Source organism: Streptococcus mitis, assembly GCF_016658865.1.
GTDB classification, from domain to species: domain Bacteria; phylum Bacillota; class Bacilli; order Lactobacillales; family Streptococcaceae; genus Streptococcus; species Streptococcus mitis_BT.
This window is the reverse complement of record NZ_CP067992.1, coordinates 1012402-1070072: the sequence shown is the minus strand read 5'-3', so window position 1 is coordinate 1070072 and position 57671 is coordinate 1012402. Positions and strand designations below refer to the sequence as shown.

At 39.6% G+C, this 57671-nt stretch carries 49 protein-coding genes and 2 pseudogenes (2 of these 51 only partly in view); 36 read left to right on the top strand and 15 right to left on the bottom strand.

The genetic code is table 11. The annotated features are described in order from the left end of the window. The 3 genes in view from JJN14_RS05220 to coaB are tightly spaced (at most 11 nt apart) and all read right to left on the bottom strand, a layout consistent with a single transcriptional unit that may run on beyond the window. Positions 1-210 carry the 5' portion of an ECF transporter S component gene (locus JJN14_RS05220; protein WP_000747412.1) on the bottom strand. Its footprint begins 354 nt before the window's first position, so the window shows 210 of its 564 coding nt (coding positions 1-210); it begins with the start codon at positions 208-210; its stop codon lies beyond the left edge, outside the window. Then, on the bottom strand, positions 194-745 hold the full coding sequence (gene coaC / locus JJN14_RS05215; protein ID WP_201058034.1) for a phosphopantothenoylcysteine decarboxylase: 552 nt from the start codon (positions 743-745) through the stop codon (positions 194-196). Before coaC ends, JJN14_RS05220 begins: the two co-directional genes overlap by 17 nt. 11 nt (positions 746-756) lie before the next feature. After that, positions 757-1446, bottom strand: a complete 690-nt coding sequence (coaB, locus tag JJN14_RS05210; RefSeq protein WP_201058033.1) for a phosphopantothenate--cysteine ligase — start codon at positions 1444-1446, stop codon at positions 757-759. Between the two features lie 229 nt (positions 1447-1675). Here coaB and JJN14_RS05205 point away from each other — a divergent pair, with 229 nt between their 5' ends. From JJN14_RS05205 to radC, 3 genes are all read left to right on the top strand, one after another. Continuing rightward, positions 1676-3346: a formate--tetrahydrofolate ligase gene (locus tag JJN14_RS05205; protein WP_201058032.1), complete on the top strand. Its 1671-nt coding sequence runs from the start codon at positions 1676-1678 to the stop codon at positions 3344-3346. Between the two features lie 181 nt (positions 3347-3527). Further along, positions 3528-5819, top strand: coding sequence for a DNA helicase PcrA (pcrA, locus tag JJN14_RS05200; RefSeq protein ID WP_201058031.1), 2292 nt, complete (start codon positions 3528-3530; stop codon positions 5817-5819). 42 nt (positions 5820-5861) lie between these two features. Then, entirely contained in the window at positions 5862-6542 is a 681-nt protein-coding gene (radC, locus tag JJN14_RS05195) for a RadC family protein (protein WP_201058030.1), read from the top strand. Here radC and JJN14_RS05190 read toward each other — a convergent pair. The 7 genes from JJN14_RS05190 to JJN14_RS05160 form a co-directional block, all read right to left on the bottom strand. Then, positions 6539-7228 carry a gamma-glutamyl-gamma-aminobutyrate hydrolase family protein gene (locus JJN14_RS05190; RefSeq protein ID WP_201058028.1) on the bottom strand — a complete coding sequence of 230 codons (690 nt, stop codon included), beginning with the start codon at positions 7226-7228 and terminating at the stop codon, positions 6539-6541. The genes radC and JJN14_RS05190 overlap by 4 nt on opposite strands. A 17-nt stretch (positions 7229-7245) precedes the next feature. Further along, positions 7246-7887 (bottom strand): redox-sensing transcriptional repressor Rex, encoded by a 642-nt coding sequence (locus JJN14_RS05185; protein WP_201058026.1) that lies wholly within the window; start codon positions 7885-7887, stop codon positions 7246-7248. Positions 7888-7969: 82 nt separating this feature from the next. Further along, positions 7970-8185, bottom strand: a complete 216-nt coding sequence (locus JJN14_RS05180) for a DUF4649 family protein (protein ID WP_061864644.1) — start codon at positions 8183-8185, stop codon at positions 7970-7972. A 7-nt stretch (positions 8186-8192) separates the two neighbouring features. Further along, the gene (locus JJN14_RS05175) at positions 8193-8540 is read right to left on the bottom strand and encodes a DUF1831 domain-containing protein (RefSeq protein ID WP_000863540.1); all 348 of its coding nucleotides are present in this window, start codon (positions 8538-8540) and stop codon (positions 8193-8195) included. A gap of 4 nt (positions 8541-8544) precedes the next feature. Then, complete coding sequence (locus tag JJN14_RS05170) at positions 8545-9660, bottom strand: cysteine desulfurase family protein (RefSeq protein WP_201058024.1); 1116 nt, start codon at positions 9658-9660, stop codon at positions 8545-8547. Between the two features lie 9 nt (positions 9661-9669). After that, entirely contained in the window at positions 9670-10629 is a 960-nt protein-coding gene (locus JJN14_RS05165; protein WP_001283818.1) for a ribose-phosphate diphosphokinase, read from the bottom strand. A gap of 111 nt (positions 10630-10740) precedes the next feature. Next, positions 10741-11310, bottom strand: coding sequence for a CYTH domain-containing protein (locus JJN14_RS05160; RefSeq protein WP_201058023.1), 570 nt, complete (start codon positions 11308-11310; stop codon positions 10741-10743). A 128-nt stretch (positions 11311-11438) separates the two neighbouring features. Between JJN14_RS05160 and JJN14_RS05155 the strand changes: the two genes are divergently transcribed. The 10 genes from JJN14_RS05155 (at position 11439) to JJN14_RS05110 (ending at position 24240) form a co-directional block, all read left to right on the top strand. Beyond that, positions 11439-12110 carry a GTP pyrophosphokinase gene (locus JJN14_RS05155; protein WP_201058021.1) on the top strand — a complete coding sequence of 224 codons (672 nt, stop codon included), beginning with the start codon at positions 11439-11441 and terminating at the stop codon, positions 12108-12110. Then, positions 12094-12912 (top strand): NAD kinase, encoded by an 819-nt coding sequence (locus tag JJN14_RS05150; protein ID WP_201058019.1) that lies wholly within the window; start codon positions 12094-12096, stop codon positions 12910-12912. The genes JJN14_RS05155 and JJN14_RS05150 overlap by 17 nt, the downstream gene beginning before the upstream one ends. Then, positions 12909-13805 carry an RluA family pseudouridine synthase gene (locus JJN14_RS05145; RefSeq protein WP_201058018.1) on the top strand — a complete coding sequence of 299 codons (897 nt, stop codon included), beginning with the start codon at positions 12909-12911 and terminating at the stop codon, positions 13803-13805. Before JJN14_RS05150 ends, JJN14_RS05145 begins: the two co-directional genes overlap by 4 nt. 43 nt (positions 13806-13848) lie before the next feature. Next, entirely contained in the window at positions 13849-14823 is a 975-nt protein-coding gene (gene pta / locus JJN14_RS05140) for a phosphate acetyltransferase (protein ID WP_201058016.1), read from the top strand. 82 nt (positions 14824-14905) lie between these two features. Next, complete coding sequence (mutY, locus tag JJN14_RS05135; RefSeq protein WP_201058014.1) at positions 14906-16081, top strand: A/G-specific adenine glycosylase; 1176 nt, start codon at positions 14906-14908, stop codon at positions 16079-16081. 54 nt (positions 16082-16135) lie between these two features. Then, entirely contained in the window at positions 16136-16843 is a 708-nt protein-coding gene (gene yycF / locus JJN14_RS05130; protein ID WP_000722072.1) for a response regulator YycF, read from the top strand. Beyond that, positions 16836-18185 (top strand): cell wall metabolism sensor histidine kinase VicK, encoded by a 1350-nt coding sequence (gene vicK / locus JJN14_RS05125; protein ID WP_084863416.1) that lies wholly within the window; start codon positions 16836-16838, stop codon positions 18183-18185. Before yycF ends, vicK begins: the two co-directional genes overlap by 8 nt. Position 18186: 1 nt before the next feature. Then, on the top strand, positions 18187-18996 hold the full coding sequence (locus JJN14_RS05120) for an MBL fold metallo-hydrolase (RefSeq protein WP_201058013.1): 810 nt from the start codon (positions 18187-18189) through the stop codon (positions 18994-18996). Between the two features lie 106 nt (positions 18997-19102). Next, a complete protein-coding gene (locus JJN14_RS05115; protein ID WP_201058012.1) occupies positions 19103-20989 on the top strand; it encodes an Eco57I restriction-modification methylase domain-containing protein in 1887 nt (628 codons plus the stop codon). Further along, on the top strand, positions 20986-24240 hold the full coding sequence (locus JJN14_RS05110) for a DEAD/DEAH box helicase family protein (protein ID WP_201058011.1): 3255 nt from the start codon (positions 20986-20988) through the stop codon (positions 24238-24240). The genes JJN14_RS05115 and JJN14_RS05110 overlap by 4 nt, the downstream gene beginning before the upstream one ends. Before the next feature lie 50 nt (positions 24241-24290). Here the strand turns inward: JJN14_RS05110 and JJN14_RS05105 are convergent. From JJN14_RS05105 to JJN14_RS05095, 3 genes are all read right to left on the bottom strand, one after another. Further along, positions 24291-25639 (bottom strand): IS3 family transposase gene (locus tag JJN14_RS05105; protein ID WP_201058010.1). Its coding sequence is split into 2 segments (ribosomal slippage): positions 24291-25189 and positions 25189-25639, totalling 1350 coding nucleotides; the frame shifts between segments, so codons are not numbered across the junction. A 72-nt stretch (positions 25640-25711) separates the two neighbouring features. Then, complete coding sequence (locus JJN14_RS05100; protein ID WP_023947468.1) at positions 25712-26059, bottom strand: thioredoxin; 348 nt, start codon at positions 26057-26059, stop codon at positions 25712-25714. A 111-nt stretch (positions 26060-26170) separates the two neighbouring features. Beyond that, the gene (locus JJN14_RS05095) at positions 26171-27889 is read right to left on the bottom strand and encodes a phospho-sugar mutase (protein ID WP_000121686.1); all 1719 of its coding nucleotides are present in this window, start codon (positions 27887-27889) and stop codon (positions 26171-26173) included. Positions 27890-28219: 330 nt separating this feature from the next. Between JJN14_RS05095 and JJN14_RS05090 the strand changes: the two genes are divergently transcribed. The 12 genes and pseudogenes from JJN14_RS05090 (at position 28220) to JJN14_RS05035 (ending at position 45687) form a co-directional block, all read left to right on the top strand. Then, positions 28220-29374, top strand: a complete 1155-nt coding sequence (locus JJN14_RS05090) for a DUF4352 domain-containing protein (RefSeq protein ID WP_201058009.1) — start codon at positions 28220-28222, stop codon at positions 29372-29374. Positions 29375-29451: 77 nt separating this feature from the next. Continuing rightward, positions 29452-31353, top strand: coding sequence for an ATP-binding cassette domain-containing protein (locus JJN14_RS05085; protein WP_201058008.1), 1902 nt, complete (start codon positions 29452-29454; stop codon positions 31351-31353). A 2-nt stretch (positions 31354-31355) separates the two neighbouring features. Next, positions 31356-32219, top strand: a complete 864-nt coding sequence (locus JJN14_RS05080; protein ID WP_201058007.1) for an XRE/MutR family transcriptional regulator — start codon at positions 31356-31358, stop codon at positions 32217-32219. Positions 32220-32298: 79 nt separating this feature from the next. Continuing rightward, positions 32299-33477, top strand: a complete 1179-nt coding sequence (locus JJN14_RS05075) for an MFS transporter (protein WP_201058006.1) — start codon at positions 32299-32301, stop codon at positions 33475-33477. A gap of 92 nt (positions 33478-33569) precedes the next feature. Next, a complete protein-coding gene (gene ligA / locus JJN14_RS05070) occupies positions 33570-35528 on the top strand; it encodes an NAD-dependent DNA ligase LigA (protein WP_201058005.1) in 1959 nt (652 codons plus the stop codon). 112 nt (positions 35529-35640) lie between these two features. Next, complete coding sequence (gene pulA, locus JJN14_RS05065; RefSeq protein WP_201058004.1) at positions 35641-37920, top strand: type I pullulanase; 2280 nt, start codon at positions 35641-35643, stop codon at positions 37918-37920. A 313-nt stretch (positions 37921-38233) separates the two neighbouring features. Continuing rightward, on the top strand, positions 38234-40162 hold the full coding sequence (gene glgB / locus JJN14_RS05060) for a 1,4-alpha-glucan branching protein GlgB (protein WP_201058003.1): 1929 nt from the start codon (positions 38234-38236) through the stop codon (positions 40160-40162). Further along, positions 40152-41294, top strand: a complete 1143-nt coding sequence (locus JJN14_RS05055) for a glucose-1-phosphate adenylyltransferase (RefSeq protein WP_020902830.1) — start codon at positions 40152-40154, stop codon at positions 41292-41294. Before glgB ends, JJN14_RS05055 begins: the two co-directional genes overlap by 11 nt. Beyond that, on the top strand, positions 41284-42423 hold the full coding sequence (gene glgD, locus JJN14_RS05050) for a glucose-1-phosphate adenylyltransferase subunit GlgD (protein ID WP_125385846.1): 1140 nt from the start codon (positions 41284-41286) through the stop codon (positions 42421-42423). The genes JJN14_RS05055 and glgD overlap by 11 nt, the downstream gene beginning before the upstream one ends. After that, positions 42420-43853 carry a glycogen synthase GlgA gene (glgA, locus tag JJN14_RS05045; RefSeq protein WP_201058002.1) on the top strand — a complete coding sequence of 478 codons (1434 nt, stop codon included), beginning with the start codon at positions 42420-42422 and terminating at the stop codon, positions 43851-43853. Before glgD ends, glgA begins: the two co-directional genes overlap by 4 nt. A gap of 58 nt (positions 43854-43911) precedes the next feature. Next, positions 43912-44563 (top strand): annotated as a pseudogene (gene serB / locus JJN14_RS10300) (phosphoserine phosphatase SerB). 8 nt (positions 44564-44571) lie between these two features. Then, on the top strand, positions 44572-45687 hold the full coding sequence (locus tag JJN14_RS05035) for a glycerate kinase (RefSeq protein ID WP_201058001.1): 1116 nt from the start codon (positions 44572-44574) through the stop codon (positions 45685-45687). Here JJN14_RS05035 and JJN14_RS05030 read toward each other — a convergent pair. Next, on the bottom strand, positions 45684-46130 hold the full coding sequence (locus JJN14_RS05030; RefSeq protein ID WP_201058000.1) for a YueI family protein: 447 nt from the start codon (positions 46128-46130) through the stop codon (positions 45684-45686). The genes JJN14_RS05035 and JJN14_RS05030 overlap by 4 nt on opposite strands. Before the next feature lie 163 nt (positions 46131-46293). On the opposite strand from JJN14_RS05030, the gene eno reads away from it, so the two are divergent. From eno to JJN14_RS05005, 5 genes are all read left to right on the top strand, one after another. Continuing rightward, positions 46294-47598: a surface-displayed alpha-enolase gene (gene eno / locus JJN14_RS05025; protein ID WP_000022813.1), complete on the top strand. Its 1305-nt coding sequence runs from the start codon at positions 46294-46296 to the stop codon at positions 47596-47598. A gap of 176 nt (positions 47599-47774) precedes the next feature. Then, positions 47775-48269 (top strand): YkgJ family cysteine cluster protein, encoded by a 495-nt coding sequence (locus tag JJN14_RS05020; RefSeq protein WP_084949820.1) that lies wholly within the window; start codon positions 47775-47777, stop codon positions 48267-48269. A 57-nt stretch (positions 48270-48326) separates the two neighbouring features. Beyond that, entirely contained in the window at positions 48327-48872 is a 546-nt protein-coding gene (locus JJN14_RS05015; RefSeq protein ID WP_201057999.1) for a ClbS/DfsB family four-helix bundle protein, read from the top strand. Between the two features lie 609 nt (positions 48873-49481). Next, complete coding sequence (locus JJN14_RS05010; protein WP_201057998.1) at positions 49482-51251, top strand: DUF262 domain-containing protein; 1770 nt, start codon at positions 49482-49484, stop codon at positions 51249-51251. 35 nt (positions 51252-51286) lie between these two features. Then, positions 51287-51865: a hypothetical protein gene (locus JJN14_RS05005; protein WP_201057997.1), complete on the top strand. Its 579-nt coding sequence runs from the start codon at positions 51287-51289 to the stop codon at positions 51863-51865. 40 nt (positions 51866-51905) lie between these two features. Here the strand turns inward: JJN14_RS05005 and JJN14_RS05000 are convergent. After that, a pseudogene (locus tag JJN14_RS05000) lies at positions 51906-52100 on the bottom strand (DUF5960 family protein); the annotation flags it as partial. Positions 52101-52256: 156 nt separating this feature from the next. Between JJN14_RS05000 and JJN14_RS04995 the strand changes: the two are divergent. The 6 genes from JJN14_RS04995 to JJN14_RS04970 form a co-directional block, all read left to right on the top strand. Beyond that, positions 52257-52949, top strand: coding sequence for a YjjG family noncanonical pyrimidine nucleotidase (locus JJN14_RS04995; protein WP_201057996.1), 693 nt, complete (start codon positions 52257-52259; stop codon positions 52947-52949). 61 nt (positions 52950-53010) lie between these two features. Further along, complete coding sequence (locus JJN14_RS04990; protein WP_201059114.1) at positions 53011-53664, top strand: uracil-DNA glycosylase; 654 nt, start codon at positions 53011-53013, stop codon at positions 53662-53664. Positions 53665-53673: 9 nt separating this feature from the next. Continuing rightward, positions 53674-54138 (top strand): NUDIX hydrolase, encoded by a 465-nt coding sequence (locus tag JJN14_RS04985; protein WP_001135768.1) that lies wholly within the window; start codon positions 53674-53676, stop codon positions 54136-54138. A 12-nt stretch (positions 54139-54150) separates the two neighbouring features. Further along, complete coding sequence (locus tag JJN14_RS04980; RefSeq protein WP_201059113.1) at positions 54151-55419, top strand: dihydroorotase; 1269 nt, start codon at positions 54151-54153, stop codon at positions 55417-55419. A gap of 41 nt (positions 55420-55460) precedes the next feature. Next, a complete protein-coding gene (gene pdrM, locus JJN14_RS04975; RefSeq protein WP_201059112.1) occupies positions 55461-56822 on the top strand; it encodes a sodium-coupled multidrug efflux MATE transporter PdrM in 1362 nt (453 codons plus the stop codon). Positions 56823-56976: 154 nt separating this feature from the next. Then, positions 56977-57671 carry the 5' portion of a thiamine pyrophosphate-dependent dehydrogenase E1 component subunit alpha gene (locus JJN14_RS04970; protein ID WP_201059111.1) on the top strand. The gene runs 274 nt beyond the window's last position, so only the first 695 of its 969 coding nucleotides appear in the window; the start codon lies at positions 56977-56979; its stop codon lies off the right edge, out of view.

The window sequence follows — 57671 nt, the reverse complement described above, 5'->3', positions numbered from 1 at the left end:
AACAGTTAAGCTAAGAAGCCCCATCAAAAATCCAAGTGTAACCCCAACTCGAGGACCGTAGATAATGCTGGCAATAATGACAGGAATATGAACGATGGTTGGTTTGATTGGAAATGGAAAAAGGTTAAAGATAAGTGAGCTTAGAAAATGAATCACAAGCATGGTTGCAAAAAAGATAGCAATGGGTGCAATATTAGAGCGTTTTTTCATCGAGAGTTTCCTTTATTCTTTCTAAAATAATTGTGAGGTAGGCTAAAGCTCCTCGTCCATGGTCGCCACAAGCTAGTAGGGATTCCTTAGGAGCAATCAGCTGATAGCCGTAGCCTTCTAATGTTTTCAGATTAGCCTGAGTTGCTGGATGGTCATACATTTTTGTATTCATAGCTGGTGCGATGAGTTTGGGAATATGACTTGGCAAGGCTAGAGCCGTACTGGTCACCATGTTGTCCGCAAAACCGTGGGCTAGTTTTGCAATAGTGTTAGCAGTTGCAGGTACCACGATGAATACATCTGCCTTTTTTCCAAGTTCGATATGATTGATTTGATCTGGATAGGGTTCCTTCATGACATCTAAGTGGACAGGATTCTGTGAGAGTACCTGCAGTGTCAAAGGTTGAATAAACTCTGTAGCAGTCTGAGTCATTAAGACAGTGACTTGATGGCCTTGTTTTTTTAGAGAACTGACTAAATCTGCCGACTTGTAAGAGGCAATTGAGCCCGTTACAGCCAAGAGAATATGTGCCATAGCTTTCCTTTCTATGAATGATATGCTTGAATCTTTTCAAGGAGGAGTTTTGCAATTTCTTCTTTAGTCTGGACTGTTTGAAGATGATCTTTCTCAACAAAGATTGCGCGGTGCTGCTTTGCTGAAATTTGAGTCAGGTCATTTGCAATGATTAAGTCAGCTTGGTTCTTGATAAGACTTTTTCTAGCAATGTCAACCAGATGGTCTTCGGAAACATCAACCAGCAGTTTGAAACCAATCAGATGAATAGCAGGATTCCATTCCTTGACTAGAGAGATGATTTTGGGTGTTTTTTTCAGAAACAAAACTTGAACCTCATCAGTTGAAGAAATCTTAGCTTGATGATTCTGCTTGCTTAAAAATTCTTCTAGATTGGAGCTAGCCTGAACTTCCTCCATCCCCGTCATATAAACAGGAGTGTAATCAGATACGGCCATTGAATGAATCAAAACTTGATAATCACGAACACGTTCTTGCATTTCTAGAAGAAGGTCGTTGGTATTGTTAATTTCTCGAATACTTAGGTTGGGATGAGCTTCTGGCTTCAGAGCTCGTTTTGTCGTAATTAAACAAACTTCATGCCCATCAGCAAGCATGGTTTCAGTAATGATTTTCCCTAAGCGACCTGTAGAATGGTTAGTGATAGAGCGGACGCTGTCGATAGCTTCACTGGTACCGCCCGATGTAACTAAAATTTTCATAGCACTATTGTACACAAAAATAAACGGTAAGTAAAATGAAAGTGATAAATTTTTGGTAAAAACGAAGATTTACTATAGTTTCAAACTATAAAGCCATATAAAATTTAAGAAAGGGCTCTAAAAAGCTTAATAATAGGGATATTTACGAACGTTTAGAGAGTTTTCGGATGTTAAAAATCTTGTTTTGTGTTATAATGAATTATCATATAAGAGGTTAGAGGAGTTTTGAATGAAAACAGATATTGAAATCGCACAGAGTATTGAGTTGAAGCCAATCGTTGATGTTGTAGAGAAACTTGGTATTTCTTACGACGATTTGGAGTTGTACGGAAAGTACAAGGCTAAGCTCAGCTTTGATAAAATTCGTGCAGTTGAGAGCAATCCAGTTGGGAAATTGATTCTGGTTACTGCCATCAATCCAACACCTGCAGGTGAAGGAAAATCAACTATTACCATTGGCCTTGCGGATGCCTTGAACAAGATTGGCAAGAAAACCATGATCGCTATCCGCGAACCATCTCTTGGTCCTGTAATGGGGATTAAGGGTGGTGCTGCTGGTGGTGGTTACGCTCAAGTTCTGCCAATGGAAGACATCAATCTCCACTTCACGGGGGATATGCATGCCATTACGACTGCTAACAATGCGCTTTCTGCCTTAATTGACAACCACTTACACCAAGGAAATGAGTTGGGAATTGACCAACGTCGCATTCTTTGGAAACGTGTTGTGGACTTGAACGACCGTGCCCTTCGTCATGTAACCGTTGGACTTGGTGGTCCTCTAAACGGTATTCCTCGTGAGGATGGCTTTGACATTACCGTCGCTTCCGAAATCATGGCGATTCTTTGCTTGGCAACAGACATCGAGGACTTGAAACGCCGTTTGGCTAATATTGTTATCGGTTATCGCTATGATCGTACACCTGTTTCTGTAGGTGATTTGCAGGTTGAAGGTGCCTTAGCTTTGATTTTGAAGGATGCGATTAAGCCGAACCTGGTTCAGACAATTTACGGAACACCTGCCTTTGTGCACGGTGGTCCATTTGCCAATATCGCTCATGGATGTAATTCTGTCTTGGCAACTACAACAGCCCTTCACTTGGCTGATTACACAGTTACTGAAGCTGGTTTTGGTGCAGACCTTGGTGCCGAGAAATTCCTTGATATTAAGACACCAAACTTGCCAACATCTCCAGATGCAGTAGTTATTGTTGCAACCCTTCGTGCCCTTAAGATGAATGGTGGCGTGGCTAAGGATGCTCTTACAGAGGAAAATGTAGAAGCAGTTCGTGCCGGTTTTGCTAACTTGAAACGCCACGTTGAAAATATCCGTAAGTTCGGTATTCCAGCTGTTGTGGCAATTAACGAGTTTGTATCTGATACAGAAGCTGAAATTGCAGTCTTGAAAGAACTTTGTGCCTCAATCGATGTACCAGTTGAATTGGCTAGTGTCTGGGCTGATGGTGCAGAAGGTGGAGTAGCACTTGCCGAAACAGTTGTTAAGACTATCGCTGAAAACCCAGCTAACTATAAACGTTTGTATGACAATGACCTTTCTGTCCAAGAAAAGATTGAAAAGATTGTTACTGAAATCTACCGTGGTAGCAAAGTAAACTTTGAGAAGAAAGCTCAAACACAAATTGCTCAAATCGTTCAAAACGGTTGGGACAAATTGCCAATCTGTATGGCTAAGACCCAGTATAGCTTCTCAGACAATCCAAATGCACTTGGAGCACCTGAAAACTTTGAAATTACCATTCGCGAATTGGTGCCAAAATTAGGTGCAGGCTTTATTGTTGCCTTAACTGGTGATGTCATGACCATGCCAGGACTTCCAAAACGACCAGCTGCTCTCAACATGGATGTTGAAAGCGATGGAACTGTCCTAGGTTTGTTCTAATAATTTAATTGAATTCAAATGAGTTTGGAAATACTATCCAAGCTCATTTTTTATCTAGATATAAGGCCTTGTCTTCAGCTGATGAAAGAGTTGCTTTCTATAAGCAATCAGTCTAGGTAAAGATATTTTCCCTGATTTCTGATATAATAGAAATATTGACTTCAAGAGTAAGGAAGAAAAGATGAACGCATTATTAAATGGAATGAATGACCGTCAGGCTGAGGCGGTGCAAACGACAGAAGGTCCCTTGTTGATCATGGCGGGGGCTGGTTCTGGAAAGACCCGAGTTTTGACCCATCGCATCGCTTATCTGATTGATGAAAAGCTGGTCAATCCGTGGAACATCTTGGCCATTACCTTTACTAACAAGGCTGCGCGTGAGATGAAAGAGCGTGCTTACGGACTTAATCCAGCAACCCAGGACTGTTTGATAGCGACCTTTCACTCCATGTGTGTGCGTATCCTCCGTCGCGATGCGGATCATATTGGCTACAATCGTAATTTTACCATTGTAGATCCTGGTGAACAGCGAACACTTATGAAACGCATTCTCAAGCAGTTGAACCTTGATCCGAAAAAATGGAATGAACGAAGCATCTTAGGAACCATTTCCAATGCTAAGAATGATTTGATTGATGATGTGGCTTATGCTGCCCAAGCTGGCGATATGTACACGCAAATCGTAGCCCAGTGTTATACAGCCTATCAAAAAGAGCTTCGTCAGTCAGAGTCGGTTGACTTTGATGATTTGATTATGCTGACCTTACGTCTCTTTGATCAAAATCCTGATGTTTTGACCTACTATCAGCAGAAATTTCAGTACATCCACGTTGATGAGTACCAAGATACCAACCACGCTCAGTACCAACTGGTTAAACTCTTGGCTTCTCGCTTTAAAAATATATGTGTGGTTGGGGATGCGGATCAGTCTATCTACGGTTGGCGTGGTGCTGATATGCAGAACATCTTGGACTTTGAAAAGGATTATCCTCAAGCCAAGGTTGTCTTGTTGGAGGAAAATTACCGCTCAACTAAAACCATTCTCCAAGCGGCTAATGAGGTCATTAAAAACAATAAAAACCGCCGTCCTAAGAATCTCTGGACTCAAAACGCTGATGGGGAGCAAATCGTATACTATCGTGCCAATGATGAGCTGGACGAGGCTGTATTTGTAGCTAGAACCATCGATGAACTTAGTCGCAGTCAAAACTTCCTTCACAAGGATTTTGCAGTTCTCTATCGGACTAATGCGCAGTCTCGTACTATTGAGGAAGCCCTGCTCAAGTCTAATATTCCTTATACCATGGTTGGTGGGACTAAATTCTACAGTCGTAAGGAAATTCGTGATATTATTGCCTACCTCAACCTTATTGCCAATTTGAGTGACAATATCAGTTTTGAACGTATTATCAACGAGCCTAAACGTGGAATCGGGCCAGGCACTGTTGAGAAAATCCGTGATTTTGCGAATATGCAAAATATGTCTATGCTAGATGCTTCAGCAAATATCATGTTATCTGGCATCAAAGGAAAAGCAGCTCAATCTATCTGGGATTTTGCCAATATGGTTCTGGATTTGCGGGAGCAACTGGACCAATTAAGTATCACTGAGTTGGTTGAGGCTGTCCTAGAAAAAACAGGTTACGTCGATATTCTCAATGCCCAAGCGACTCTAGAAAGCAAGGCTCGGGTTGAAAATATCGAAGAGTTCCTCTCTGTGACGAAAAACTTTGATGACACTTCTGATGGTGCAGAAGAGGAAACTGGTTTGGATAAACTGAGTCGTTTCTTAAATGACTTGGCCTTGATTGCGGACACAGATTCAGGTAGTCAGGAGACATCAGAAGTGACCTTGATGACTCTGCATGCCGCCAAAGGTCTCGAGTTTCCAGTTGTCTTTTTGATTGGGATGGAAGAAAATGTCTTTCCGCTTAGCCGTGCGGCTGAAGATCAAGATGAATTAGAGGAAGAACGCCGTCTGGCCTATGTAGGAATTACGCGTGCAGAGAAAATTCTCTATCTGACCAATGCCAACTCACGCTTGCTTTTCGGTCGTACTAACTACAACCGTCCAACTCGTTTTATTAACGAAATCAGTTCAGACTTGCTTGAGTATCAAGGCTTAGCCCGTCCAGCCAATACAAGCTTTAAGGCATCTTATAGCAGTGGTGGGGTTGCCTTCGGTCAAGGTATGAGTCTTGCCCAGGCAATCCAAGATCGTAAACGCGGCGCGGCACCAAAAACTATCCAGTCAAGCAGTCTTCCATTTGGTCAATTTTCAGCTGGTGCAAAATCTGCGTCTAGTGAGACAAATTGGTCCATTGGTGACATTGCTCTCCATAAGAAATGGGGCGAAGGTACTGTTCTGGAAGTTTCAGGTAGCGGTGCTACGCAGGAATTGAAAATCAATTTCCCAGAAGTTGGTTTGAAAAAACTTTTAGCTAGTGTAGCCCCCATTGAGAAAAAAATCTAATTTTTCATCCTTCTCACGAATAATAAAGTGAGGAGGATTTTTATGTACAGTATTTCATTCCAAGAAGATTCACTATTGCCAAGAGAAAGACTTGCCCAAGAAGGAGTGGAAGCGCTCAGTAACCAAGAGTTGCTAGCTATTTTACTCAGGACAGGGACACGTCAGTCCAGTGTTTTTGAAATTGCCCAGAAAGTCTTGAACAATCTTTCAAGCCTAACAGAATTGAAAAAAATGACCCTGCAGGAATTGCAGAGTCTATCTGGTATCGGGCGAGTTAAGGCAATAGAGTTACAAGCCATGATTGAACTGGGACATCGTATTCATAAACACGAGACTCTTGAGATGGAAAGTATTCTCAGCAGTCAAAAGTTGGCCAAGAAGATGCAACAGGAATTGGGCCATAAAAAACAAGAGCACCTGGTGGCGCTCTATCTCAATACTCAAAATCAAATCATCCATCAGCAGACGATTTTTATCGGCTCTGCCACTCGTAGTATCGCTGAGCCGCGAGAGATTCTTCATTATGCCATTAAGCATATGGCGACCTCTCTCATCTTGGTTCACAATCATCCTTCAGGAGCGGTAGCCCCCAGCCGAAATGATGATCATGTCACTAAACTTGTCAAGGAAGCCTGCGATCTGATGGGAATTGTTCTCTTAGACCATTTGATTGTCTCTAACTCCAGCTATTTTAGTTACCGTGAAAAGACAGATTTAATCTAAAGTTCATTAACGACATAGTCAAAGAGATTTTTATCTTTGGGACGATTTTCAAATAGAAATTCTGGATGCCATTGGACACCGAGAAAGGCAACATCATCTGTACTTATGACAGCTTCAATGATACCATCCTTAGGATCATGAGCTGCAATCTTTAAGTTGGGAGCTAAATCCTTGATACTCTGGTGGTGAAAGGAGTTGATATGGGAGATTTCTCCATAGATTTCTCGAAGAACAGTATCTGGTTCGGTTACCAAGCGCTGGGTTGTGTATTCGACAGAACAATCCTGCCAGTGGTCTTCGATATCTTGATACAAAGTTCCACCCATAGCAACGTTAAAGAGTTGAGTTCCACGGCAGACAGAAAAAATTGGCTTTTTCTGTTTAATAGCTTCCTTAATGAGGGCTAGTTCAAAGATATCTCTTTGAAGGTGGTAGTCATCGCTATCAATGTTTTTTGGTTCACCATAGAATTTTGGATCAACATTTTGCCCACCTGTCAAGATGAGTTTGTCAATCATGCTGATATAGTGGCTAGCCATTTCTTGATCACCAATCGGTAGGATGATGGGAATCCCTCCAGCGTCTTTAACGCCTTCAACAAAGCCTTTTGCTACGTAGCTCATCATGATGTCATCATCTGGATGAGTTTTTTCGTTTCCTGTAATCCCAATAACTGGTTTTTTCATAAAATGATTTTCGCTTTCTAATCCTCTTTTCGCATGAAATAGAGGAGGGTTTGGAGTTCACTTGTCAAATCGACATATTGAACGACCACGTCTTTTGGTAAATGCAGATGGACTGGTGAAAAACTGAGAATCCCTTTTACGCCAGCATCCACCAAGAGATTGGCAACCTCTTGGGATTTAACGCTAGGAACAGTCAGGATAGCAGTCTTCACATCAGCATTCTGAATTTTATCCTTGATTTGAGAAATTCCGTAAATAGGAATCCCGTCGGGAGTTTGGGTACCAACTTCAGGATGGTCATCTAGGTCAAAGGCCATGATAATCTTCATCTTGTTACGTTCGTGGAAGCGGTAGTGGAGAAGGGCATGGCCCATATTGCCAATACCTACCAGCATAACATTGGTGATCGAGTTATCATTGAGCAAATCGGCAAAAAATGTCATCAGTTTTTTGATATCATAGCCAAAACCACGTCGACCTAGTTCACCAAAATAGGAAAAATCACGACGTACGGTCGCGGAATCAATCCCAATGGCCTCTGCAATTTGCTTAGAGTTGGCACGTTCAATCTTTTCTGCATGAAATCTCTTAAAAATTCGATAGTAGAGAGAGAGTCTTTTTGCTGTAGCTTTTGGAATAGCAGACTGTTTATCTTTCACAAAATCACAACCTTTCTATTCTTCTATTTTATAGAAACATTGTGAAAAAATCAACAAAAACAAGAAAAAACTAAGAAAAATCTTAGTTTTGATGTAAAAAATCTGCATGTGATAGAAAACGGTAGAGGTCTCCGACCAGTCCTTGGTAAACTTCTTGCCCTTTAAAGGTCAAAGAAGTTACATAAAGTGTATCTGGCAGAGTCACACATCCTGACAGAGCCAGCATGAGAGCCTCATAATCCTCATACTTGAGAGTGCGCTCTAGATGATAGCTGTCCTTATAGGTCAGTTCAAACATTTTGGCTCTATCTTTCCGATTTTGTAAAGACACCACGTTCTACCAAGCTATCCATGAGGAAATAGAATTTTTCCTGATGAATGTGGTGGTCTTCTGATTTGAAAATATCAACTAGACGTAGTCCAAACTTGTCAGTGATATTGATTTTAGCACCTGTAAGTTCCTTGTTAATGATGATTTTGAGTTGGAATCCCTCACCGCTGTTCGGAACTTTTTCCAAAAGGCGAGTCAATTCATAGTTACCAACCTTAGTCTCAAAAAAGGTATTGTCCTTAAGGGTGAATTTTTTAACAGAAGGGCTAAGAGTGTAGTCGTAACGACAATTTTTTAACTGAATGGTTTTTTCAAATGCCATATGGCTAACCTCCGATAATTTCTTTTAAGGTTTTTGCGAGGGTATGTAGGTCTTCAACAGTATTTTCTGGCGACAAACTGATACGAACGGATTCCTTCAGATGTTCTGAATTTGCCCCGTACATGGCTTCAAGAACATGGCTGGATTGTACAATGCCTGCAGTGCAAGCTGAGCCAGTAGAGATTGAAATTCCAGCTAAATCTAGACGAAGGAGTAAGAGGTCATTTTTCTGACCAGGAAATCCAATATTGAGAACATAAGGGAGATGATGTTCTCCTCTATTCAAGTAATATTGAATGTCCTCTAGCTCTGCAAGAAAGGCAGTGTCTAAATTTTGTACATGTTGAAAATGTTCTTCTTGCTTTTCTAGGTCTTCTTTTAGGGCTGCAACCATAGCCACTATGGCAGCTAGATTTTCAGTCCCTGCACGTTTTTTCTGTTCTTGGTCTCCGCCATGTAGATAGGAATCAAAGTCCATGCTAGATGCGTAGAGAAAGCCGATTCCCTTAGGGCCATGGAATTTATGGGCAGAAGCGGTGAGAAAATCAATGCCCAATTCTTCGGGATGAATTGGTATTTTGCCAATAGCCTGAACTGCATCGACATGATAGGCGGCAGGGTGTTGCTTGAGTATTTGGCCAATTTCAGCAATGGGCAGTAGGTTTCCTGTCTCATTATTGGCAAACATGGTTGAAACCAAAATCGTATCGTCACGTAAAGCTTTTTGAATTTGTTGAGCTGTGATTTCTTGATTTTCTGGCTGGATAATGGTTGCTTCAAACCCAAAGTGTTGAACCAAGTAATCAATCGTTTCAAGGACAGCATGGTGCTCAATGGCAGTTGTGATGATATGTTTTCCTTGTTCTTGATGACGAAGGCAGTAGCCAATGATGGCAGTATTGTTTCCTTCAGTACCACCAGAAGTGAAAAAGATATGTTGAGGTTTTGTCCCCAGTAACTGGGCTAGTTCCTGACGGGCTTCTCTCAAGAGTTTTCCAGCTTGACGACCATGACCATGAATACTAGAAGGATTGCCATGGGTTTCTTGCATAACCTTGGTCATAGCTGAAATAGCAACTGTTGACATGGGAGTCGTTGCAGCATTGTCCAAATAAATCAAAGAATCACCTTATTTCTTTTTGTTGTAGGCAAAGAGTGGGCTGACTGGTTTTCTTTCGTGGATACGGACGATGGCATCACCAATTAACTCACTAGCAGTGATGTAGCATACGTTTTTAGGAGTTTTTTCTTTTGTTGCTACTGAATCAGTCACAAGAATTTCTTTAATATTAGTATTGTCGAGAAGTTCAGCAGCTCCCTCAACGAAGAGACCGTGGCTAGAAACAGCATAAATTTCTGTAGCCCCTTCACGTTCAACGATTTTAGCAGCTTCAGAGAAGGTGCGTCCAGTATTTAAAATATCGTCAATCAAGATGGCTTTCTTACCTTCAACATCACCGATAATATAACCTTCGTTGCGAGTAGCATCGTCTTGAGGGTAGTCGATAATGGCGATAGGAGCATCAAGATACTCAGCCAAGCTACGGGCACGCTTTACACCTGAATTTTTAGGGCTGACGACAACAACATCTGACCCAAGTAAGCCCTTATCGCAATAATGTTTTGCAAATAGGGGAACTGTGAAAAGGTTATCGACAGGAATATCAAAGAAGCCTTGCACCTGAACAGCATGCAAATCAAGCGTAAGGATACGATCAACACCAGCCTTAACCAGCATATTGGCAACTAGTTTAGCTGTAAGTGGCTCACGTGGTGAAGCGATACGGTCTTGACGTGCATAGCCAAAATATGGAAGGACAACGTTGATACTGTGGGCACTTGCGCGAACACAAGCATCGACCATGATTAACAATTCCATTAGGTGGTTGTTAACAGGGAAACTTGTTGATTGGATGATGTAAACATCATAACCACGGACACTTTCTTCGATATTCACTTGGATTTCTCCGTCTGAAAATTGACGTGATGATAGTTTTCCAAGTGGCACACCAACAGCTTGTGCAATTTTCTGTGCAATCTCTTGGTTAGAGTTGAGTGCGAAAAGTTTCATGTTTTTTCTATCTGACATTATAGACCGTCCTCTGTAAACTTTCTAAATCCTAGCTATATCTGCCTAGCCTATATGAACTTGGATTTTTGTATTTTATCTTTTCTATTTTACCAAAAAATAGAGATTATTTCAGCTATTTTTCATGCTTTTGATAAATCGAACCAATTTTGAGGGAGCTTTTTGATAATCAATCTGATTTTCCTCTAAAAATTGCTGGAAATCTTCTTTGCCTTGCTCGTGATTTTCTACTTCAAGCTCCAATTCGTAATCTGTAATATCAAAGTACTGACTTTCATCCAACGCCATGAGACCAATAGCTGTTTGCATTTCATAGCGAAGTGTCGTTAGACAACCGAGCACCTGCCAGTTCTTGCTCTGGATACCATGTTTAGCTAATTTATCAAGAATCAGCCCCTGAGGAAGTTCTTTCTTGCTCAGATAGTTTTCAGCATCTTTTAGTTGCAATTTTTGGTTGTATTCCATGTTTCCAACACTTTGTGGGACTTTGAGTGTCAATTCTGCCCAGTCTTCAAAGGTTCGAATGCGCATAGCAACTTTCTTTTCTCTCAGTTCAAAATCAGGCGTGTCTATGTAGTAATTTTTTTGAAGAACAGGAGTGACGTCTGTGAACTGGTCCTTTAGACGATTGTATTCATCTTTTTTCAAGAGTGTTTTCAATTCAATTTCTAAATGTTTCATTTTTCTTACCTTTTCTTTATCGTTGAAAGCGGATTTATGGTATAATAAGCATTGTATTTATTGTATATGAATCTGGAGAAAAAATCAAAGATATTTTTGAAGGATAATATGAGAACAAGGGAGAATATATGACCTTAGAATGGGAAGAATTTCTAGATCCTTACATTCAAGCTGTTGGTGAGTTAAAGATTAAACTACGTGGTATTCGGAAGCAATATCGTAAGCAAAATAAGCATTCTCCTATTGAGTTTGTGACTGGTCGAGTCAAGCCGATTGAGAGCATCAGGGAAAAAATGGCTCGGCGTGGCATTACTTATGCGACCTTGGAACACGATTTGCAAGATATTGCTGGTTTGCGTGTGATGGTTCAGTTTGTAGATGACGTTAAGGAAGTAGTGGATATTTTGCGCAAACGTCAGGATATGCGAATCATACAGGAGCGAGATTACATTACTCATCGAAAAGCATCAGGCTACCGTTCCTATCATGTGGTAGTAGAATATACGGTTGACACCATCAATGGAGCAAAGACCATTTTGGCGGAAATTCAAATTCGTACTTTGGCCATGAATTTCTGGGCAACGATAGAACATTCTCTCAACTACAAGTACCAAGGGGATTTCCCAGAGGAGATTAAGAAGCGGCTGGAAATCACGGCCAAGATTGCCCATCAGTTGGATGAAGAAATGGGTAAAATTCGTGATGATATCCAAGAAGCCCAGGCACTTTTTGATCCTTTGAGTAGAAAATTAAATGATGGTGTAGGAAACAGTGACGATACAGATGAAGAATACAGGTAAACGAATTGACCTGATAGCTAATAGGAAACCACAGAGTCAAAGGGTTTTGTATGAATTGCGAGATCGTTTGAAGAGAAATCAGTTTATACTCAATGATACCAATCCGGACATTGTCATTTCCATTGGTGGGGATGGTATGCTCTTGTCGGCCTTTCATAAGTACGAAAACCAGCTTGACAAGGTCCGCTTCATTGGTGTTCACACTGGACATTTGGGTTTCTATACGGACTACCGTGATTTTGAGTTGGACAAGCTAGTGACTAATTTGCAGCTAGATACCGGAGCAAGAGTCTCATACCCTGTTCTGAATGTGAAGGTTTTTCTTGAAAATGGTGAAGTGAAGATTTTTAGAGCACTGAATGAAGCCAGTATCCGCAGGTCTGATCGAACCATGGTGGCGGATGTTGTGATTAACGGTGTCCACTTTGAACGTTTTCGTGGAGATGGGCTAACAGTTTCGACACCGACTGGTAGTACGGCTTATAATAAGTCTCTTGGCGGTGCAGTGTTACATCCTACCATTGAAGCTCTTCAGTTGACGGAAATTGCCAGCCTAAATAATCGTGTCTATCGAACGCTGGGCTCTTCCATTATTGTGCCTAAGAAGGACAAGATTGATCTCATTCCAACAAGAAATGATTACCACACCATTTCGGTTGACAATAGCGTTTATTCCTTCCGCAATATTGAGCGAATCGAGTATCAAATCGACCATCATAAGATTCACTTTGTCGCATCACCTAGCCATACCAGTTTTTGGAACCGTGTTAAGGATGCTTTCATCGGTGAGGTGGACGAATGAGGTTTGAATTTATCGCAGATGAGCATGTCAAGGTTAAGACCTTTTTGAAAAAGCACGAGGTTTCTAAGGGGCTTCTGGCCAAGATTAAGTTTTGGGGTGGAGCTATTCTGGTCAATGACCAACCGCAAAATGCAACCTATCTATTGGATATTGGAGACCTAGTTATCATCGATATTCCCGCTGAGGAAGGCTTTGAAACTCTAGAAGCTATCGAGCGCCCACTGGATATTCTCTATGAGGATGACCATTTTCTAGTCTTAAATAAACCCTATGGAGTGGCTTCTATTCCTAGTGTCAATCACTCCAATACCATTGCCAATTTTATCAAGGGTTACTACGTCAAGCAAGACTATGAAAATCAGCAGGTTCACATTGTGACAAGACTTGATAGGGACACTTCTGGCTTGATGCTCTTTGCCAAGCACGGCTATGCCCACGCACGATTAGACAAGCAGTTGCAGAAGAAGTCCATTGAAAAACGCTACTTTGCTTTAGTTAAAGGTGATGGACACTTGGAGCAAGAGGGAGAAATTATTGCCCCGATTGCTCGTGATGAAGAATCTATTATCACCAGACGTGTGGCTAAAGGTGGAAAGTATGCTCATACTTCTTACAAGATTGTAGCTTCTTATGGAAATATTCACTTGGTAGATATTCGTTTGCACACTGGGCGAACCCACCAAATCCGAGTCCATTTTTCTCATATTGGTTTTCCTTTGTTGGGAGATGACTTGTACGGTGGTAGTCTAGACGATGGAATTCAGCGCCAGGCCCTACATTGTCATTCCTTAACTTTTTATCATCCATTTTTAGAGCAAGACTTGCAGTTAGAAAGTCCCTTGCCGGATGATTTTAGCAACCTTATTACCCAGTTATCAACTAATACTCTATAAAAACAGTTTCAGAGTATAATTATTATCTTAAAGGAGAAAACTCATGGAAGTTTTTGAAAGTCTCAAAGCCAACTTGGTTGGTAAAAATGCTCGTATCGTTCTCCCTGAAGGGGAAGAACCTCGTATTCTTCAAGCAACTAAACGCTTGGTAAAAGAAACAGAAGTGATTCCTGTTTTGCTTGGAAATCCTGAAAAAATTAAAATTTATCTTGAAATTGAAGGTATTGCAGATGGCTATGAAGTCATTGACCCTCAACACTATCCTCAATTTGAAGAAATGGTTACTGCTTTGGTAGAGCGTCGTAAGGGCAAAATATCTGAAGAAGATGCACGCAAGGTTTTGGTTGAAGATGTTAACTACTTTGGTGTTATGTTGGTATACTTGGGCTTGGTTGATGGAATGGTGTCAGGAGCGATTCACTCAACTGCTTCAACAGTTCGCCCAGCCCTTCAAATTATCAAAACTCGTCCAAATGTAACGCGTACGTCAGGTGCCTTCCTCATGGTTCGTGGTACGGAACGTTACCTATTTGGAGACTGTGCTATCAATATCAATCCTGATGCAGAAGCCTTGGCTGAAATTGCCATCAACTCAGCAATCACAGCTAAGATGTTTGGCATCGAACCTAAAATTGCTATGCTAAGCTATTCTACTAAAGGTTCAGGATTTGGTGAAAGCGTCGATAAGGTCGTTGAAGCAACTAAAATTGCTCACGACTTGCGCCCTGACCTCGAAATCGATGGTGAGTTGCAATTTGATGCGGCCTTTGTTCCCGAAACTGCAGCTTTGAAAGCTCCTGGAAGTACAGTAGCTGGTCAAGCAAATGTCTTTATCTTCCCAGGTATCGAGGCAGGAAATATTGGCTACAAGATGGCCGAACGCCTTGGTGGTTTTGCGGCTGTAGGACCTGTTTTGCAAGGTTTGAACAAGCCAGTTAATGACCTTTCTCGTGGATGTAATGCGGATGATGTGTATAAGTTGACCCTTATCACAGCAGCTCAAGCAGTTCATCAATAAGATTTAGTCCTCTTTCCCTTGGAAAGAGGCTTTTTAATACTAGGAAAAGGACAGTTAGAGTCTTCTGTGTTATACTAGAGATATGTTAGATTTGAAAGAATACGGTATCGTCATGTGGCCGGAGGAGAAGATTATTTCTTTCCGTGAGAAACTTCTCGCTTGGTATGATGAAAACAAAAGAGATTTACCGTGGCGTAGAAGTAAAAATCCTTATTATATCTGGGTTTCTGAGATTATGCTCCAGCAGACCAGGGTGGATACGGTTATCCCTTACTACGAACGATTCTTGGACTGGTTTCCAACAGTGGAAAGTTTGGCGAATGCCCCTGAAGAGCGTTTGTTGAAGGCTTGGGAAGGTTTGGGTTATTATTCTCGAGTGCGCAATATGCAGGCTGCAGCCCAGCAGATTATGACGGCTTTTGGTGGTCGATTTCCAAACACCTATGAAGGAATTTCCAGTTTGAAAGGGATTGGTCCTTACACTGCAGGAGCCATTTCCAGTATTGCTTTTAACTTGCCTGAGCCGGCTGTAGATGGCAATGTTATGAGGGTTTTGGCTCGTATGTTCGAAGTCAATCATGATATTGGCATTCCAAGTAATCGCAAAATTTTTCAGGCAATGATGGAAATCTTGATTGACCCAGAACGTCCTGGTGACTTTAACCAAGCTTTGATGGACTTGGGCTCAGATATTGAGGCACCTGTAAATCCCAGACCAGAAGAAAGCCCAGTTAAGGACTTTAGTGCAGCATATCAGAATGGAACAATGGACCGTTATCCAATCAAGGCTCCAAAGAAAAAGCCGGTTCCTATTTATCTTAAAGCCTTGGTGGTCAAAAATGCTCAGGGACAATTTTTACTTGAAAAAAATGAAAGTGAAAAGCTATTGGCCGGTTTTTGGCATTTCCCCTTGATAGAAGTTGATAACTTTTCGCAAGGAGAGCAGTTTGACCTCTTTCATCAGGTTGCAGAAGAAAATGTGAACTTTGGTCCCAGTCCAGAAGAGAGTTTCCAGCAGGACTATGACTTAGATGTTGATTGGCTTGATGTTTGTTTTGAGACTGTCAAGCATGTCTTTAGTCATCGCAAGTGGCATGTTCAAATTGTAGCAGGCCAGGTGACTGACTTCCATGACTTTTCAGTTAGGGAAGTTCGCTGGCTTTCACCAGAAGAGTTTCAGAATTACCCACTTGCCAAACCCCAACAAAAAATCTGGCAGGCTTATGCACAAGCCAACTTAGACGGTAGCAAAGACTAGCTATTGTGTCTTCTTGTTATTTTTTGGTATAATAGTAGAGAAAAAGGTGAACAAATGAAAAAAATATTAATTGTAGATGATGAAAAACCAATCTCGGATATTATCAAGTTTAATATGACCAAGGAAGGTTACGAGGTTGTAACTGCTTTTAATGGCCGTGAAGCGCTAGAACAATTTGAAGCAGAGCAGCCAGATATTATTATTCTGGATTTGATGCTTCCAGAAATTGATGGTCTAGAAGTTGCTAAGACTATTCGCAAGACAAGTAGTGTACCTATTATCATGCTTTCTGCCAAAGACAGTGAATTTGATAAGGTTATCGGTTTAGAGCTTGGGGCGGATGACTATGTGACAAAACCCTTCTCGAATCGTGAATTGCAGGCGCGTGTTAAAGCTCTTCTTCGTCGTACGGACTTGGTTTCTGTAGATAATCAAGAGTCTGATGAAAAGAAAACCCAACCCTTGCAAATTGGGGACTTGGAGATTGTTCCAGATGCCTATGTTGCTAAAAAATATGGTGAAGAACTAGACTTAACCCACCGTGAATTTGAGCTTTTGTATCACTTGGCGTCTCATATCGGTCAAGTAATTACGCGTGAACACTTGCTTGAAACTGTCTGGGGTTATGATTATTTCGGAGATGTTCGAACAGTCGACGTAACTATCAGACGTTTGCGTGAGAAGATTGAAGACACGCCAAGTCGTCCAGAATATATTCTAACACGTCGCGGTGTTGGTTATTATATGAGAAATAATGATTGAATTGATTAGAAAAAACATTCTTACCAGTGATTTTATCTTTATTTTGATTTTATTGGGCTTTATCTTGATTGTTACCTTACTCTTGCTAGAAAATCGTCGGGATAATATTCGGCTGAAGCAAATCAATCAAAAGGTAAAAGACCTGATTGCAGGAGATTATTCTCAGGTGTTGGACATGCAGGGAAGCTCTGAAATCACTAATATTACCAATAATCTCAATGATTTATCAGAAGTAATTCGTCTAACCCAGGAAAATCTGGAACAGGAGAGTAAAAGATTACATAGTATCCTGTCTTACATGACGGATGGAGTCCTTGCGACCAATCGTCGTGGCAAGATTACTATGATTAATGACATGGCTAAGAAACAGCTAGGTGTTCAGAAAGAAGATGTTCTAAACAAAAGTATCCTAGAATTGCTTGAGATTGAAGATGAGTATGAACTTCGTGATTTGATTACCCAAGTTCCTGAGCTTATGATTGATTCTCAGGATGCCAATGGTGAATATCTGAGCCTTCGTGTACGTTTTGCCTTGGTTCGTCGAGAGTCTGGCTTTATCTCAGGGTTGGTTGCAGTTTTGCATGATACGACGGAGCAGGAGAAGGAAGAACGGGAACGGAGGCTCTTTGTTTCCAACGTTAGTCATGAGCTACGGACGCCTCTGACCAGCGTAAAATCCTATCTTGAAGCCTTGGATGAGGGTGCCTTGTCAGAACCTGTCGCTCCAGACTTTATCAAGGTGTCTCTAGACGAAACAAACCGTATGATGCGGATGGTGACGGATCTTCTCCATCTTTCACGTATTGATAATGCAACCAGTCATCTAGATGTGGAACTGATTAACTTTACAGCTTTTATTACTTTTATTCTTAACCGTTTTGATAAGATGAGGGGATCAGATGAAGAGAAGAAATACGAATTGGTTAGAGATTATCCGATCACGTCTGTCTGGATTGAAATTGATACAGACAAAATGACGCAGGTGATTGATAATATTCTTAACAATGCCATTAAGTATTCACCAGATGGTGGGAAAATCACAGTGACCATGAAGACAACTGATGATCAGATGATTTTATCAATCTCAGACCAAGGCTTGGGTATTCCTAAGCAGGATTTACCACGTATTTTTGACCGTTTCTACCGTGTTGACCGTGCTAGAAGTCGTGCTCAAGGTGGAACAGGTTTGGGACTGTCTATTGCTAAAGAAATTATCAAACAACATAATGGCTTTATTTGGGCCAAAAGTGAATACGGTAAGGGTTCAACCTTTACCATTGTACTCCCTTATGATAAGGATGCAGTGAAAGAAGAAGTATGGGAGGATGAAGTAGAAGACTAGAATGAGTGAAATAGGCTTTAAATACAGTATTTTAGCGTCGGGCTCCAGTGGAAATTCCTTTTATCTGGAAACCCCAAAAAAGAAGCTTTTAGTGGATGCAGGCTTGTCTGGTAAGAAAATTACCAGCCTACTTTCTGAAATAAATCGCAAACCAGAAGACCTTGATGCCATCTTGATTACCCATGAGCATTCAGATCATATCCATGGAGTGGGAGTTTTGGCTCGCAAGTATGGTATGGATCTTTATGCCAATGAAAAAACTTGGCAAGCTATAGAAAATAGCAAGTATCTTGGCAAGGTAGATTCTTCGCAAAAGCACATCTTTGAAATGGGCAAAACCAAGACATTTGGAGATATCGATATCGAGAGTTTTGGTGTAAGCCATGATGCAGTCGCACCGCAGTTCTATCGCTTTATGAAGGATGACAAGAGTTTTGTCCTTTTGACAGATACAGGTTATGTTAGTGACCGTATGGCAGGAATTGTCGAGAATGCAGATGGCTATCTTATCGAGTCCAACCATGATGTAGAGATTTTGCGAGCAGGTTCCTATGCTTGGCGCCTCAAACAACGAATCCTATCGGATCTTGGTCATCTTTCTAACGAGGACGGTGCTGAAGCCATGATTCGGACGCTAGGAAATCGCACTAAGAAAATCTATCTTGGTCACTTGTCTAAGGAAAACAATATCAAGGAGCTAGCTCACATGACCATGGTCAATCAGCTAGCCCAGGCTGATCTGGGAGTCGGAGTAGACTTTAAGGTTTATGATACCTCACCAGATACCGCAACACCATTGACAGACATATAAAAAAGAAGGCGAGCGCCTTCTTTTGTTATGTTTAGTTATTATTTTCTACTCCAAACACCATTTAAAATATGATATAATAAGGTTTATAGTACGAGAGAGGTTGCTTATGACAATAGATATTAGTGAAGAAAGTTTGGCTATGGAGTCTGCTGACTTATTAAAAATTCTTTTAAAAGATCGAACGACCAAGAAAAATATTGTTTGGGCGACTCATTCTTATGAATTGTTGGGAAAGGGATTTGCTCCAAGTGACCGCATTACTCCAAGTAGGGTGACGGGAACCTATGCAAACTTGATTCAACCCCGATCAGAAAAGTCTAAGTATGAGCAAAAAGACCGAACCAAGATTAGAGCCGAAGTCTTTACGCCAACTTGGTTGGTTGAAAAGCAAAATGGCTATGTGGAAGCTGAACTTGAAGCTCTGGATCTTGAAGATTATATCCAATTACGCTGGCTAGAAATCACCTGTGGTGAAGCACCTTATATGGTAACGCGTTATGATACAGTAACTGGTGAGGAAATTCCATTATCTGAGCGAGTTGGGTTTGTAGATAGAAAACTACAACGGATTAGTCGTGAGGTTTCAGATGAAGTCACCTTTTATGAACTTGTAAAAAAAGCTTATCGAGCTTCTTATGGATATGAGTATCAAGGAGATTCTCTCCTTTTGGCGCGTGAAAATCTTTTAGCGACATTTGAAGACTACTATCTTGCAAAGACTGGAAATCAACCGAGATTAGAGCAAAAGAAAGAAATTGCGACTATTATATCCTACAATGTCTTTCAGATGGATGGATTGAAAAAAATTAGTCCTTACTCAGCTACACAAAAGCAATCTCAACAGTTAAGCTTGTTTTCCGATGAGCTGGAAGTAGAACAAGCAGAAGAATCTAAAACCCAAATCAAAGACTGGAAAAAAAATAAAATGATAGGTTTTGAGCGCCTATCTAGTGAGGAAAGTGAAATGAAATTTGATGTCGTGATAGGAAATCCGCCATATCAGGATAATACATTAGGAGAAAATGTTTCATTTGCTCCTCCTGTTTATCATAATTTTCTTGATGAATCGGTTAAAATAGCTGATAGAAGCATTTTAATAACTCCCGGAAGATTTTTGTTTAATGCTGGTGGAACTCCAAAAAGTTGGAATAACAAAATTTTAACAAATGAACACGTTAAAGTTGAATATTATGAACAAGACTCGTCAAAGGTTTTTTCAGGTACAGATATAAAAGGTGGAGTTGCAATCATTTATCAAGATAATAATAGTTTATTTGAACCAATTGATACCTTTACTCCATTTAAAGAATTAAATGAGATCTTACATCTAGTGATGTCAAAAAATTTAGATTCTTTCACTAAGATTGTTAGTGGTAGAGGAGTATATAAATTATCAAAAAGAGCTTTAGAAGAATATCCAGAAATTGAAAAAATACAATCTAAAGGACATAAATATGATGTAGGGTCAGGTGCTTTTAGAATTTTAAAGAATATCATCTTCTTTGAAGAAAAGAAATTTGATAGTCAGATTTCTTTTTTAGGGTTGTATAATTCAAAACGTGTATATTATTATGCAGATGAAAAAAATTTTGCATTACCTGACCACTTTTATAAATATAAAGTTTTTATTCCAAAATCAAATGGAAGTGGGGCAATAGGTGAAGTATTATCTACACCCCTAATCGGGGAACCCCTAATCGGGGCTACAGAGACATTTCTTTCTATTGGTGGTTTTGAAACTTATACAGAGGCTTCTAATTGTTTAAAATACATCAAAACAAAGTTTGCAAGAGCATTGTTGGGAGTATTAAAAATTACACAGGACAACACTAAAGAAAAGTGGGCAAAAGTACCTTTATTTAATTTTTCGGTCAATTCTGATATTGACTGGTCACAGTCGGTATCAGACATTGACCGACAGTTATATGAATATTTTGACCTCACTCCAGAGCACATTGCCTTTATTGAGACTCATGTAAGGGAGATGGATTGATGGTAGAAATTAAAACCTCGAAAGAAATTCATCCTAAAATCTATGCCTACACCACACCTACGGTAACAAGCAATAAGGGCTGGATCAAGATTGGTTATACGGAGCGTGATGTCAGACAACGGATTAAAGAACAAACGCATACTGCTCATATAGATACAGACATATTGTGGACTGGAGATGCGACCTATACAGAAGAACCTGATAAGGGAAAGACTTTTAAGGACCATGATTTCCACCATTTCCTTTCTTTCCATGATGTGGAACGTCGTCCCAAGACGGAATGGTTTTACTTTAATGGAACTCCTGAAAAATCTAAAAATCTTTTCGATAAGTTTGTTCAGCATGATTTGTCAGGTTATCAGCCTGGCCAAGGACAGGACTATACTCTGCGACAAGAGCAAGAAGAAGCAGTTTCTAAGATATTAGCTTATTTCAAGAATCATCTAGGAGGTAAGTTCCTTTGGAATGCCAAGCCACGCTTTGGTAAAACCTTGTCTACCTATGATCTAGTTCGTCGAATGGATGCTGTCAATGTCCTGATTGTAACAAACAGACCTGCCATTGCCAACTCATGGTATGATGATTTTGAAAAATTCATAGCAGGTCAAACGACTTACAAGTTTGTTTCTGAATCGGATAGCCTTAAAAGTCGTCCAACCTTGTCACGAAAAGAATTTGTTGGTATTTTAGATGACGATGTAAGACAACTTGCTTTTATCAGTCTTCAAGACTTGAAAGGCTCTGCTTATCTAGGTGGAGAGCATAACAAACTTAAATGGGTTACAGATCTCCACTGGGATTTATTGGTTATCGATGAGGCTCACGAAGGAGTTGATACCTTTAAGACAGACCAAGCTTTTAATAAGATTCGACGGAATTTCACTCTTCATTTGTCAGGTACACCATTTAAGGCATTGGCCAAAGGAGATTTTACAGAGGATCAAATCTACAACTGGTCTTATGCTGATGAGCAGGCAGCCAAAACGAATTGGTCGCCTGAGCAAGAAGAGGAAAATCCATATGAGAGCTTGCCTCAATTAAATCTCTTTACCTATCAAATGTCTCAGATGATTGGTGAGGAGTTAGAAAAAGGGGCTCAACTTGATGGAGAGAATATCGACTATGCTTTTGACTTGAGTGAATTTTTCGCTACAGATGATAAAGGGAAATTTATCCATGAGCAAGATGTTAGAAATTGGCTAAATACTCTATCAAGCAATGAAAAGTATCCATTTTCAACCAAAGAACTTCGTAATGAACTCAAGCATACTTTTTGGCTGTTAGAACGTGTAGCCTCAGCTAAAGCTTTAAAAGCACTACTAGAAGAACACCCAATTTATGAAAACTATGAGATTGTTCTAGCTGCAGGTGATGGACGTATGTCCGAAGAAGACGATAAAGTCAAACTCAAATCCTTAGATTTGGTTAGAAAGGCGATAGCAGAGAATGACAAAACCATTACTCTATCCGTTGGTCAGTTGACGACAGGTGTGACTATCCCTGAATGGACAGGCGTATTGATGTTATCAAACTTGAAATCACCTGCCCTTTATATGCAAGCTGCCTTCCGTGCTCAAAACCCTTACTCATGGAGCGATAACAAAGGAAACCACTTCCGTAAAGAAAGAGCCTATGTCTTTGACTTTGCGCCAGAAAGAACCCTGATTCTCTTTGATGAGTTTGCGAACAACTTATCACTTGCAACTGCAGGAGGTGGAGGAACTTCCGCAACTCGTGAAGAAAATATCAGAGAATTACTAAATTTCTTCCCTGTCATAGCTGAAGATAGTGCTGGTAAGATGGTTGAAATTGATGCCAAGGCAGTTCTGACTATACCGCGTCAAATAAAAGCTAGGGAAGTCCTCAAACGTGGCTTTATGTCCAATCTCCTTTTTGATAATATCAGCGGTATTTTCCAAGCTAGTCAAACAGTTCTAGATATTTTAAATGAGCTGCCAGTTGAAAAGGAAGGCAAGTTACAAACACCTTCTGATTTACTAGATTTTTCAGATGTTACAGTGGATGATGAAGGAAATGCAGTAGTAGACCATGAAATTGTAATTAATCAGCAAATGCGACTTTTTGGTGAAAAAGTCTATGGACTTAGTCAATCTGTGACAGATTTGTTCACTAAGGATGAGGACAGAACTCAAAAACAGCTGGTTAATGATTTGAGCAAGACAGTTTCTTCAGTGATTGTAGAAGATTTGAAAGGTGAATATAACCTAAAAACTCGAGAAACAGATCAAATCAAGAAGCAAATTACAGCAACATTTGAGAATGAAATTCGAAAAAATGATATCGAAAGAAAAATTTCTGAAGCTCATATCAAGGAAGAGTTGCAGCAACAGCTCAAGAAAGCAAATGATAAGGAGCAGAAAGATAAGATTCAAGAAGATCTTGAAAAACGAATAGAAAAAAATAATCTCATCCACAAAGAAAAACTAGAACAAACACTCAAAAAAGAAGTGGAAAAAATGCCTGAGAAGTTTATCGAACAGGTTGAGGTCAAACGTGTTGAACAGTTGAAACAATCTGCTCAAGATGAAATCCGGGATCACCTTCGAGGATTTGCACGAACAATCCCTAGTTTTATCATGGCCTATGGTGATCATTCCCTAACGCTTGATAATTTTGACACCTTTGTTCCTGAGCATGTTTTCTTTGAGGTGACTGGTATTACGATTGACCAATTTCGTTATTTGAGAGATGGTGGGCAGGATTTTTCAGGACATCTCTTTGATCGAGCAACATTTGATGAAGCCATTCAAGAATTTCTTCGCAAGAAAGAGGAGCTAGCAGATTATTTTAAAGATCAAAAAGAAGATATCTTTGACTATATTCCACCGCAAAAGACCAACCAGATTTTCACTCCTAAACGGGTGGTGAAGAGGATGGTAGATGAACTTGAGAACGAAAGCCCAGGAATCTTTGATGATCCATCTAAGACATTCATTGATTTGTACATGAAGTCAGGTCTCTATATTGCTGAACTTGTTAAGCGACTATACAATAGTAATGGCTTAAAAGATGTATTTCCAAATCCTGAAGAACGCTTAAAACATATCCTAGAAAATCAAGTTTATGGATTTGCGCCTTCAGAAATTATCTATAACATTTCGACTAATTTTATCTTTGGAAATCTCTCTCAAGATATCAGTAGGAAGAATTTTGTTTTAGAAGATACTATTCCAGCAGCTAAAGAAGGAAGAATTCAGGAGTTGGTTGATAAATATTTTGAATGCAATTAAAAAAGAAGGCGAGAGCCTTTGTACTGACCCCAAAAAGTTAGACAATTAATTTAAGCAAAGGATTTAGTTCTATATTGTACAGGGCTAAGTCCTTTTAGTTTTACCTTAATTCGTTTGTTGTTGTAGTAATCAATATAGTCTACAATAGCTTGTTCCAAGTGTTCAAGTGACTGAAACGTATTCTCATAACCATAAAACATTTCAGACTTAAGAATGCCAAAGAAAGATTCCATCATACCGTTATCTGGGCTATTTCCCTTACGTGACATAGATGGTTGGATTCCCTTATTCTTTAAAAAATGATGATAGAAATCGTGTTGGTATTGCCATCCTTGGTCACTATGGAGAATTGTATTCTCGTAATGGTTCTCTGTAAAGGCTTGTTCTAGCATAGCTTTCATTTGTACTAAGTTCGGCGAAGTAGAAAGATTGTAGGAGATAATTTCGCTGTTAAAGCCATCTAAAACTGGTGATAAATAAAGCTTTTGGCTGCTTGCTGGAATGGCAAATTCTGTCACATCCGTATAACACTTTTCCATTGGTTTGGTTGCTTCAAATTGACGTTGAATAAGATTATCTGCTTTCTTGCCAACCTCTCCTTGGTATGAAGAATACTTCCTTTTACGGCGAATTCGAGCCGTTAAACCAAGTACTTTCATCAGACGCTGCACCTTCTTATGGTTCACTACGAAGCCACGATTTCGTAATTCTAGAGTCATGCGACGATAGCCGTAATTTCCTTTATGCTCAGTATAAATTGACTGAATTTCAGCTTTAATATCATAATCTTTATCGCTTTGATCCAGCTGTTTTAAGTGGTAATAATAAGTTGAACGGGCAAGCTTAATAATCTTTAGAAGGATATCTAAAGAAAACTCTGTTACCAGTCCTTGAACAATTTCCGTTTTTCTTCTTGCTCCTTTTCGTCCCTCAATCGGAGTTCTCTCAACTTTTTTAGAATGGCATTCTCCGCTCTCAAGTACTCATTTTCTGCTTGAAGACGTTCTAATTCTGTCATATCTTCAAATCTCTTCTTTGGCTTACGTCCCATTTTAGGTGGTCTCCCTCTTGTTTTCTCAACAATAGTATACCCGTTTTTCTTATATTGTGCCAGCCAATTCGAAAGTAATCCACTACTTAGAAGAGCATAATCCAGAGACGCCCTAATTTGTGAATGCCCCTCAAGAAGAACTTTATCAATGATCTCTTGTTTTAGTTCAGGAGAATAGTAACAATTCTTTCCTTTTTTGACGAACTCTATTCCGTAACGATCAATCAATTTAATCATGTACCTAAGATTAGAATTGTTTATCCCAAATTTATTTGAAAGCTTCTCTAAGCTATATCCTTGTTTTCTAAGTTCATAGATCTGAACTTTATCATCATAACTCAATTTCATAATAAAACACCCCAAAAGTTAGATTTTTACTGTCTAACTTTTGGGGTGCAGTACACTTCTTTTGTTGTTTTTTTACAATCCAGCAAAGTCCTTGATTTCTTGTGCTGACATTGAAGAGTCGCAACGGACATTGATTTGTCCATCTGCAATATGAACAAAGCCTGGTACAGTTGGGATTCCGTAGCGTGAGCGGAATTCTTGCAACTCATTGAGTTGGCTTGGTTCTTCACTGTTGATGAAGTAGATGTGAGCTTTGGTTTCAGCTACGACACCTGCTAAAGTACCTGCAAATTTACGGCAGTAAGGGCAAGTTTTGCGACCGATAAAGAAGGTTGCAGTTTCTTTTTTATCAAGAGCTTCTTGCGCACGCGCAACTGTAGTGACTTCAAGGTCTTTGATATTATCTAAAAATTGTTCCATGAGATTACCTCGCTTTCATTGATAAGTCTAGTATGCCATAAAATTTCTAAAATTGCTTAGATTTGATACGAAAAAAAGATGAGATTGGTTGGTCTCATCTTTTATAGGGCTTTATTTTACAAAAGCATTGATTTCTGCTTCGATGTTAGCAATTTTAGCTTGTGATTCTTCGTTGGTTTCACCTACAACTGCAATGTAGAACTTGATTTTTGGTTCTGTACCTGAAGGGCGAACGGCAATCCATGAACCGTCAGCAAGTGTGTATTTCAAAACATCACTTGGAGGAGTTGTCAAGTTTGTAACAGTTCCGTCAGCAGCAGTAGCAGTTTGAGCCTTGAAGTCTTCTACGACAGTGATAGCTGTTGCGTTCCATTCTTTTGGAGCATTGTTACGGAATTTAGCCATAATCGCTTTGATTTGTTCTGCTCCATCGACACCAGAAAGAGTCACAGAGATTGTTTTTTCAGCATAGTAGCCGTACTCTTTGTAGATTTCTTCGATACCGTCAGCAAGTGTCAAACCACGTGAACGGTAGTAGGCAGCAAGTTCAGCAACGACTAGAACAGCTTGGATAGCGTCTTTATCACGTACGAATGGTTTAATCAAGTAACCGAAGCTTTCTTCAAATCCCATCATGTAAGTGTGATTGTGTTTTTCTTCAAATTCTTGGATTTTTTCAGCGATGAATTTGAAACCAGTCAGAACGTTGAACATGGTTGCGCCGTAGCTTTCAGCAATCTTCGTCACCAAGTCAGTTGATACGATAGATTTACATAGAGCTGCATTTTCAGGAAGAGTTCCAGCGTTTTTGTGGGCTTCCAAGATGTATTTAGCCATGATGGCACCAATTTGGTTACCTGAAAGGTTGAGGTAGCTACCATCTTTTTGAAGAACTTCAACACCAACACGGTCAGCATCAGGGTCAGTTGCCACAAGAACATCTGCACCAACTTGACGACCAAGTTCTTCAGCAAGGGCAAAGGCTGCTTGGCTTTCTGGGTTTGGAGATTTTACAGTTGAGAAGTCAGGATCGGCAGTTGCTTGCGCTTCAACGACTTGAACAGAGTCAAATCCTGCTTGGGCAAGAGCACGACGAGCCAACATTTCACCAGTACCATGAAGTGGTGTGTATACAATTTTCATGTCTTTACCGAATTCTTCAATCAAGGCTGGGTTGATGTTTACGTCCTTAACCTCTTTAAGGTATTCTACGTCAACAGCTTCGCCGATAACTTCAATTAAGCCAGAAGCTTTTTCAGCTTCCACATCAGCAACTTCAACTGCAAATGGATTTTCGATTGCACGAATGTATGTTGTCAAAGCGTCTGCATCGTGTGGAGGCATTTGTCCACCGTCTTCACCGTAAACCTTGTAACCGTTAAATGGTGCTGGGTTGTGGCTAGCTGTGACCATGATACCTGCGAAACAGTTGAGGTGACGAACTGCAAATGATAGTTCTGGAGTTGGACGAAGGCTTTCAAATACGTAAGATTTGATGCCGTGTTTAGCAAGAACGGCCGCAGACTCAAAGGCAAACTCAGGTGAGAAGTGACGGCTATCGTAGGCAATTGCCACACCACGTTCTTTTTCGTTTCCACCTTTTGACTCAATCAAACGAGCCAATCCTTCAGTTGCTTGGCGAACAACGTAGATGTTGATGCGGTTTGTACCAGCACCAATCAAGCCACGCATACCCGCAGTACCAAATTCAAGATTTGTATAAAAGGCATCTTCCTTAGTTTTTTCGTCCATATTTTCCAAATCTTGGCGAAGGTAGTCAGGAAGCTCCGCAAAATCAACCCATTTCTGGTAATTTTCTTGGTAAGACATTGAAATTCTCCTTTTTGTAAATTGTTTTAACCGTTCACATTATAGCACTTTTTAGCGTTTTAGTAAAACGTTAGCATGAGAGTCACTACTTTAATAAATCATTTTCCTCACGATATCTATCAGATTTAGTTTTCTGGTTTTCTATTGTATAAGCATAGGAAATAGATTTTAAAAAAACATTTAGTGATTAGTTAGGCATTTATAATTTGTTCCACCAATTTTAGAAAGAATTCTATAATTTTTAGATTTTTTTAAACATTCGGTTTTCTGTTTTGAATATTATTATACCTATGGTATAATATCAGTAATAATAAAAGGAGACATTCTATTATGAAAAAAATTCTTAAGCATTCTGCTTTGTTGTTATCAGCTTTAGCACTTGTTGCTTGTGGAACTTCGAAAAAAGCCAGCGACAACGGTACTGCATCAAATTCTAACTTTGAAATATCTGTTAAAGATGGAATGTTTGTATTGCCTAAGGATGAAAATTCATCTTCAAGCTATCTTGCACTTCAAGTAGAAATCAAAAACAATCGTGACAAACAGTTCAGTTTCACTAGTCGCGATATCACTCTTTACAATGAAAAAGATGAAAAAGTAGAACCAATTCAAATGTATGATAGTGACAGTAAAACTAAATTCATGGATTATGGGGATAGTATTTCTAAAGGAAAAAGTGTAGCTGGCTATGTTGTCTATGAAGTTGATAAAAATGCTAAATATGAGCTTCATTTTGCACCTAGCTTCTATGAAGATATCAAAGAAAAATCTAATAAGAATAATGACGTAGCTATCAAAGTTGATCCAAGTAAGTACGAAGATCATATTGATGAAGCTAAAGAGGTAATGAAAAAGTATGTTGATGCGGTTTACCTTGATGGGGAAAGCTCAGGTGGTGGGAAAAAACTAAGCACTACTGACAATAAGGCTAAAGTTGTTCCCCTTGCAGATGATAAAAAATCATCTGATAATGGAGCTGAATTCACTAATGATGTTAAGGCTGATCGGGAAGAATTCATTAAGAAATTTACAGAATCATTCGGAAAAAGTTTTTATAACTACAAACCTTCAGATTCAGAACTTCGCACCTTTGCTGAAGGATATATCAAAGCTAATGCTAAACGAGCAAAGGTAGAATACAAAGTAAAAACTTATTTACCTGACTATGCAGTTATCTATGTAAGACCAGAAACAATTGACTTGGATAACTTAAATGTTTATGAACTAAGCCGTAAATTCTACGAAGAAAATAAAGGAAAATATGGTAACTATTCAGAAGCTATGAAAGCTGGTGAGAAGTATATTCTAGAAAATGCTCCAAGCCAATTTGAGTCTACTCCTCTAGATACTAGTGATAGTATGAGAAAAGAGGGGTATGAAATTAAAATGAGTAAAAAAGATGGGAAATGGACCATTGACACTTCTTCTAAGAACTATGATTTAAACGATATGGCTCGCACATTCCGTGGAGGGGTTGGTTATTAATATTAAAAGTTCGAGTTTTAAACTTGAACTTTTTTATTGCATTTGTATAAAATAGAAAAAGATAGTAAAATAGGTTTATGATTATTTTACAAGCTAATAAAATTGAACGTTCTTTTGCAGGAGAGGTTCTTTTTGATAATATCAACCTGCAAGTTGATGAACGAGACAGGATTGCTCTTGTTGGGAAAAATGGTGCAGGTAAGTCTACTCTTTTGAAGATTTTGGTTGGAGAAGAGGAGCCAACTAGTGGAGAAATCAATAAGAAAAAAGATATTTCTCTGTCTTACCTAGCCCAAGATAGCCGTTTTGAGTCTGAAAATACCATCTACGATGAGATGCTTCATGTCTTTGATGACTTGCGTCGTAAGGAGAAACAACTTCGTCAGATGGAGCTAGAGATGGGTGAAAAGTCTGGTGAGGATTTGGATAAACTGATGTCAGATTACGACCGCTTATCTGAGAATTTTCGCCAAGCAGGTGGTTTTACTTATGAAGCTGATATTCGAGCGATTTTAAATGGATTCAAGTTTGACGAGTCTATGTGGCAGATGAAAATAGCTGAACTTTCAGGTGGTCAAAATACTCGTCTGGCTCTGGCCAAAATGCTTCTTGAAAAGCCAAACCTCTTGGTATTGGACGAGCCAACCAACCACTTGGATATTGAAACCATCGCCTGGCTAGAAAATTACTTGGTAAACTATAGCGGTGCCCTCATTATTGTCAGCCACGACCGTTATTTCTTGGACAAGGTTGCGACGATTACTCTGGATTTGACCAAGCATTCTTTGGATCGCTATGTGGGCAATTACACTCGTTTTGTCGAGTTGAAGGAGCAAAAGCTAGCTACTGAAGCAAAAAACTATGAAAAGCAACAAAAAGAAATTGCCGCTCTGGAAGATTTTGTCAACCGCAATCTAGTCCGAGCTTCAACGACCAAACGTGCACAATCTCGCCGTAAACAACTAGAAAAAATGGAGCGCTTGGACAAGCCTGAAGCTGGCAAGAAATCAGCCAATATGACCTTCCAGTCGGAAAAAACGTCGGGAAACGTCGTTTTGACTGTTGAAAACGCGGCTATTGGCTATGATGGAGAAATATTGTCAGAGCCTATCAATCTAGACCTTCGTAAAATGAATGCCGTTGCTATCGTTGGTCCAAATGGGATTGGGAAATCAACTTTTATCAAGTCAATAGTAGACCAGATTCCTTTTATCAAGGGTGAGAAGCGCTTTGGCGCTAATGTTGAGGTTGGTTACTATGACCAAACCCAAAGCAAGCTGACACCAAGTAATACTGTATTGGATGAACTCTGGAATGATTTTAAACTGACACCAGAAGTTGAAATCCGTAATCGTCTAGGTGCCTTCCTTTTCTCAGGAGATGATGTTAAAAAATCAGTCGGCATGCTGTCTGGTGGGGAGAAAGCGCGTTTGCTTCTGGCTAAACTGTCTATGGAGAACAACAACTTTCTAATCCTTGACGAGCCAACCAACCACTTGGATATTGATAGCAAGGAAGTGTTGGAAAATGCTTTGATTGACTTTGATGGAACTCTTCTATTCGTTAGCCATGACCGTTACTTTATCAATCGTGTGGCCACTCATGTACTGGAATTGTCTGAGAAGGGTTCGACTCTTTACTTGGGAGATTACGACTACTATGTTGAGAAGAAAGCAGAAGTAGAAATGACTCAGGCTGAGGAAGCTTCAACTAGTAATCAAGTAAAAGAATCAAGTCCAGTTAATGACTACCAGGCCCAGAAAGAAAGTCAAAAAGAAGTTCGCAAACTCATGCGACAAATTGAAAGTCTAGAAGCTGAAATTGAAGAGTTAGAAAGTCAAAGCCAAGCCATTTCTGAACAAATGTTGGAAACCAACGATGCTGAAAAACTGATGGAATTGCAGACTGAGCTGGACAAAATCAGCCACCGTCAGGAAGAAGCTATGCTTGAGTGGGAAGAATTGTCAGAGCAGGTGTAAAGATGGAACATCTTGGAAAAGTATTTCGTGAATTTCGGACAAGTGGAAATTATTCTTTAAAGGAGGCCGCAGGAGAGTCCAGTTCAACCTCTCAGTTATCTCGCTTTGAGCTTGGGGAGTCTGACCTAGCAGTCTCACGTTTCTTTGAGATTTTGGATAACATTCATGTCACAATCGAAAATTTCATGGACAAGGCAAGGAATTTTCACAATCATGAACATGTTGCTATGATGGGACAAATTGTGCCCCTTTACTATTCAAATGATATTTCAGGTTTTCAAAAGCTTCAAAGTGAACAACTTGAAAAGGCTAAGAGTTCGATCAATCCTCTTTATTTTGAGCTGAACTGGATTTTGCTACAAGGTCTGATTTGTCAAAGAGATTCGAGTTATGATATGAAGCAGGATGATTTGGATAAGGTAGCAGATTATCTTTTCAAAACAGAAGAATGGACCATGTATGAGTTGATTCTGTTTGGTAATCTCTATAGTTTCTACGATGTGGACTATGTCACTCGAATTGGTAGAGAAGTTATGGAGAGGGAAGAATTTTACCAAGAGATTGGTCGCCATAAGAGATTGGTTTTGATTTTGGCCCTTAATTGTTACCAGCATTGTTTAGAGCATTCTTCTTTTGATAATGCTAGCTACTTCGAGGCTTATACAGAGAAGATTATTGGCAAAGGGATCAAACTGTATGAGCGTAATGCTTTCCATTATCTAAAAGGCTTTGCCTTGTACCAAATAGGACAGTGTAAAGAAGGTTGTAAGCAGATGCAAGAGGTCATGCATATTTTTGATGTGTTAGGTCTTCCTGAGCAAGTAGCCTATTATCAGGAACACTACGAAAAATTTATCAAAAATTAATTTTCCCAAATAAGGGAAAAATGAAAAAGCTCCTTTCGGTTTTGATACAATAGTTTCAAAATTTGAGAGGAGTTTTTATATGAATCGCTATGCAGTACAGCTGATTAGTCGCGGAGCTGTTAACAAGATGGGTAATATGCTCTATGATTATGGAAATAGTGTCTGGTTGGCTTCCATGGGAACTATCGGACAGACAGTTTTAGGAATGTATCAGATTTCTGATCTCGTCACATCTATTCTCGTAAATCCTTTCGGCGGAGTCGTTTCAGACCGTTTTTCTCGTCGTAAGATTTTAATGACGACAGACCTTGTTTGTGGTATTCTTTGCCTGGCTATTTCTTTCATAAGGAATGATAGTTGGATGATTGGAGCTTTGATTTTTGCCAATATTGTTCAGGCTATTGCTTTTGCCTTTTCTAGACCTGCAAATAAGGCCATTATCACAGAACTGGTAGAGAAGGATGAACTGGTCCTCTATAATTCTCGTTTGGAGTTGGTCTTGCAGGTTGTCAGTGTGAGTTCCCCTGTACTCTCTTTTCTGGTCTTACAATTCGCAAGTCTTCGCATTACCTTGGTATTAGATGCCCTTAGTTTTTTTCTCGCTTTTGGTTTGGTAGCCTTGCTTCCAAAGAAAGAAGAGAAGGCTTTGGGTGAGAAGAAACTCACATTTAAAGTTATTATTTCTGATATTAAGGAGGGAGTTCACTATATTGTGAAGCAAAAGGAAATCTTCTTTTTGTTAGTCATGGCTTCAAGTGTCAATTTTTTCTTCGCAGCCTTTAATTATCTCCTTCCCTTTTCAAATCAGCTTTATGGAGTACAAGGTGCCTATGCCACTATTTTAACAATGGGTGCTATCGGATCTATTGTTGGGGCCCTGTTAGCTAGTAAGATTAAAGCTAGTATGGAAATGCTTCTGTTTTTATTGGCTCTGACTGGACTTGGAGTGATGATAATGGGATTTACTCTCCCATCCTACCTCTCTTTTTCAGGGAATTTCATTTGTGAATTATTTATGACGATGTTCAATATTCACTTTTTTACTCAAGTACAAACCAAGGTTGAAGGTGAATATCTTGGTAGAGTTCTCAGTTCGATTTATACCCTAGCTATACTTTTTATGCCAATTGCAACAGGTTTGATGACCTGGCTTCCAAGTGTCCATCTTTATACTTTTTTAATTATAGGCCTTGGAGTTGTCATCTTATCCTTCTTAGCTCTAGGCTATGTTCGAACTCATTTTAAAAAAGAGATATAAGTCTGCTTGGTGTTCAAAAATAATTCCAAACTAAGTGTTTTTTCCGCCCTTCTCGTTTGTGAGGAGGGCTTATTTTATGGTAAAATGGTTTTATGAATAAAAGAATGAATGAGTTAGTCGCCTTGCTCAATCGCTATGCGAACGAGTACTATACCAGCGATAATCCGTCGGTTTCGGACAGTGAGTATGATCGCCTTTATCGAGAGTTGGTTGAGTTGGAGGCTGCCTATCCAGATCAAGTATTAGCAGACAGTCCGACCCATCGTGTTGGTGGCAAGGTTTTAGATGGTTTTGAAAAATACAGTCATCAGTATCCTCTTTATAGTTTGCAGGATGCTTTTTCACGTGAGGAGCTTGATGCTTTTGATGCGCGTGTTCGTAAGGAAGTGCCTCATCCAACTTATATTTGTGAGCTGAAAATAGATGGCTTATCAATCTCGCTGACTTATGAAAAGGGGATTTTAGTTGCAGGTGCAACGCGTGGAGATGGTTCTGTTGGGGAGAACATCACAGAAAACCTCAAGCGTGTTAAGGACATTCCTTTGACCTTGCCAGAAGAACTAGATATCACAGTTCGTGGGGAATGTTACATGCCACGCGCTTCTTTTGACCAGGTTAACCAAGCTCGCCAAGAAAATGGAGAGCCTGAATTTGCCAATCCTCGTAATGCGGCAGCAGGAACTCTGCGTCAGCTGGATACAGCAGTAGTAGCCAAGCGTAACCTTGCCACTTTCCTCTATCAAGAAGCCAGTCCGTCAACTCGTGATAGCCAAGAAAAGGTTTTGAAGCACCTAGAACAACTAGGTTTTGTGGTTAATCCTAAGCGAATTCTGGCTGAAAGCATGGATGAGATTTGGGATTTTATCCAAGAAGTAGGACAGGAACGGGACAATCTGCCTTATGATATCGATGGGGTGGTGATTAAGGTCAATGATCTAGCAGGTCAAGAAGAACTTGGCTTTACCGTTAAGGCTCCAAAGTGGGCTGTAGCCTACAAGTTTCCTGCTGAGGAAAAAGAAGCTCAGCTTCTATCAGTTGACTGGACTGTGGGGCGTACTGGTGTTGTGACCCCAACTGCCAACCTGACTCCTGTTCAGCTTGCTGGTACAACTGTTAGCCGTGCGACCCTACACAATGTGGACTATATTGCTGAAAAAGATATCCGAAAAGACGATACGGTTATCGTTTATAAGGCTGGGGACATCATCCCTGCCGTTTTACGTGTGGTAGAGTCCAAACGAATTTCTGAAGAAAAACTAGATATACCTACAAACTGCCCAAGCTGTGATTCTGTCTTGTTGCACTTTGAAGATGAAGTGGCTCTCCGTTGTATCAATCCGCGTTGCCCTGCTCAAATCATGGAAGGCTTGATTCACTTTGCTTCTCGTGATGCTATGAATATTACAGGCCTTGGTCCATCTATTGTTGAGAAGCTTTTTGCTACAAATTTAGTCAAGGATGTGGCAGATATTTATCGTTTGAAAGAAGAAGATTTCCTCCTTTTAGAGGGGGTTAAGGAAAAGTCTGCTTCTAAACTGTATCAAGCTATTCAAGCATCTAAGGAAAATTCTGCCGAGAAGCTCTTGTTTGGTTTGGGAATTCGTCATGTGGGGAGCAAGGCTAGTCAGCTCTTACTCCAACATTTCCATTCAATCGAAAATCTGGCTCAGGCAGATCCAGAGGAAGTGGCTAATATTGAAAGTCTTGGTTGTGTGATTGCCAAGAGTCTTCAGAATTATTTTGCGACAGAGGGCTCTGAAATTCTCCTTAAAGAATTGAAAGAAGCTGGGGTCAATCTGGACTATAAAGGTCAGACTGTAGTGGCAGATGCGGCCTTGTCAGGTTTGACCGTGGTATTGACAGGAAAATTGGAACGTCTCAAACGCTCAGAAGCTAAAAGTAAACTCGAAAGTCTAGGTGCCAAGGTAACAGGCAGTGTTTCTAAAAAGACCGACCTCGTTGTTGCAGGAGCAGATGCTGGAAGCAAACTTCAAAAAGCACAAGAACTTGGTATCGAGGTTCGAGATGAAGCTTGGTTAGAAAGCTTGTAATAATCGTTTAAAATCAGAGTTTAGATGATATAACTATGTTTGTTGGTCGGGACAAAACCGGTCAAGAATTTTTTAGTGAAACAGAAACAAATTAAAAAAAGGAAAATAAAAAATGTATAACTACCCTATGCGCATTCATTACCATCGCAAGAATGGTGAATACGACACTTGCTCTTTTGTAAAAAGTCAGGACCAGCGAATTGATTTACTGACTTATAAAGAAGATTATTTTGGAGCTTTATTTAGCTTTGAACACCCAAGTGCCCATGCTTTGGAAAGCTTGAATTTTGTGGTTCATACAGGGCAAACCAGTAAAGAATATGCTATCCGTTTTAATCACTATCCTCTCTTAACAGAGGTCTGGATTTTGGAAGGGGATGATAGAATTTATTATTCTGAAAATCCTGCGATTGCCAGCCCTTTCTATAAAAATCAAAATCCTTTTGCCTTTGATAAGGCCATTAACAGTGCTAGTTTTGATCACCATTGGGGTTATCAAGGGGAATTGGGTTGTCGTGTAGAGGACAATCAGGCTCATTTTGCTCTTTGGGCTCCAACAGCGACAGAAGTTCAGGTTGTCGTTTATGAATCTGCTGTTAACGATGCTCCTGTTTGGAAGACTTTTGAGATGGAAAGAGGTAATAGCTACTCTTATAACCATAAAGACAATACAATCGGTGTCTGGAGTTTGGATGTTGAGGAAGATTTGACTGGTAAGGCTTATCAGTATCAAGTCCAATTCCCTCATCACCAAACAGTGACACGTGACCCTTATACCATCGCGACCAGCCCTGATGGCAAACGTTCAGCTATTCTGAGCCATGCAGAAAAGCAAGTTGAAAACTTCGAGGTTAAGCACGGTTCTGAGGCTACTTGGCGTTTGACAAATCCATGTAAGGCAGTCATCTGTGAAATGCATATTCGTGATTTGACCAAATCACCAACCTCAGGTGTGGATGAGCATCTTCGAGGAACTTTCTTGGGTGCAGCTCAGACTGGGACAGTTAACCTGTATGGCCAAGCAACTGCTTTTGATTACATCAAGAAGATCGGCTACAATTATGTTCAGTTGCAACCAATTGCAGATCGTCACAAAGAATACGATGAGGATGGAAATGTAATCTACAACTGGGGTTATGACCCACAAAACTATAACGCACCAGAAACAAGTTTATCAACCAATCCAAATGATCCAGCTCAGGTCATTCGTGATTTGAAGACCATGGTTCAAGCCTATCACGATGCGGGTATTGGTGTTATTATGGATGTGGTTTATAACCATACTTTCTCAGTTGTTGATGCACCTTTCCAAACAACTGTCCCTGATTACTATTATCGTATGAATCCAGATGGTACCTTCCAGAATGGAACGGGAGTTGGAAACGAAACGGCCAGCGAACACGAAATGTTCCGAAAGTATATGATTGATTCTCTTCTATACTGGGTGCAGGAATACAATATTGACGGCTTCCGTTTTGACTTGATGGGGATTCATGATGTCAAGACCATGCAGATGATTCGTCAAAGCTTGGATGAAATCGACCCAAACATTATCCTCTATGGAGAAGGATGGGATATGGGAACAGGTCTTGCCCCTTATGATAAGGCTAAGAAAGACAATGCCTACCAAATGCCAAACATCGGTTTCTTTAATGACAATCAGCGCGATGCTGTCAAAGGGGGAGAAGTCTACGGTGCTATCAAATCAGGTTTTGTCAGTGGTGCTGCGACAGAACCAATTCTAGCCAAAGCAATCTTAGGAAGTCGTGAACTAGGAACCTATACACATCCAAATCAAGTTCTTAACTACGTGGAAGCCCATGACAATTACAATCTTCACGATTTGTTGGCAACCCTTCATCCAGACCAAAGTTCAGAACAAATCATGCGCAAGGTTGAGACAGCCACAGCCATGAATCTGCTTATGCAAGGGATGGCTTTTATGGAAATTGGTCAAGAATTTGGTCGTACCAAACTAGTTGCGACAGGTGAGAATGGTGAGTTGACCCATGATGATAGAGAGCGTGCTATGAATAGCTATAATGCTCCAGACAGTGTGAACCAAGTCAACTGGGATTTGATCAATGAGCGTCAAGACAGCATTGAATTTATTCGCCAAATCATTCGATTGAAGACAGAAACCAGTGCCTTTTCTTACCCTACTTATGATGAAATTTACCATCATGTCTTTGTGCATTCAGCTCACGAACATAGTGGTTGGATTGTCTATGAGATTCAAGGGTTAGAACATTTACTGGTTGTATTTAATGCTAAAGGGCAAGACTTCCAGTTTGAAAATGCTGGAAATCTAGAACTATTGGTGACCAATAGCCATTTAAGTGATAAAGACAGGGTTGGTGGCGTCAGTGCCAGCGTCTTTAAAGTTTTGTAGAATAGAGTTACAATTTAAATTCATTTGTGGTGCTTTATCTGTTAATAAAATCAGGAGATTCGTTTCCTGATTTATTTTTTTACTTAAAATTATATTTTTGTTAGCTAAATAACGAACTTTATGATAGTATTATAAAAAAACAATTCGTTTTCAAAGCGTTTCTGAAAATTTCTTGATTTACAAGTGAACACATCAGTGAATTTGTTGAAGACTTTCAAAAGATTTTTTTGCAAATTCCGTAATTTACTTGAATCTTCCCTAAAAAGGTAGTATAATAAATCTACAGAAAACGCTTACAGAATTAGGAGGGTGTATGGATAAGAAAAAAGCTTTAGAAACCTTTATGACAGGTGAAAATTTTCACCTCCAGCACTATCTGGGAGCTCATAGGGAAGAAAAAAATGGAGAATCTGGCTATACTTTTCGTGTTTGGGCCCCAAATGCTCAAGCTGTTCACTTGGTAGGGGATTTCACCAATTGGGTTGAAAATCAAATTCCGATGGAACGAAATGAATTTGGAGTCTGGGAAGTCTTTACCAACCATGCTCATGAAGGCCAAATTTACAAGTACAATATCACGCGTGCAAATGGTCATCAGCTGATGAAGATTGACCCTTTGGCTGTACGGTATGAGGCACGACCTGGTACTGGGGCTATTTTAACAGAGATTCCAGAGAAAAAATGGAAAGATGGTCTCTGGCTAGCTCGTAGGAAACGTTTGAGTTTTGAAGAGCGTCCGGTCAATATTTACGAAGTTCATGCCGGTTCGTGGAAGAGAAATCCAGATGGAAATCCTTATAGTTTTGCTCAATTGAAGGATGAGCTGATTCCTTACTTGGTTGAGATGAACTATACTCACATTGAGTTTATGCCCTTGATGTCTCACCCACTAGGTTTGAGTTGGGGCTATCAGCTTATGGGTTACTTTGCTCTAGAGCATGCCTATGGTCGTCCTGAAGAGTTTCAAGATTTTGTTGAGGAATGTCACTTAAACAATATAGGCGTTATTGTAGACTGGGTACCTGGTCACTTTACTATCAATGATGATGCCTTGGCCTATTATGATGGAACACCGACTTTTGAATACCAAGACCATAATAAGGCTCATAACTACGGTTGGGGGGCTCTCAATTTTGATCTTGGAAAGAATGAAGTCCAGTCTTTCTTGATTTCTAGTATTAAATTCTGGATTGACTTTTACCATTTGGACGGTATTCGCGTGGATGCAGTTAGCAACATGCTCTATCTTGATTATGATGATGCACCATGGACGCCAAACAAGGATGGTGGCAATCTCAACTATGAGGGTTATTATTTCCTTCAACGCTTGAATGATGTGATTAAACTAGTTCATCCAGACGTTATGATGATAGCTGAGGAAAGTTCATCAGCTACTCAGATTACTGACACCAAGGATTCAGATGGTCTTGGTTTTGACTACAAATGGAATATGGGCTGGATGAATGATATCCTCCGTTTCTATGAAGAAGATCCGATTTACCGTAAATATGACTTTAACCTGGTGACTTTCAGCTTTATGTATGTCTTCAAGGAGAATTATCTCCTACCATTCTCACACGATGAAGTGGTTCATGGCAAGAAGAGTATGATGCACAAGATGTGGGGAGATCGCTATAATCAATTCGCAGGCTTGCGCAATCTCTACACTTACCAAATTTGTCACCCAGGTAAAAAATTGCTCTTCATGGGTAGCGAATACGGCCAATTCCTAGAATGGAAATCTGAAGAACAGTTGGAATGGTCTAACCTAGAAGACCCAATGAATGCGAAGATGAAGTATTTTACATCTCAGCTAAACAAGTTCTACAAAGACCACCGCTGTCTGTGGGAAATTGATACCAGCTATGATGGCATTGAAATTATTGATGCGGATAATCGAGACCAGAGTGTTCTTACCTTCATCCGTAAGGGTAAGAAGGACGACATGCTAGTCTGCGTCTTTAATATGGCACCTGTTGAACGAAAAGATTTTACAATCGGACTTCCTGTTGCAGGGATCTATGAAGAAGTCTGGAATACTGAGTTAGAAGAGTGGGGAGGCGTCTGGAAAGAGCATAATCAAACTGTTCAAACGCAAGAAGGACTATGGAAGGATTATGAGCAGACCTTGACCTTTACCCTACCTGCTATGGGAGCAAGTGTATGGAAAATCAGGCGCCGCTTGAAACCTACTAAAATTGTCACAAGTAAAAACCAAAAAGGAGTAGAAAATGAAGAATGAAATGTTAGCTTTGATTCTTGCCGGTGGGCAAGGAACTCGTCTCGGTAAACTCACTCAAAGCATCGCAAAACCAGCTGTGCAATTTGGTGGGCGCTACCGTATCATTGACTTTGCTCTTTCAAACTGTGCCAACTCAGGTATCAACAATGTTGGAGTTATTACACAGTACCAACCACTTGCTCTCAACAACCATATCGGGAACGGTTCAAGCTGGGGACTAGACGGTATCAATTCTGGTGTCTCTATTCTTCAACCTTACTCTGCAAGTGAAGGAAATCGTTGGTTTGAAGGGACTAGTCACGCTATTTACCAAAATATTGACTATATCGACAGTGTTAATCCTGAGTATGTCTTGATTCTCTCTGGGGATCACATCTATAAAATGGATTATGATGATATGCTCCAGTCTCACAAGGATAATAATGCCAGCTTGACAGTAGCAGTTTTAGATGTCCCTCTTAAAGAAGCTAGTCGTTTTGGTATCATGAACACAGATGCTAATAATCGTATCGTTGAATTTGAAGAAAAACCAGCTCAACCTAAATCTACAAAGGCTTCTATGGGTATTTACATCTTTGATTGGCAACGTCTTCGCAATATGCTTGTTGCTGCTGAAAAGAGCAATGTCGATATGTCAGACTTTGGTAAGAATGTCATTCCAAATTACCTTGAGTCAGGTGAAAGTGTCTATGCTTACGAATTTAATGGTTACTGGAAAGACGTTGGTACGATTGAGTCACTTTGGGAAGCCAACATGGAGTACATTTCTCCAGAAAATGCCTTGGATAGCCGTAACCGTCAATGGAAGATTTACTCAAGAAACTTAATTTCACCACCAAACTTCCTTGGGGCAAATGCTCACGTGGAAGATTCCTTGGTTGTTGATGGCTGTTTCGTAGATGGAACTGTTAAACATTCTATCCTCTCAACAGGTGCGCAAGTTCGTGAAGGGGCAGAAGTAGTAGATTCAGTTATCATGAGTGGTGCAATTGTTGGTCAGGGAGCTAAAATCAAACGTGCCATTATTGGTGAAGGTGCAGTTATTTCTGATGGTGTCGAAATTGATGGAACAGAAGAAGTACAAGTTGTAGGATATGATGAAGTAGTGGGGGTAGCAACAGATGAAGATTGATAAATATTCTGCCATTTTAGGAAACACAGTTGGTTTTCATGATATGTCAACATTGACCGACCACCGTCCAGTAGCTAGTTTGCCATTTGGTGGTAAATATCGTTTGATTGATTTCCCGCTTTCAAGTCTTGCTAATGCAGGTGTGCGTAGTATTTTCGGTATTTTTCAACAAGACAATATCAGCTCAGTCTTTGACCATATCCGTTCTGGTCGTGAGTGGGGCTTGTCAACTCTTCTTAGCCACTACTATCTAGGTATTTACAATACCCGTGTGGAAAGTAGTACAGTTGGAAAAGAATACTACCAACAGCTTCTTACTTATTTGAAACGTTCCGGCTCAAACCAAACAGTGTCACTTAACTGTGATGTTTTGATTAATATTGATCTGAACCAAGTTTTCCATCTACATAGTACAACAAAAGGGCCTATCACTGTAGTTTATAAAAAACTAGCTAAGAAAGACATTTCAGAAGTAAATGCAATCTTGGAAGTGGATGAAACAGACCATGTTCGTTCTCACAAACTCTTTGATAGCAAATCAACAGATGAAGTTTACAATATGTCGACAGATATCTTTGTTGTCGATACACCGTGGTTGATTGAACGCTTGGAAGAAGAAGCTAAGAAAGAACATCCAGAGAAATTGCGCTATGTTTTACGGGATTTGGCTGCAAAAGAAGGGGCTTTTGCCTACGAGTACACAGGTTATCTAGCAAATATTCATTCTGTAGAGTCTTATTACAAAGCTAACAAAGATATGCTTGAATCACAAAAATTCTACTCTCTCTTTACTCCAAATCAAAAGATTTATACAAAGGTCAAAAACGAAGAGCCAACTTATTATGCTAATACATCTAAGGTAAGTACATCTCAGTTTGCTTCAGGTAGTATTGTTGAAGGTCAAGTGGCTAATTCTGTTTTATCACGTAATATTCATGTCCATAAGGATAGCTTGGTTAAAGATAGCATCTTATTCCCTCGTGTTGTTATTGGAGAAGGTGCTCAGGTCGAATACGCTATCTTGGACAAGGGTGTGGAAGTTGCGGATGGAGTTGTGATCCGTGGAACTGCAGAACATCCAGTCGTCGTTAAGAAAGGTGCTAAAGTAACAGAGGATATTCATTCATGAAAATTTTATTTGTAGCAGCAGAGGGTGCACCCTTTTCAAAAACAGGTGGTTTGGGAGACGTCATTGGCGCTCTTCCAAAATCACTGGTAAAAGCAGGACACGAAGTTGCAGTAATTTTACCTTACTATGACATGGTAGAGGCTAAATTTGGCAATCAGATTGAAGATGTTCTTCATTTTGAGGTGAGCGTCGGTTGGCGCAGACAGTACTGTGGGATTAAGAAAACAGTATTAAATGGTGTAACCTTCTACTTTATTGACAATCAATATTATTTCTTCCGTGGTCATGTTTACGGTGATTTTGATGACGGAGAACGCTTTGCCTTTTTCCAACTGGCTGCCATTGAGGCTATGGAAAGGATTGACTTTATTCCTGACCTTCTCCATGTTCATGACTACCATACAGCTATGATTCCTTTCTTGTTGAAAGAAAGATACCATTGGATTCAAGCCTATGAGGGAATTAAAACAGTTTTAACCATTCATAACTTAGAATTCCAAGGACAATTTTCAGAAGGAATGTTATGGGATTTGTTTGGAGTTGGCTTTGAACGGTACGCAGATGGAACCCTTCGCTGGAATAACTGTTTAAACTGGATGAAGGCTGGTATTCTTTATGCGGATCGTGTTTCAACAGTTTCACCTAGCTATGCTCATGAAATTATGACCAGTCAGTTCGGATGTAACTTGGATCAGATTCTTCGAATGGAATCTGGCAAGGTATCTGGTATCGTGAATGGGATTGATGCTGACCTGTATAATCCTCAGACGGATGCTCTTTTAGATTATCATTTCAATCAGGAAGATTTATCTGGGAAAGCCCAAAACAAGGCAAAATTGCAAGAAAGAGTTGGCTTGCCAGTTAGAGCTGATGTTCCTCTGGTGGGAATTGTTTCTCGTTTGACACGTCAAAAAGGTTTTGATGTGGTGGTTGAAAGTCTTCACCATATCTTGCAAAATGATGTTCAGATTGTTCTTTTGGGAACTGGCGATCCAGCATTTGAAGGAGCTTTCTCATGGTTTGCTCAAATCTATCCAGACAAGCTATCAGCAAATATCACTTTTGATGTCAAACTTGCTCAAGAAATCTACGCTGCTTGCGACCTCTTCCTCATGCCGAGTCGTTTTGAACCGTGTGGTTTGTCTCAAATGATGGCGATGCGTTATGGAACCTTGCCATTGGTTCATGAAGTTGGTGGTTTGCGAGATACTGTCCGCGCTTTCAATCCAATTGAAGGAAGCGGTACAGGCTTTAGCTTTGACAATCTATCTCCTTATTGGTTAAATTGGACTTTCCAAACAGCATTAGACTTGTATAGGAACCATCCTGACGTTTGGAGAAACTTACAAAAACAAGCTATGGAGTGTGATTTTTCATGGGATACAGCCTGCAAATCATACCTTGACTTGTACCATAGTTTAATTAACTAATAGATAAAATCGTATGATGATTTCATACGATTTTTGGGCTGTTTAGAGAGGAGAACCTATGTCTCAAGTAAAAGGCTTGTGTGTCATGGATGTTGACGGCACCTTAATAGCAGAAGAGGTGATTGACCTTTTGGGTAGAGATGCAGGTCGTGAGGAGGAAATTTCGCAGCTTACAAGTCAGGCAATGAGAGGAGAGTTAGACTTTGAAAGCAGTTTACGAAAAAGAGTGTCCTTATTGGAAGGTCTTCCTGTTTCGGTCTTTGATACAGTCTTCAACTCTATTCATCTAACGTCAAATGCTCAGGAATTTGTCTCTATTCTCCAAAAGAATGGCATCCTAGTTGGTCTGGTGTCTGGTGTCTGGTGGATTTACACCAATAGTTGAGAGACTAGCAAAATCCCTTAGTATTACCTATTTCTCTACTAATCAACTTGAAGTCAAAGATGGTCTTCTAACAGGAAAATTAGTTGGAGCAATTATAAGCCCTGAAGTCAAAGAAGCAACTCTGGAACAATGGAGAGAGGAACTAAAACTTTCTAAAGAAAGAACGATTGTAATCGGTGATGGGGCTAATGACTTATTAATGTTGAAGTCAGCAGGACTAGGAATCGCCTTTTGTGCCAAAGAAGTGCTTAAAAAAGAAATACCGAATCATGTTGACAAGAGGGATTTTTTAGAAGTTCTTCCTTTGATTGACTGTTTAGAATGAGGGAAAATATGAAGATTGTAATTGCACCAGATTCGTTTAAGGAAAGCTTGTCCGCTCAACAGGTAGCTGAAGCAATAAAAAGAGGCTTCCAACAATCGATAGCCGATGTAGAATGTCTCCTCTGCCCTGTTGGTGATGGTGGCGAAGGTACAGTAGATTCCATTCGACATTCTCTTGAGCTAAAAGAAAAATGGATCCAAGTGACAGGACCTTTTGGACAAAAAGAAGCCATGCGCTATTTTCAAAAAGGGGAACTTGCACTATTTGAAGTGGCTGATTTAGTTGGCCTTGAAAAAATTCCGCTAGAGAAACGAAATCCACTTCAAATCCAAACTTGTGGTATTGGAGAGTTGATTCGCCACCTCATTGCTCAAGGGATTAAAGATATCTATATCGGCGTTGGTGGCACGTCCAGTAATGATGGAGGTATTGGGATTGCTGCTGGTTTGGGTTATCAATTTTATGATAAGAATGGAAATGTCTTGCCCGCTTGCGGTCAGTCCTTATTAAACTTAGCTTCTATGTCAACAGAAAATCGCTATGAAATTCCTGAAGATGTTCAAATTCGTATTTTAGCAGATGTCGCGAGTCCCTTATGTGGTTATCAAGGTGCGACTTACACTTTTGGCAAACAAAAAGGTTTACATCCTACTATGTTTGCAGTCGTAAATCAGGCAATTCAAGATTTTTATGGAAAAGCCTCACCTGTAACATTGGAAATTAAAGGAGCAGGAGCTGGTGGAGGCATTGCTGGCGGTTTGTGTGCCTTTGCTCAGGCAAATATCGTGTCTGGAATTGATGCCTGTTTAGATTTGATTGATTTTGATAAGAAAGTTGCATATGCTGACTTGGTAGTTGTAGGAGAAGGAAGGCTAGATCGTCAAAGTTTAGCAGGTAAAGCACCTATAGGTGTTGCAAAAAGAACCCCTGTAAGAGTTCCTGTCATTGCTATTTGTGGTAGTATTGCTGAGGATTTACCTTCCCTACCATTTGAAAATATCCAAGCTGCCTTTTCAATTTTGGAGAAAAGTGAACCTCTAGAAGATAGTTTGAAAAATGCCAGTCTCTATTTGGAGCACACGGCTGCCAATATAGGGCATTTATTAAATATGCGCAAGATTTAGCCAAACCATTTCTTCCAGATGGATGTTTTGGCTGGACCTTCCTTTTTATCTTCCCAAAGTTTTGCAAAAGCAAGTCGAAGGTCCTTTTCTTCTACTTGTACTGGTGCATTGCTATGGATAATCAGGCCAAAAGGAGAAGAAGAATGCTCTTCAGATACAATGGTAGCTTGACTATCAGTTTCTTTTGCTTCTTTTAAGTAGAAAACTTGTTTGTCAAATTCGATATTTGGTGAAATCTTCACAAATAGTGGTTCTGCTTTTTCCTGAAGATTTTCTAAAATAGATAAAAAACCTTTTTCTAATTGAGGGCTATTTGCAGTATCAATATCTGCATATCCAAGAACTCTTTCCTCAAAAGTTCCAAGATAGCGTCTTTGCTCATCCGGATTTAATTTTGGCCCACCATGAGCTTTTTCAAGTAATTGTTTTGATAAATCTGTCATGAAAACAGTATATCATAAAAGTTAGAATAAAACAGATAAAAGAAAGCGATTACTTTATAAAGTTAAGGAAAATTTGCACAAAGATAACGTTTTTTCTTGAAAAAGGAGGGCTTTTAAGGTATTATAGAGGTGTAAAAAATTTAACTCATAAGGAGAGTAAAAAATGTCAATTATTACTGATGTTTACGCTCGCGAAGTCCTAGACTCACGCGGTAACCCAACACTTGAAGTAGAAGTTTACACTGAATCAGGTGCTTTCGGACGTGGTATGGTTCCATCAGGAGCTTCTACTGGTGAACACGAAGCAGTTGAACTTCGCGACGGTGACAAATCTCGTTACGGTGGTCTTGGTACACAAAAAGCAGTTGACAACGTAAACAACATCATTGCTGAAGCTATCATTGGCTACGATGTACGTGATCAACAAGCTATCGACCGTGCTATGATCGCTCTTGACGGTACTCCTAACAAAGGTAAATTGGGTGCAAACGCAATCCTTGGTGTGTCTATCGCTGTAGCTCGTGCTGCTGCTGACTACCTTGAAATCCCACTTTACAGCTACCTTGGTGGATTCAACACTAAAGTTCTTCCAACTCCAATGATGAACATCATCAACGGTGGTTCTCACTCTGACGCTCCAATCGCTTTCCAAGAGTTCATGATCTTGCCAGTTGGTGCGCCAACATTTAAAGAAGCTCTTCGTTACGGTGCTGAAATCTTCCACGCTCTTAAGAAAATCCTTAAATCACGTGGTTTGGAAACTGCCGTAGGTGACGAAGGTGGATTCGCTCCTCGTTTCGAAGGAACTGAAGACGGTGTTGAAACTATCCTTGCTGCGATCGAAGCTGCTGGATATGTCCCAGGTAAAGACGTATTTATCGGATTTGACTGTGCTTCATCAGAATTCTACGATAAAGAACGTAAAGTTTACGACTACACTAAATTTGAAGGTGAAGGCGCTGCTGTTCGTACATCTGCAGAACAAATCGATTACCTTGAAGAATTGGTTAACAAATACCCAATCATCACTATCGAAGATGGTATGGATGAAAACGACTGGGATGGTTGGAAAGCTCTTACTGAACGTCTTGGTAAGAAAGTACAACTTGTTGGTGATGACTTCTTCGTAACAAACACTGACTACCTTGCACGTGGTATCCAAGAAGGTGCTGCTAACTCAATCCTTATCAAAGTTAACCAAATCGGTACTCTTACTGAAACTTTTGAAGCTATCGAAATGGCTAAAGAAGCTGGTTACACTGCCGTTGTATCACACCGTTCAGGTGAAACTGAAGATTCAACAATCGCTGACATCGCAGTTGCAACTAACGCAGGACAAATCAAGACTGGTTCACTTTCACGTACAGACCGTATCGCTAAATACAACCAATTGCTTCGCATCGAAGACCAACTTGGTGAAGTAGCTGAATACCGTGGATTGAAATCATTTTACAACTTGAAAAAATAAAATAGTTCAGTGAACTATTTTATCCCGAACCTTGAAATTCAAAAGTTCGGCCGTTGATTTAACAACGTTTCTAGCCCCTCGGATTTTATCCGAAGGGCTTTTTTTCTGTTCAGGGGGGCAAAAAGGGGGCAGTGTTTATGGTATAATAGAAAAAATACGTGAATTAGAAAGAAATTATGTCTAAAGAAATTGATATTGAGTACTACCACCAGCTAGCCTTACAAAAGCAGAAGGAACACCGTAAAGTTTTAGCCAATTTAAAGAAAAAGCCACCAAAAAATTTAGATAAGATAGCCCAGCAGATACACCAAGAAGTCTTTGAGGAGATTGATTGTACCGCCTGTGCCAATTGTTGCAAGACATTGGGACCTGACTTTAAAGAAGCGGATATTACACGAATCGCCAAGTATTTTAAGATGAAATTACCTGCTTTTGAAGCAGAGTTTTTGCAGGTAGATGAAGATGGTGATAAGGTTTTTAAATCCATGCCTTGTCCCTTTCTAGGAGGAGATAATCTCTGTTCCATCTATGAAGTTCGTCCAAAGGCCTGTCGAGAGTTCCCCCATACAGATCGCAAAAAGATCCATCAAATCAACCATTTGACGATTAAGAATACTTTGACCTGTCCAGCGGCCTATCTCTTTGTTGAGAAATTAAAGGATAAGTTATAGAGATTTAAAGGATAAAAAATTTCTAATAATAACTAGAGATATGAAGGGAGTACTCCTGTGCCTAGACCGAAAACAAAAGAGGAGCTAGTGCTGGCCTCTAAGGAAAACTATGAAAAGCTTAATCGTTTCATCTCCCAACTAAGTGAAGATGAGCTACAGACTCCATTTGATTTTTCAAGAGCCCCAAAGAAAAAAGAAGCTCACTGGAAAAGGGATAAAAATCTGCGGGATGTCTTGATCCATCTTTATGAATGGCATCAGTTACTTTTGACTTGGGTTCATTCTAATCAAAAAGGTCGCGAAAGACCTTTTCTCCCTGAACCTTATAATTGGAAAACTTATGGAGAAATGAATGTCGCTTTTTGGAAGAAGCACCAGAAAACCTCCTTAGAAGAAGCGACTAGACTCCTAGAACAATCACATAGAGAGGTTTTAGAGTTGATAGAAGTTTTTAGCAATGATGAACTCTTTACCAAAGGTGTCTATAAGTGGACGGGTGGGACAAGTCTAGGTTCCTACTTTGTCAGTAGCACGTCAAGCCACTATGATTGGGCTCTGAAAAAACTCAAAGCTCATCGGAAGAATTGTAAGTGTCATAGTTGAGGTGTGAATGTGTTCTTATAGGTTTCGAATACCTTAGTTATCCTTGTTTTAGAGCAATTCTAGCTTTAGAATCCTTCAAAAATAAAAATTTAAGACAATCAATGGTTTAGAATAGTACGAAAACATTTAGTTTATAGGAATTCTAGGTTTAGAATTGCAGGGATATTTAGGAAAATAGAGGATTCGATCGTTAGGATTGTTCTATTCTGAAAGATTTGTGTTGAATTGTATAGGCTAGAGTACGAATTTTTTTCAAGTTATTAAATTAGTTAATTGTGTGAGGAGCTTTATGGCTATAATGTTCTTAGTGAATTTTTAGAAAGCAAAGCTCTCAAATTTTAATATCTAACTTCTACTCTTCGAAAACAGTAGAAGTTAGATATTAAAATTTAATGCAGTAAAAACCTTGAAACTTAAAAATTTGAAGGCTTTTTGGTATTATTTAGGGTATAGATAGATTTCAAATTATAATGGTATAACTTGTTAACATTCCAAAGATGTAATCGTTAAAAGGGAATTAAATCGTTAGATAGTTCGGATATAGTTTGTGTTTAATTGTTAGCGTTTTCGTGATATAATACCATTAGAAAATATTATTGGAGAATCTAAATGAGAAACGATATTCAACCAGCCTTACAAACAGTAAAATCTTATTTTGAAAAATCAGAATTTTATATTCCTACCTATCAGAGACCTTATGCTTGGCAAGTACCACAATGTGAACAACTCATTGAAGATATTAATCTTCATATGGAAAATTTCGATGATACTTCCCAAGACAATTATTTCTTTGGGGCAGTTCTCATCGCTCAAGAATCTGGAGAAGATCATGAAGTAACCTTGATTGATGGTCAACAAAGAACAACGACATTTATGTTACTTCTTAAGGCGATCTTATTGAAGATTGATAATGAGCTTGAACTTCAACCGACTCTAGATACTGATGCACGCAGATTAGTGAAACGTCTTAATGGTCTTAAAGAGCAGATTGTAACAATGCTTTTCAATGTTTCAGATGATGAAAAAGATGATTTCGTTGATGGACTGTATTATCCTGGCGATGATAGAATAAAGTATCTAAATCATTCGATTTCAGAAAAATATGCTAATGAGATGACTACTATCTTGCTAGGTAAAGATTTTATATCTATTAAAGATAGAGTTCACCAAATCTATCGTCGCCAGAAAGACAACCGCTATACTAACTTCTATAAAAACTTTAGATATTTTTACAATATGTGTAACGAATTGAATGTTTTTACTCTTATCAATTTTGCTAACCACTTTATTGATAATTGCCAAGTGATTACCATTACAAGTTATAATACTGATCAGGCAATAAATATTTTCAATTCCTTAAATGGGACTGGTGTTCCATTGACCCCAATTGAAGTAATTGTATCTAAGACCACCGCAAACGCATCAGATAGGAAAAACTTCGAAAAAAATTGGCAAGAAATTGTACAACGTACAGATTCATCTAGATTAGACTTAAATGCGTTAATTACTCACTATATTTTCGTAAAACTTTCAGAACAAAACAGTGCTGATCGAAGAAATCCTGGTATAAGAGCCTTTTTCTCAAAAAATAAACATCTATTGAATGAAGATGTTCTGTTTACTACTGAGCTAAATACAATCTTAAATAATTTTGAACGAGTATCTGATACTATCAATGGTCAATTGATAAATAAATTAAACGGTAATTTACGACCTTTTGTTAGTAGTTATTTATTTTTCAGACAAGACAACACATATCTGGAATACTTACTTAGACTTGGAGTTTTGATTGAATTATCTGAACTCTCATATAGCCATAAACTTTTTAAAGGCTTCCTAGAAGAAATTAATCTGATGTACAGTCAAGTCGATTCAATTTCAATCGACGAACTTATTTCAAAAATAAAGAACCATATTCATACTAATTTTGTTTATGAAGATGTTAAACAAACTTTGACTGAAAGTGGAGTTTCAAATTCTATTCTTTATGTAAATGAATTCCTATTTTCATTGGAAAAAGGTATGGACTTTAATTTAAATGGAAATATTGATATTGAACACATTATGCCGCAAAGTGGTTTGAATAGAGAAAATATTATGTCAGATGCTGGACTAGAAAGCCAAGAAGAATTCCGAGATTATGCTGAAAAATTGGGGAATAAAATTCTCCTTGAATCCGAAATTAATCGTGGAATTGGAGATGCTTGGTTTAGAACAAAAAGAGAGAATACAATCACAAGTGGTCATGGCTATATAGGTAGTAAGTTTCCAATAGCTAAATCTCTTGTTAATTATGTAAATGACACTTGGACTAAAACTGACATTGAAGTAGTAACAGAAAAAGCTGCTAAACGAATTGCTGATTTTATTTTTGAATAAACTAGAACGATAGAATTAAGAGGTAAGTTATAATTATGTCATTAAATCAAGTTACTATAGAAATTCCATTAAATATTCAGAAAGGATTAGACTCTGGAATTTATAAACGTTATGGTTCAATAATCAGAAATTCATCCGGCCATATAGTAAAGCATCTAAAAGAAGTAAAGGCAGGAGAACCAGCTCAACAGGTCGTTAAAGGCCTTGCAAAAAATAAATATGTGCTAGTAACAGCTATTGGTGCAACTGTTCTAGCTGTTGGTGGTGTTGGTTATTATGCATTTATTTCAAATAGATATAAGAAGATTGTAAAGAAACTTATAGAAAAGCTAGTTCATTTCATTCAATTAGCACAAAAAGGAGAAGTAAGTGAAGAAGAGGTTGATAATTTCTTAAAATTTTTACAGGACAATCAAAAAGAACTACTTTATTTGAAACTAAACTCTGAAATAGATGAGTTGTTTGATCTTGTATATGATTATACGATTCTATTTGCTCAAGCAAATGGATTTGAGACTGATACTATTTCAGAAGTGGCAGAAAATAATAAAGTTATTAACTTGATGGATTATCTAAATCTACAAAAAACAATATATCGTTCTGATGCTGTTTAAGGAGGCGAGGATTAAATTTCCAGATATAAAAAGGAGCAAATCAGTTTTTTGCTCCTTGCTTTATATTTGTAACAGTTTTCTGATAGGAGTACTTCCTAGTCAACTTACTTTCTTTCACAGTTTCAATATTAAAAATAAAGTAGTGATCACGATGATCTTTGGCATTTTCTTTATTTAATTTGAAGTAGTTCTTCATAGATTTAGCCATGGTAAGCATGATGTCGTCCGTTTGAAATTCATTTCTATGAAGTTCAAACTGCATTATGATTTACCTTTGGTTCTAATATGATAGTATTTAACTAGAGAGGGGAGTTCTATTTTTATGGTATAATGTAAACATATTTGAACAAAATATTAAATTTTACATCTCCTAGAAAGGAAAACTCTCAAATTGTCCTACAAATTTCTACTTTTCGACCTTGACCACACATTTCTTGATTTTGATGCTGCTGAGGATGTGGCTTTGACGCAACTCCTAAAAGAAGAAGGGGTTACAGATATTCAGGCTTATAAAGACTATTATGTTCCTATGAACAAGGCTCTATGGAAGGACTTAGAGCAAAAGAAAATCAGTAAACAAGAGTTGGTTAACACGCGCTTTTCTCGTCTATTTGCTCACTTTGGACAGGAAAAAGACGGTAGTTTTCTAGCCCAGCGTTACCAATTTTACCTCGCTCAACAGGGACAAACTTTTTCAGGCGCTCATGAACTCTTGGATATCCTCATCGAGCGAGATTATGACTTGTATGCTGCGACAAATGGCATTACTGCCATTCAGACAGGGCGTTTGACTCAATCTGGTCTAGCACCTTATTTCAATCAAGTTTTTATCTCAGAACAGTTGCAAACACAAAAGCCTGATGCTCTCTTTTATGAAAAAATTGGTCAACAGATTGTAGGTTTTAGCAAAGAAAAGACGCTGATGATTGGAGATTCCCTAACCTCCGACGTTCAAGGTGGTAATAATGCTGGGATTGACACTATCTGGTACAATCCTCATCACCTCGAAAATCACACACAAGCTCAGCCGACTTACGAAGTACATTCTTACCAAGACTTGCTGGATTATTTAGATAAACTGTAAAAAGTGGTTTAGAAAGCCACTTTTTGCTATAATAGAGGCAGTAAAAACGAAGGAGTTGGCTATGCAACACTCATCTTGGCATGCTTTGATTAAGGAGCAATTACCTGAAGGTTATTTTGGGAAAATCAATCAGTTTATGGATCAGGTCTATTCTCAAGGGACTATTTATCCGCCCAAAGAAAAGGTTTTTCAGGCTCTCTTGACAACACCGCTTGAAGAAGTTAAGGTGGTGATTCTAGGGCAAGATCCCTATCACGGGCCAGGTCAAGCGCAGGGCTTGAGTTTTTCTGTACCCGACTCTATCCCAGCTCCGCCATCCTTGCAAAATATCTTGAAAGAATTGTCAGATGATCTTGGCGTTAAGAAATCCCATGATTTGACAGCTTGGGCTGAGCAAGGAGTCTTACTTCTTAATGCTTGTTTGACGGTTCCTGCTGGACAGGCCAATGGTCATGCCGGTCAGATATGGGAGCCTTTTACTGATGCTGTGATTCAGGTGGTCAATCATCTAGATAGACCAGTTGTTTTTGTACTCTGGGGAGCTTATGCACGTAAGAAGAAGGCCTTAGTTACCAATCCTCATCACTTGATTATCGAATCAGCCCATCCCAGTCCTTTATCAGTTTATAGAGGATTTTGGGGTTCCAAGCCTTTTTCCAAGGCCAATGCATTCTTAAAAGAGACAGGACAAGAGCCAATCGATTGGCTTAGATAAGGAGAGAATATGCCTCAGTTAGCGACGATTTGCTACATTGATAACGGGAAAGAACTGCTCATGCTTCATCGCAATAAGAAGCCTAATGATGTCCATGAAGGCAAATGGATTGGTGTGGGTGGTAAGCTAGAGCGAGGGGAGACCCCTCAAGAATGCGCGGCGCGTGAAATCCTCGAAGAAACAGGGCTCAAAGCCAAGCCAGTTCTAAAAGGCGTCATCACTTTTCCTGAATTTACACCAGATTTAGACTGGTACACCTATGTTTTTAAGGTGACAGAGTTTGAGGGTGACTTGATCGACTGCAATGAGGGGACCTTAGAATGGGTTCCCTATGATGAAGTTCTGAGCAAGCCAACTTGGGAGGGTGACCACACCTTTGTTGAGTGGCTTTTAGAGGACAAACCCTTCTTTTCAGCCAAGTTTGTTTATGATGGGGATAAATTGTTGGATACCCAAGTCGATTTCTATGAATAAAGGAGAAAGCAGATGCTACTAATCAAAAATGGTCGTGTTATGGATCCCAAGTCTAGTTTAGACCAAGTGTGTGATGTTTTGGTTCAAGATGGGAAAATTGTCAAAATTGCGCCTGAAATCAAAGAAGAAGGAGCAGATGTGCTTGATGCTACTGGTCTAGTCGTTGCTCCTGGCTTGGTTGATATCCATGTTCATTTCCGTGAACCTGGTCAGACCCACAAGGAGGATATCCATACTGGTGCCTTAGCAGCCGCTGCAGGTGGTTTTACAACTGTTGTCATGATGGCTAATACTAGTCCAACCATTTCAGATGTAGAAACCCTGAAAGAAGTTCTCCAGTCAGCTGCCAAGGAAAAAATCAATGTCAAGACAGTTGCGACCATTACTAAGAACTTTAATGGCCAAGATTTGACTGACTTTAAGGCACTCTTAGAAGCAGGTGCGGTTGGTTTCTCTGATGACGGTATTCCTCTTGAAAGCAGCAAAGTGGTTAAGGCAGCTATGGAAGAAGCTAAGAAACTTAATACCTTTATCAGTCTCCATGAGGAAGATCCAGGATTGAACGGTGTTCTTGGGTTTAATGAAAACATTGCTAAAGAACATTTCCATATCTGCGGTGCTACTGGGGTGGCTGAGTATGCTATGATGGCGCGTGATGTCATGATTGCCTATGCAACAAAGGCTCATGTTCATATCCAGCATTTGTCGAAGGAAGAAAGTGTTAAAGTAGTGGAGTTTGCTCAAGGATTGGGAGCGCAAGTAACAGCAGAAGTAGCGCCACAGCATTTCTCTAAGACAGAAGCACTTCTTTTGACACAAGGAAGCAATGCTAAGATGAATCCGCCACTTCGTTTGGAATCAGACCGTCGTGCTGTTATCGAAGGTCTCAAATCAGGCATCATCACAGTTATCGCAACTGACCACGCGCCTCACCATGCGGATGAAAAAAACGTTGAGGATATTACCAAGGCACCATCTGGCATGACTGGCTTAGAAACATCTCTTTCCCTCGGATTGACTTATTTGGTTGAAGCTGGGGAGTTGACCTTGATGGAATTACTAGAAAAGATGACCTACAACCCAGCCAAGCTTTACAACTTTGAAGCAGGTTACTTGGCTGAGAATGGTCCAGCGGACATCACTATTTTTGATGCTAAGGCTGACCGCCTTGTGAACTCCCATTTTGCTTCGAAAGCAGCTAATTCACCATTCATCGGTGAAACCTTAAAAGGGCAGGTTAAATATACCATCTGTAAGGGACAAATTGTCTATCAAAACTAGGTGGGAGTCTGCTCTATAAACTAGAAAAATAGAGAGACTATATGTATCAAACCTATCATTTTAAAGACAAATTTATCTTATTTTTAAAGATATTTTTCCCTATCCTGATTTATCAATTTGCAAATTATTCTGCCTCCTTTGTTGATACGACTATGACAGGTCAATACAATACCATGGACTTGGCTGGTGTGTCTATGGCAACCAGTATCTGGAATCCTTTCTTTACATTCCTAACAGGAATTGTGTCAGCCTTGGTACCTATCATTGGTCACCATCTTGGTCGAGGCAAAAAGGAAGAAGTTACATCTGATTTTTACCAGTTCATCTATTTGGCCTTGGGTCTATCTGTGGTCTTGCTGGGGATGGTACTTTTCTTGGCACCACCAATCTTGAATCATATTGGGTTAGAAGCTCCAGTGGCGGCAGTAGCGGTTCGTTATCTCTGGTTTTTATCTATCGGGATTATCCCCTTGTTGCTCTTTAGTGTCATTCGTTCCTTGCTGGATTCGCTGGGCTTGACCAAACTGTCCATGTACCTCATGCTTTTGTTACTTCCTCTCAATAGTGGATTTAACTATCTCTTGATTTTCGGAGCCTTTGGTGTTCCAGAATTAGGGGGTGCGGGCTCTGGTTTAGGTACTTCCTTGGCTTATTGGGTCTTGCTGGGAATTTCTATTCTGGTTTTATTTAAACAGGAGAAGCTTAAAGCTTTACATCTTGAGAAACGCATTCCGCTTAATATGGATAAAATCAAAGAAGGGGTTCGTTTAGGTCTACCTATCGGGGGAACTGTCTTTGCGGAAGTAGCTATCTTCTCTGTGGTTGGCTTGATTATGGCTAAGTTCTCGTCCTTGATTATTGCTAGTCACCAGTCAGCTATGAATTTTTCAGCTCTCATGTATGCCTTCCCTATGAGTATCTCATCAGCTATGGCTATTGTCGTTTCCTATGAAGTGGGAGCCAAGCGATTTGATGATGCGAAAACCTATATTGGTCTAGGAAGATGGGCAGCTCTCATTTTTGCGGCCTTCACCTTAACCTTCCTTTACATTTTTAGGGGAAATGTGGCCAGCCTTTATGGTAACGACTCAGAATTTATCGATTTGACAGCGCGCTTTTTGACTTACAGCCTTTTCTTCCAGTTAGCAGATACCTTTGCGGCACCTCTTCAGGGAATTTTGCGGGGGTATAAGGATACAGTTATTCCTTTTTACCTTGGTTTGGTTGGTTATTGGGGTGTAGCAATCCCAGTGGCTATGATTTTCGATTCCCTGACAGATTTTGGAGCTTATTCTTACTGGATCGGTTTGATTATTAGTCTAATTGTGAGTGGGGCGCTCTACCGTTGGCGTTTAACTGTAATTATGAAAAGATTTGAATCTTTAGTAAAATCTAAAAGATAAAAAAGTTTGTGAAGAAATACTCTTGATAAGGAAATCCCTTGTTTTCATTGGATTTTCTTTTTTATTTTGTGAAATTTTCTTTAGAAAAACTTTGACAGTATTTTCCAAAAACGGTAAAATAGTAAGGTAAGAAGAAAGTTAGAAAGGCAAGAAGATGTCAACTTTAGATAAAAATCTTTTGCTCGAAATGTTCCGTAAGATGGAAGAAATCCGTCGTATGGATTTAAAAATTGCGCAATTAGTAAAGAAAGGGAAAGTGCCAGGAATGACGCACTTTTCTGTTGGAGAAGAGGCAGCTAACGTGGGTGCTATGTTGGCTCTCAATCCAGATGATCTAATTACCTCAAACCACCGTGGTCACGGACAAGCTATTGCCAAAGGAATTGACCTCAATGGAATGATGGCTGAAATCCTTGGTAAATACACTGGGACCTGTAAAGGTAAAGGTGGATCTATGCATATTGCCGACCTTGATGCTGGTAACCTTGGTGCCAATGGTATCGTAGGGGGTGGTATGGGAATCGCTGTCGGTGCAGCCCTTAGTCAGCAAATGCAGAATACAGGAAAAATTGTTGTCTGCTTCTTTGGTGATGGTGCGACTAACGAAGGTGTTTTCCACGAAGCAGTGAACATGGCTTCTATCTGGAACCTACCAGTCATTTTCTATTGCATTAACAACGGTTACGGTATCTCTGCGGATATCAAGAAAATGACTAATGTGGAGCATATCCATCAACGTAGTGCTGCTTACGGAATTCCTGGAATGTTCATCGAAGACGGTAACAATGTCATCGATGTCTATGAAGGATTTAAGAAAGCTGTAGATCATGTTCGTGGTGGGAATGGTCC

What these genes read in the sequence shown, in the direction of transcription:
- JJN14_RS05085 (WP_201058008.1), top strand. Translation starts at nt 29,452, where the DNA reads ATGATTATTTTACAAGCTAATAAAATTGAACGTTCTTTTGCAGGAGAG.
- JJN14_RS04990 (WP_201059114.1), top strand. Translation starts at nt 53,011, where the DNA reads ATGCAACACTCATCTTGGCATGCTTTGATTAAGGAGCAATTACCTGAA.
- JJN14_RS05120 (WP_201058013.1), top strand. Translation starts at nt 18,187, where the DNA reads ATGAGTGAAATAGGCTTTAAATACAGTATTTTAGCGTCGGGCTCCAGT.
- JJN14_RS04985 (WP_001135768.1), top strand. Translation starts at nt 53,674, where the DNA reads ATGCCTCAGTTAGCGACGATTTGCTACATTGATAACGGGAAAGAACTG.
- JJN14_RS05145 (WP_201058018.1), top strand. Translation starts at nt 12,909, where the DNA reads ATGAGGTTTGAATTTATCGCAGATGAGCATGTCAAGGTTAAGACCTTT.
- glgB (WP_201058003.1), top strand. Translation starts at nt 38,234, where the DNA reads ATGGATAAGAAAAAAGCTTTAGAAACCTTTATGACAGGTGAAAATTTT.
- glgD (WP_125385846.1), top strand. Translation starts at nt 41,284, where the DNA reads ATGAAGATTGATAAATATTCTGCCATTTTAGGAAACACAGTTGGTTTT.
- JJN14_RS04980 (WP_201059113.1), top strand. Translation starts at nt 54,151, where the DNA reads ATGCTACTAATCAAAAATGGTCGTGTTATGGATCCCAAGTCTAGTTTA.
- yycF (WP_000722072.1), top strand. Translation starts at nt 16,136, where the DNA reads ATGAAAAAAATATTAATTGTAGATGATGAAAAACCAATCTCGGATATT.
- eno (WP_000022813.1), top strand. Translation starts at nt 46,294, where the DNA reads ATGTCAATTATTACTGATGTTTACGCTCGCGAAGTCCTAGACTCACGC.
- JJN14_RS05075 (WP_201058006.1), top strand. Translation starts at nt 32,299, where the DNA reads ATGAATCGCTATGCAGTACAGCTGATTAGTCGCGGAGCTGTTAACAAG.
- JJN14_RS05035 (WP_201058001.1), top strand. Translation starts at nt 44,572, where the DNA reads ATGAAGATTGTAATTGCACCAGATTCGTTTAAGGAAAGCTTGTCCGCT.
- JJN14_RS05150 (WP_201058019.1), top strand. Translation starts at nt 12,094, where the DNA reads ATGAAGAATACAGGTAAACGAATTGACCTGATAGCTAATAGGAAACCA.
- radC (WP_201058030.1), top strand. Translation starts at nt 5,862, where the DNA reads ATGTACAGTATTTCATTCCAAGAAGATTCACTATTGCCAAGAGAAAGA.
- pulA (WP_201058004.1), top strand. Translation starts at nt 35,641, where the DNA reads ATGTATAACTACCCTATGCGCATTCATTACCATCGCAAGAATGGTGAA.
- JJN14_RS05190 (WP_201058028.1), bottom strand. Translation starts at nt 7,228, where the DNA reads ATGAAAAAACCAGTTATTGGGATTACAGGAAACGAAAAAACTCATCCA.
- mutY (WP_201058014.1), top strand. Translation starts at nt 14,906, where the DNA reads ATGTTAGATTTGAAAGAATACGGTATCGTCATGTGGCCGGAGGAGAAG.
- JJN14_RS05205 (WP_201058032.1), top strand. Translation starts at nt 1,676, where the DNA reads ATGAAAACAGATATTGAAATCGCACAGAGTATTGAGTTGAAGCCAATC.
- JJN14_RS05180 (WP_061864644.1), bottom strand. Translation starts at nt 8,185, where the DNA reads ATGTTTGAACTGACCTATAAGGACAGCTATCATCTAGAGCGCACTCTC.
- pdrM (WP_201059112.1), top strand. Translation starts at nt 55,461, where the DNA reads ATGTATCAAACCTATCATTTTAAAGACAAATTTATCTTATTTTTAAAG.
- JJN14_RS05160 (WP_201058023.1), bottom strand. Translation starts at nt 11,310, where the DNA reads ATGAAACATTTAGAAATTGAATTGAAAACACTCTTGAAAAAAGATGAA.
- glgA (WP_201058002.1), top strand. Translation starts at nt 42,420, where the DNA reads ATGAAAATTTTATTTGTAGCAGCAGAGGGTGCACCCTTTTCAAAAACA.
- JJN14_RS05115 (WP_201058012.1), top strand. Translation starts at nt 19,103, where the DNA reads ATGACAATAGATATTAGTGAAGAAAGTTTGGCTATGGAGTCTGCTGAC.
- pta (WP_201058016.1), top strand. Translation starts at nt 13,849, where the DNA reads ATGGAAGTTTTTGAAAGTCTCAAAGCCAACTTGGTTGGTAAAAATGCT.
- ligA (WP_201058005.1), top strand. Translation starts at nt 33,570, where the DNA reads ATGAATAAAAGAATGAATGAGTTAGTCGCCTTGCTCAATCGCTATGCG.
- JJN14_RS05165 (WP_001283818.1), bottom strand. Translation starts at nt 10,629, where the DNA reads ATGTCAGATAGAAAAAACATGAAACTTTTCGCACTCAACTCTAACCAA.
- vicK (WP_084863416.1), top strand. Translation starts at nt 16,836, where the DNA reads ATGATTGAATTGATTAGAAAAAACATTCTTACCAGTGATTTTATCTTT.
- JJN14_RS05155 (WP_201058021.1), top strand. Translation starts at nt 11,439, where the DNA reads ATGACCTTAGAATGGGAAGAATTTCTAGATCCTTACATTCAAGCTGTT.
- JJN14_RS05055 (WP_020902830.1), top strand. Translation starts at nt 40,152, where the DNA reads ATGAAGAATGAAATGTTAGCTTTGATTCTTGCCGGTGGGCAAGGAACT.
- coaB (WP_201058033.1), bottom strand. Translation starts at nt 1,446, where the DNA reads ATGAAAATTTTAGTTACATCGGGCGGTACCAGTGAAGCTATCGACAGC.
- JJN14_RS05095 (WP_000121686.1), bottom strand. Translation starts at nt 27,889, where the DNA reads ATGTCTTACCAAGAAAATTACCAGAAATGGGTTGATTTTGCGGAGCTT.
- JJN14_RS05005 (WP_201057997.1), top strand. Translation starts at nt 51,287, where the DNA reads ATGTCATTAAATCAAGTTACTATAGAAATTCCATTAAATATTCAGAAA.
- JJN14_RS05010 (WP_201057998.1), top strand. Translation starts at nt 49,482, where the DNA reads ATGAGAAACGATATTCAACCAGCCTTACAAACAGTAAAATCTTATTTT.
- coaC (WP_201058034.1), bottom strand. Translation starts at nt 745, where the DNA reads ATGGCACATATTCTCTTGGCTGTAACGGGCTCAATTGCCTCTTACAAG.
- pcrA (WP_201058031.1), top strand. Translation starts at nt 3,528, where the DNA reads ATGAACGCATTATTAAATGGAATGAATGACCGTCAGGCTGAGGCGGTG.
- JJN14_RS05080 (WP_201058007.1), top strand. Translation starts at nt 31,356, where the DNA reads ATGGAACATCTTGGAAAAGTATTTCGTGAATTTCGGACAAGTGGAAAT.
- JJN14_RS05090 (WP_201058009.1), top strand. Translation starts at nt 28,220, where the DNA reads ATGAAAAAAATTCTTAAGCATTCTGCTTTGTTGTTATCAGCTTTAGCA.
- JJN14_RS05175 (WP_000863540.1), bottom strand. Translation starts at nt 8,540, where the DNA reads ATGGCATTTGAAAAAACCATTCAGTTAAAAAATTGTCGTTACGACTAC.
- JJN14_RS05030 (WP_201058000.1), bottom strand. Translation starts at nt 46,130, where the DNA reads ATGACAGATTTATCAAAACAATTACTTGAAAAAGCTCATGGTGGGCCA.
- JJN14_RS05020 (WP_084949820.1), top strand. Translation starts at nt 47,775, where the DNA reads ATGTCTAAAGAAATTGATATTGAGTACTACCACCAGCTAGCCTTACAA.
- JJN14_RS05100 (WP_023947468.1), bottom strand. Translation starts at nt 26,059, where the DNA reads ATGGAACAATTTTTAGATAATATCAAAGACCTTGAAGTCACTACAGTT.